The following is a 57,671-nucleotide window of genomic DNA, read 5'->3' on the forward strand; positions in this document are numbered from 1 at the left end:
ATTCAGCTAAGCCTTCACCCCACCATTTAAAGCCTTTAGATTCATTATATTCGCCTTGTTTGTTAAATCGAGCATCTAATGAATGGGTGTACTCATGCTTAAGTGAGCGAATGGTATATCTACCGCCATTCCATTCGAGGGCATTAAAGGTAAACACATCAGAGCGATGAGACCAATCTGTTGATTCGAATTCGAAATAAATACCGGTATCATTGTCGTTATAAAAAAGGTGCATCATCCAAAGTTCATGGTTTCTTTTACTTGAAAAAATATTAACATTAGCAACCTCATTTCTATCACCTGCAACACTATCACCAAATGCAGGCGAGATAGCCGCGCTCAAGGTGGCATCAAAACGGCCTTTAGTGTTCTTCAAAGCGACACACACTTCATCCGTTTGTGCAGCCGTCAAATCTTGGCCTCGCACCTGAACATCGACCTCTTCGCATCGCTGGCTACTGTTAAACAAAGTTGTACTGGTATAAAGCGTGGCATCAACAGCGGCATTCGAAGCGCTCGCATCGACTAGAATATGGTACCTGCCAGGCTCTACATTATCGAGAATGCAGTATTCATATTCATTTTCACCGTAATATGAAACACAATCGAACTCACCGGTTTCACCTGCCGTTGCTTCTTCACCGGCTCTTACATACAGATCAGGATCGCCAATATTATTACCATCCACGGTCGCCATTAAACCAACTATCAAGGTCGGTGCTGCTTCCGTGACATCCACATAAAACGCTAGTGGTTCAGTGATTGAAATATGCTCTATCGATGAATTAAGTGTGATTAGTCCGCCTTCAGGAGCGACAGGTTCAGGTACTACAGGATCCGGGATAACGGGTGCCGGGGGAGTAACTGGCGCCGGTGTATCATCATCTCCGCCTCCACCACAAGCTGCCAAAGCTAAGCATAGCGAAATAGTCAATCCTGATAATCTAAGGGACATAATCAAACTCCTTATTGATAATATTTATTTTCATTGGTGATTCCTTACCGCCAAAACACCGTATTTAAACAAAAAATACCACAGTAGATACAAGATACCAACGAATATTATACAATATAAGATATACGAAAGTGGAATATTAATAACCCGTTAGATTATTAGCAGCCTCAGCCGCTTTACAAAGTACCAGTGGGTTAGTGAGAAGAAGTCAGTAAGGGGTTAACGAGCAAATCAATAGCCAGACAAGAAGTGCCTGGCACAATAAATTTACTCGCTTTGCAGTGAGATTAGCGGCGGGAACAGATAGTACACACTATGGGAGCATGATCGGTACTGTGACTATCACGATCAAACTGAGGATTAATTAGATGGCGGTCTTCAGTATGATAATGGCTCACCTCTGCAGTACTGGTGTGAAAAGCGGGGTTGAAGTCTTGTGACAGCAAGATGTAATCCAGTACATGGCCTTGAGCAGCGTAATAGTGTGTCGCTTGCCTGTGGGAGCGAATCACCTCCCCATCTGAGGTTTGCTTATCGCTAGCGGCGGATACACTTTGACAATACAGTTGGTAGGCATCTGTAAGTGGATAACTTGCAAGCTCACCCAAACCATTCTTATCGAATCTCAACTCTTTAGTGGTTAAAAAAGAAAGCACCTGACTGTTAAGATCATCATTAAAGTCGCCGATTAACATCATCGCATTTTGGGTTTTTACACGACGCTGCATCATGCTATGAAATAGTAATGCCGCTTCACTGCCTCTTTGAATGCTCGACGCCCACTGGCCCAGAACATTACGCCCTAGTAACTCGCCATAATTGGCATTTCGTGCAACAGCAGTGGTAGGCGGTGGTAACTCATCCATTGATGGCCGCTTAGATTTAAAATGCACCACGTAGATATCGCAATGACCGATATCAGGCAGCACCACAGTCACCCGCAGTGGTTTACGGCTGTAGTTAAAATGACGTTCAAGCCCGAGCGCTGCTGCGTAAGGTTTATCAACATCAATTGAAACCACCTCTTCAAAAGCAAATTTAGAGGCGATAGCGACTACGGGATCCCGACAAATAAAATCATCAACAACACTAGGCTCATCCACTACTGCAAAATGGTTTAAGCCAGCATCGCGAACTTGATCGGCCAATGCTGGTGCTGAAAAGACCTCTTGAAAAGCTATGATGTCCGGTTGATGCTCGGTTAAAAATTCATTCAGCCAACGCTGCTTCTTTGCCCACTGTTCACCACTATAGATGTTTTCAAAATCATAGTAGGCCAGTGGCGGTTCAAGGTAGTTAAACAAATTAAAGCTGGCGACCTTTACTGTTAAGGGCGTTAGCTCTACTTGTTCAATGTTTGTTTTCAACGAGATCATTCCTTAAAATATAGCGCTAGTGACTAACGACCTTGTCGCCTTTAAATTTGAGGAATAGTTGCATCAACAAAACGGCGATAGCACCTGCAACCACACCAAAAATTGAATTTAAAATACTTGGCGTGATAAAGGATAATACCGGCCCGACAACAGACAAGCCCTCAACCCAGGTCGCCGCCAGGCTTATTTGCACGCTCACCCAGTGCAACCCGTGAGTTAATATACCGCCACCGACCATAAACATGGCAATGGTTCCAACGACTGATAGGGTTTTCATTAGGTAAGGGGCAAAGCTCAGCAACATATAGCCCAAACGGCGCTTAAATCGAGCCGCGATGCTCTCCCCTTGGCGCTGACTTAAGTACAAGCCCGCATCATCAATTTTGACAATACCCGCCACTAAGCCATAGACACCTATGGTCATCACAATCGCGATAAAACTCAGGGTGAAAAATTGAGTCGTTAAGCTTTTCTCAGCGACAATGCCTAGAGTGATGGCGATAATCTCAGCAGAAAGTACAAAGTCGGTTCTAATAGCCCCTTTAACCTTCTTCTTTTCATACTCTTTGAGATCGCCAATCACCTCTTGTGGTTGTTCACTCACGACTTGAGGGTGTTTGTTAGCTTGGTCGCTATGGTAAATTTTCTCAAACCCTTCAAAACATAAAAACAATCCACCGAACATTAATAAGGGTGTAACGGCCCAAGGGATAAAGGCACTGATCAGCATTGCTGCAGGCACTAGGATGCATTTATTCTTAAACGAGCCAACGGCGACTGCCCATACTACTGGTAGCTCTCTATCTGCAGAAACTCCACTAACTTGCTGGGCGTTTAAGGCTAAATCATCACCCAACACCCCCGCCGTTTTACGCGCAGCCACTTTACTCATTACGGCAACATCATCCAAAATAGTGGCGATATCATCTAACAAGGTTAATAAACTTGCCCCAGCCATACAGACTCCCTTTAATTGCGCTACTTACGTAAAGTCCATCTTGGTTAGCGCTTAATACCGTTATTTACCCGCGCTAGATAAACTATCCCTAGCGACTATTTATACAAACCTTTTATCTATAAACTCAAGCTAATCACGATATAGCAACCTTGTCACTTTAAAAGAAAATTTCAGGCACGCTTTAGTCGTTTAAAGCGTATACTATCGCCAATATTTTTTAACCTTCGCCTTTAAAAAGGATGTCGTTATGACTCAAGATGAAATGAAAAAAGCCGCCGGTTGGGCTGCACTTCAATATGTAGAGAAAGATAGCATTGTTGGTGTCGGAACAGGCTCTACTGTAAATCATTTTATTGACGCGCTTGCGACAATGAAAGCAGAGATCGAGGGCGCGGTTTCAAGTTCTGAAGCTTCTACCGAGAAGATGAAAGCACTTGGCATTCCAGTTTATGATCTTAATAGTGTTAATGACCTATCCGTATATGTCGACGGCGCTGATGAAATCAACGGCCATATGGACATGATTAAAGGCGGTGGCGCAGCATTAACTCGCGAAAAAATCGTCGCTGCAGTGGCTGAAAAATTCATCTGCATTGTCGATAATACTAAACAAGTCGATATCTTAGGTGAATTCCCGCTGCCTGTTGAGGTTATCCCAATGGCGCGCTCATATGTGGCACGTCAACTTGTTAAACTTGGTGGCGATCCCGTTTACCGTGAAGGCGTACTAACAGATAACGGCAACATTATCTTAGATGTCTACAATATGAAGATTATGAACCCGAAAGAGCTTGAAGAGAAAATTAATGCCATCGTGGGCGTTGTGACCAATGGCTTATTCGCCATGCGCGGCGCTGATGTGCTGCTAGTAGGAACGCCTGAAGGTGTTAAAACCGTCAAGTAAATTAGCAACACATTATCATAGCTGTTAAGCGCTATGTTGTGAGTCTAATCTAGCCACAATACATTATTGCTATTGTGGCTTTTTTATTGTTACCGCCATATGAACAGTAACCAGCAGCGATAGTCGCGCTTCCTCGCCCAGTATTAGACTCACTATTCAAAACCACGATTCAAAATCATAATTGCGATGCCAACAAACAGCCGATAGACTGCATGCATGATAAATAAACATAAATAGATAAGTCACACCTATGCAGCAGCCAAGCATTACCAATACTCTTGAAGCCAGCTCGCCAAAAATCATTCGACTCGCGGTACGTGCTGCTCGCCGAGGTTTAAGCAATGATCAACAGTCTGTTGCCGCCAATACTGCTGCGGTCAAAGCCCTGCAAAAGCTCAAGCAGCTTAGCGCTAGAAAAGTCGCACTTTACCTAACCAACGATGGCGAGCTGGATACTCAAGCATTGATCAAGATGCTTTGGCAGCACGGCGTGCAGGTGTACTTGCCCAGACTGCACCCCTTTGCCGCTGGCAATCTTATCTTTCTACGCTATAACCAAAATACGGTGCTTGAGAGAAATAGCTTAGGTATTTGGGAACCACGTTTAAATGTCAGCCAAATGATATTACCGCATCAGCTAGATGTAGTAATTACCCCACTGGTCGCCTTTGACATCAAAGGCAATAGAATGGGTATGGGCGGCGGCTATTACGACAGAGCGTTAGCCAACTGGCAAACCATCGGCAAACCTTTCCCCATTGGCTATGCTCATGATTGTCAGCAAGTCAGCAAGCTCCCTAGCGAACATTGGGATGTGCCACTGCCATATATCATCACCCCGTCGCAAGACTACTCATTTTAAGGCTTAATGAGTATGGCTGAGTGCAGCTCCGCCCTTCGCTCTCAGTGGCATGTGCTGCACTCATTAGCGCTAGACCTGCCAATCAATAGCGGCGCTGCCTTGCTGCTTCAGTAGCTGGTTTACATGAGAGAAATGCTTACAACCGAAAAAGCCTCGATAGGCAGATAATGGTGAAGGATGAGGGCCAGAGACAATCTGGTGATGCTCGGCAGTTATGACTTTGCCTTTCTTCTTGGCATGAGCGCCCCACAACACAAATATGATCGGTTGCGGCTGCTCATTAAGGTGCAGCAACACATTCTGAGTAAATATTTCCCAGCCCGACTTAGCATGAGAGTGGGCTTTTCCTTGCTCGACGGTCAGCACGGTATTGAGCATTAACACCCCTTGCTGCGCCCAACTTAATAAGTTGCCATGTTCAGGAATGGTAAAACCCTCAATATCACAAGACAATTCTTTATACATGTTCACCAAAGAGGGGGGCACTTTTACCCCTTTTTGCACCGAGAAACATAACCCATGGGCCTGATCCGGTCCGTGGTAGGGATCTTGCCCTATCAGTACCACACGAACCTCATTTAGCGGCGTATATTCAAATGCTGATAGTACCTGCTCCTTAGGCGGGAAAATCACTTTACCTGCGGTTCTCTCTGCCTCAACAAAGGCTTCTAGTGCGGTAAAGTAGTCTTGTTGCTGCTGTTGCTGAATAAATTCTTTCCAGCTTAAATCAATAGCCATTGCTGATGCTCACTAAAATGTTTTATTTATAGTAAGAGTTCACATTAGTGCGTGCAATCTGTTAAATCATTTATGACTCAATAGGAGCAACATAGTAATGAAACACCTGCCGAGGCTCTGTCACGACCATCAAAACTTAAATTCATAGTTAACTTATTGGTATTACATGTTTTAGGTGTTAAAATGCCCGCTCAAATTTTGCCCAGGACGGCCAATTCAATGTTGCATCTGTCAGCTTCCAAACCCCAATCTGGTTTCACTTTAATCGAACTTGTTGTGGTCATTATTATTCTGGGCATATTGGCAGTGGTTGCTATGCCAAAGTTTATCAATATATCTGAAGATGCACAGGTATCAACAGTTAAGGCCACTGGCGGAGCATTCAAGTCAGGGCTTGATCTAGCACGCGCCGTGTGGGCTGTAAAAGTCGGCAGTGGCCCCGTTGAAGACTTACCAGTGTTCGGTACAAGCCAGGAAGGTGAAGTAGACTTTAACGCTAACGGCTGGCCAGCACAGCACTATACTCTAGGCAATGAGGCATCGCCTCAACTTGATAATGTCAAAGACTGTATCTCAGTGTGGGAGGTTCTATATCAAGGTGACGAGCCAAGTGTATCTGATAGCGCCAACACAGATGAAAGCCATTATAAGGCAACATACAGCGCAACCAACACTTGTACATACTACTATAGAGACAATACTAATCTCTCTATTCAGTACGATTCTAATTTAGGTTCAGTGACCGTAGACTCAGACTCTAGTAGTTAACACCAATGACTGCATGTCTGTTTGGCGTACCGTATTAGAAGATGCAGCGATGGTTACTACTTCGGCAAATAGAATCTATCAAGCGGTCCGATCAATGTTACTTTTACTTCCTTCCTGAACCATCGACTATGACTCTCGCGATGGCAATGTTATTACTGATTCAGATCCCAATAGTTAATAACAATGATCTCTTAAGCGCTAATTTACGATAGAATCAGTGGCTAAGATCTCATTCATTAAGAGCATAAGCACAATGTCAGAAGCTAAAAAAGAAACCACCATTTTTGAAATAGCCGATCAATTCATTGCATTGGCCAACGAAATTTCAGCGAAAGAGAAAGATGTAGGAAAAGTCGGCACTGGAATGCGTTTCGCTGCAGCTCGTTTCAATGCATTTGAAGCATCGCTAAAGTCAGCTGATCTAGCTGCTGAGAAAGATAATGCATTAGAATGGTTTAGCAACGAATACAAAGACATGTTGAAAGACAATCTTGAAGATCATATTAAGAACTCATCAGGGGCAAAAACAGAAGAGCCTGCAAAAGATGATTCAGTGCAAGTATTCAACTCTTAATTAATACCCAGTGAAACAAACAAAAACGCCATCATTTATGATGGCGCTTTTGTTACTGAACTAAAATTAGTAGCACTGTATTTATACCATCACGACGACTCTCACCGCTAACAAAATCAATACGATGCCTGACAATTTATCGATAAGCGCGGCTTTTTGGCGTAATTTTGGCAACACAGCTGAATGGGATAAGAGTAACGCAATCAAGGTATACCAAAGCCCATCAACAATCAGAGGCGTGAATACAATCAGCCCCTTGGCGGCCATATTGTCAGCCACAGCGACAAATTGACTGAATAGTGCTAAAAAGAACAGCATAATCTTAGGATTAAATAATGAAATCGCTAAACCATCCCTCGCCGCCGTTAACGCATCTGTCGACTTACCTGCTGCGAGTTTGTCGGACATGCCCCCTTTAGAACGCAGCGCTTGTACGCCCATATAAGCTAAATACAATGCACCTATGATGGCAATAGCATTGAATACCATTGGTGCTTTTTTCAGTATTACGGCAAGCCCCAGCAAAGTCACCAGTGCATACACGCCAATACCGATAGAGTGAGCCCATGCGCAGATAATCCCCTTAGTTCTGCCGCCACCAAGCGTGTGCCTAACCACCATTGCTAAGCTAGGCCCTGGAGACATCGCTCCCAAACAACAGATCGCCAGCAAACCTAACCATGTACTAAAGCTCATTTAATTCTTTACCTATTGTTACGATTACTTGTCTTATATACCCATCCTACCTGAAGATGCAGGATTCAGTGGCAGTTTAATGGGCTTTAATCAAGGTCAGTTATTGCTCCTCGGTAACAGCTCCTGCGTTACTCTACCTCCTATATCCATATAGTCGTGCAAAACTAACATTCACACATCCTTGATGTTTGCATTGATTGCCACTAATGAAATAGGTAGTTCAGCCAGCCTTGCATTCTTAACAATACTTTTCGCATAATCGCGACATGGGCAAAATGATCGGTATAAATCGCGATATGGCCAGAAACACCGGCAGGGAAGCGTTTTATAACTTCATCCTGATCTTCTAGCTCAATCACAACAATAGCCCTACCACGTACCATCATAAGATTAGAACTAATAAGACGACCACCAGACTGAATTTCACCTTCAGCCATAGCGGGTATTATCTGCGCAACTTTCCCCTTAAATACCACACCGGGTGCACCGTCCAAAATGACCTCAGCGTCGTCACCTTCCTGAAGCCTGAGTAGCGAATTTTGCCAAAATGAACCCGCGAAAATACGGTCATCATCAGGAATATAACTCAGTAGTGACCGCAGCGGCATGGGCACAGCGACGATCCCTGGACGTAGCGCCAATTGTGTCACCATTCCATCAGCAGGTGCCCTAACGACAGTTTGCTTTAGGTCAAATTGCGCTTTTTCAAGCTCACCCTGGATCCCAGCAACTTTAGTATTGACGCCATCGACATTTGACTCAAATGCTAAGCGCACTCTTAACTCTTCGGCATTGGCCGCGGTCAATTGTGCTTCTGATGCTAAATAGAGCTGACGTCTATTATCAAGCTCTAGCTCTGTAAAAGGTGAGTTCGCACCGCCTCTTTTACGCCCTTTTTCATAACGAGCATAAGCTGATTTGGTTCTATCTTTATCGGCAGTTGCTCTCACCACTGCGGCCTTAGCCATTTCCCAAGACGCTTCCAGTTGTGGCACTTCGAGTTCAGCCGCCACTAATGCGGCGCGTTTTTGTTTTACAATGGCTGCATATCCCGTGGGATCGAGCTTAAATAACACATCGCCTTTTTTGATCGGTGTATTTGGTTCAACGTCCACAGAGACGACCACGCCTCGCACTAGCGGGTTGATCGGCGTTGTAACGAATATCTCTTTACCAAAAGGTGTGTAAGGATGGTTGTAGTTCATTAATAAAATCAATGCACCAACGATAAAAATGCCACCCAAAATAGCGGTTGGTACCGTCCACTTTGTTAGAGGGATCTTAAATATTTTAAAGATAGCAATACAGATGGCGGTATAGGTTAAAACAAGTAGTAAGTCCATATTACACCTTCCCCTCTAGTGTTCCGCTAGTCTCTGCCACCACAGGCTCAAATTGCTCAACTGTCACGTTATCGCCTTCAATAGCAGTTAACCTTTGTTCTAGTTTTCTAACGGTTTCAGTCAAGCTTTTTACCTCGCTTTCTAACAGTAGCTCTTTCTCTACTACTTGATTGAATCCCCAACCACGGTCCTCGCGGTAGAGCGTGGCCCAAATCCATAAAAATGGCCAAATAGCGTGTAGCGTGAAAAGGCTAACCCAACCAGCAACATGGATAGCGTCTTGCTGAGGATGATTGCGATCCTTGGCAATTTCATAAGGGATGTCATGAATCGCGATCACCCCGTAAAAAATGAAAATCGCAACGAAAAAAATAATTCCTAATGCAAAGTAATCTAAAAACACAACCCACTCCTTTTTAGTGTGTTACTTGAGATAGATAACTACCCCCACAGTCGTAAAAACATATTGGCAACAAAACCCCTACAAAGCCATGTTTTTTGATTTTAAACTTCATATTAGCGTAGGCTACTGCTATAGAAATACGTGATCTGCTACGCATTTATGACCCATTTTACCTTAGAAGGATTAACCTCAGGGTAGACTAAAAAATATAATAAACCTTACCTCAACCACGAGTGTGACCTGGCTTGAGAGTAAGCCCCTACACGACTAATAAAGGTATAAACAATGATAGGTACAGCGTTAAGTACGGGCGCAAAACGCGCGATGTTGCTTGGATCGGGTGAATTAGGCAAGGAGGTCGCCATTGAACTGCAGCGCTTTGGTATTGAAGTGATTGCTGTAGACCGCTACTCCAATGCGCCTGCAATGCAGGTAGCTCATCGCAGCCACGTCATCAACATGCTTGATGCGAGCGCACTGGAGCGGGTCATTACACTTGAAAAGCCAGACTTAGTGATCCCTGAGCTTGAAGCGATTGCCACGCACGTACTGGTTGAGTTAGAAGCGAAAGGGGTAAACATCATCCCAACTGCCAAAGCGACCCAGTTAACCATGGATAGAGAAGGTATTCGCTGTCTCGCTGCAGAAACATTGGCCATTCCCACCTCTCCATACTTCTTCTGCAATACCAAAACTGAATTCAAGCAAGCCATCACGGCTATTGGTTTACCTTGTGTGGTTAAGCCCGTGATGAGTTCGTCAGGTAAAGGGCAAAGTGTTATTCGCAACGAGTCACAAATCGATGCGGCTTGGCATTATGCTCAAGAAGGCGGAAGAGCCGATGGTGGTCGAGTGATTGTAGAAGGCTTTATCGCCTTTGATTATGAGATCACGCTACTGACTATCAGCGCAGTTAATGGTATTCATTTCTGTGATGCGATTGGCCATCGCCAAGAAGACGGTGACTACCGAGAGTCATGGCAACCACAGATGATGTCTGCTGTAGTAACAGCTAAAGCCCAGGCAATAGGCAAGAAGGTGGTGCAAGCGCTAGGTGGCTTAGGCTTGTTTGGCGTCGAACTGTTTATAAAGGGTGATGAAGTGTATTTCTCTGAAGTATCACCAAGACCACATGATACCGGTATGGTCACCATGATCAGCCAAGACTTATCTGAATTTGCGCTGCACGTTCGGGCAATATTGGGCTTACCCATCAGCAATATTGTGCAACATGGACCCAGTGCATCGGCAGTGATCCTAGCAGAAGGTCACTCAGCTAACATTCAGTTTTCAGGCATCGCCGAGGCATTAATTGAGCCTGATACTCAACTTAGACTGTTTGGCAAACCGGAGATTGATGGCTCGAGACGCTTGGGCGTGACATTAGCCAGAGACACTACGATTGAGTTGGCAGTGGAGAAAGCTCTCGCCTCAGCCAATAAAGTGAAGGTGATTTTTTAGCTAAAAACTCTTTAGCAGAAAGCCCTTTATGTAACATGATATAAAGGGCTCTATATTTTGACTGCAAAAGTACTAATTAACTTGATTGACGCTCGCGCCTTTTAAAAAGCCACTCAGATTATTAACCGCAATATCCAGCAAGTTTTGCCTAGCCTCGATAGTAGCCCATGCATTGTGCGGAGAGATGCTGATATTAGGCGCCTTTAACAGAGGGTTGTTAGCTTGAGGGGGTTCACTCGACAATACATCTACGCCGCTAAAAGCAATTTCACCCTGTGCTAATGCATCAGCCAGCGCGAACTCATCAACCAAGCCGCCGCGGGCTGTATTAATTAACATTGCTGTCGATTTCATCTTCTTTAAAACACTGCGATTAATGAGTTTATTGGTACTTGCCGTTAAAGGGCAATGCAAGGAGACTATGTCGGAGTCGCGAAACAAACTGTCCAATGTCACCCAAGTGCAGCCATTAGGAAGTTCGACCTTAGCGTTGCGAGTATTCACTATCACTCCCATACCGAATGCCAAGGCGATTTGGGCAACGGTTTGACCAATGTCACCAAATCCTACTAAGCCCAATGTTTTACCTTTGAGCGACTGCAGAGGCGATAAGGTAAAACAGAAATCTTCACTCTCAGACCACAGCCCTTGCATGACAGCGTCTGAGTGGCGAGCAACCTGCTGAGTCGCATGTAAGATATGTGCAAATACCATTTGCGCAACGGCATCAGGTCCATAACCCGGCACATTGGTGACAACAACACCAAGATCCGTGGCGGCTTTGATATCAACAACATTGGTCCCAGTTGCCAGCACACCGATATATTTAAGTTTAGGTAATTGTTTTAGGGTCACGGCATCGAGCAGGGTTTTATTGGTTAGCAGCACTGCAGCATTTTTGCTGCGGGCTAATACGTCTTGTGGCATGGTCCGTTCAAAACAGCCCAGCTCACCCATTGAAACGAGAGGCTGCCAACTTAGATCGCCAGGATTTAGCGTGTACCCGTCTAAAACAACTATTTGCATCTGTTTCTCTCACAACGAATTTCGGCTATAAAATGCATTTTGGCCGTCAGCCTTAGAACTTAAGGCTAGCACCAATATTGGCTTGGCCTTGCCACATGATGTCTGTTTGAATATTCCAAATACAACCCTGGCCACTGCAAAATAACTCATTGTCTGCATTTACAAAGGTCGCATAACCCTTAACCTCTGCGAACAACGAAAATGCACTGGTCGCTTGGTACTCTATGCCGGCACCTAATGCCACAGAAAAGCGGGTTTCATTCGAATAATCTCCGCTTGGTCTCATCTGAGTTAAACCCAGACTGGTGGTGACATAGGGCTTTACGTCTTGCATAGGGAAATACAAGCTGCCGCCAATATGAAAGTAGTCGACATCCATTTTAGTGATGACATCTGGGCTGAAATTGCCACTGGCACGTAAGTCAGTCGATTGATGGCTATAAAGCAGGTAAACATTGCCTGGATCTTTAGTGGTAAAACCGAGCATCACCCCATAGTTTTCAGACTCGGACACTTTTAGCGTGCCACTGTCTTCACCTTGGGTGCTGTAAATATCGAAGTCGCTCGCGCCGAAACTGTAACCACCAAAGGGGGCGACATAGACTTCAGCCGCAGCAGGCAAAGAGCAAAACGCGGTCAATATAAGTGCTAGGCTTTTTTTCATGACAGATCCTTCTCGTTTAACATTATTATAGTTATATAGGATTAGCGCATACCTCTATCACCCTTAACCCTATCATAAGCAGCTTGAATATCTTGCGCTTTTGTTTTCGCCAGCTGCATCATTTCAGGTGGTAAACCTTTGGCGACTAACTTGTCAGGATGATGCTCGTTCATTAGCTTGCGATAGGCTCTTTTAATCTCTTGGTCAGACATTGACTCCTCCATCCCCAAAACATCATAAGCATCTTCAACGGAAGTATGATTACCACCACCCTTCTGGTGAAAGTTAAACTCTGCCTGCCAACGTGTAAGTAAATCGTCCAATTGCTTCTGGCTAAAACCTAACTCTTTAGCAATCGTCGATAGAATTGAATGCTCTTTAGGGTCCAAAGTGGCATCTGATAACGCCGTTTGAATTTGGATCTCTAAGAACATCTGCAATAGCTCTTTGCGCCCCATTGAGATCAATCTAAAAGTTTTCAGGCAAGCATGGATATCAAAGTCGCTTTCCTTGCCCTCTATAAAGGCAGCTTGAGCATCTGCTCTTGCTTCACCACTTAAACGCATTTGATCCATGAGCGCGTTGGCAATACGAATATCAACTTCGGTCACCTGGCCCGATGCTTTCGCCACATGCCCCATAACAGCAAAAGTAGTATTGAAAAATAGCGCCTGTCGCTTACTGCTATTACCGATCCCAGCTCGGAGACTCTGACGACGATCAAACATATGCCCAAGCCACAGCCCGAAAATTCCGCCACCAATACGGCCAAACATAAACCCGATAATAAAACCGAAAACTTTACCCCAAATTCGCATTACTTACCCTTTTGTGTTTCACGTACTTCAATTTGTGCCAAACGCGCTACAGTGCCGACATCGCACCAATACTTGCCAAAATAACTACCTGTTACTTGCTCTTTAATCATTGCATCACGAAGCAAGGGCGCGAGCGCAAACCTCTGCTCCGAGATTTGCGCAAACATATTCGGCTGATAAATACCCATTCCCGAGAACGTAAGTTTGTTATCCCCTACCATCGATACCTTGCCATCCAATAGCGCGAAGTCGCCATTAGGATGTTGAGCCGGATTGTCGACTAACCACAAATGGGCAAGTTGTCCCGCAGCCAAGCGCTCCATTTTAGGCAGTGCATCAATGAAGATGTCACCATTAATGACAAAAAAGGGTTCATCACCGAGTAATGTTAGTGCTTTCTTAATGCCGCCTCCAGTCTCTAGTGCTTGTGTTTCTTCACTGTAGAGGATCTTCAGCCCCCACCTAGCACCGTCACCTAATGCTGATAGCAGTTTATGACCGAGCCACGCATGGTTGATAATCACCTCTGTAAAACCCGCTAAGGCTAACTTTTCTAAGTGGTATACAATCAGTGGTTTGTTGGCGACCTCAACCAAAGGCTTTGGCAGACTATCGGTTAACGGACGTAGTCTCTCCCCACGTCCAGCAGCTAAAATCATCGCTTTCATTTTTTGGCCTTAACAGCAGGAATGACCACGCTTGCAATCCATTGGCTAAACACACTCAGCTCTGGATAACGCCTCGCTATATCTCGAATATATTCCAATGTTAACGGAATATCAGCCATATAAGCGGGCTTGCCGTCACGGTAGTTCAATCTAGCAAAAATGCCGGCGGCTTTTATATGTCGTTGCAATCCCATTAAATCAAACCAGCGTTGATACTGGGCAAAGCTAATGTCTGCAGGCAGTAGCTGCGCTGCTATCGCTTGCTCGTAGTGGATAAGCATGAGCTCGTTGACTTGCTCTTCAGGCCAACGAATATAGCAGTCTCTTAATAATGAAACCGCATCATAAGTCACTGGACCAATAACAGCATCTTGAAAGTCGATCACCTTCAATTCATCGTCTTGTAGCATGATATTGCGGCTATGGTAATCTCGATGCATACCCACTTGAGGCTGCTGCTTGACGTTATCGGTTAGGATTTGAAAGACCTTATCGGTCTGAACACGCACTTCATCAATCGATAATCCAAGATGGTGCACTGCAAGCCATTGGGTAAATATGTTCAATTCCCGCAACACAAACTCATCGTCATAAATAGGCAAGGCTGCTTGATCCGTCGCTGTGACTTTAGCAATATTGTTTAACAGCAATAGTGCTTGTTGATAATACTGCTTTAGATTGCTTGGGTTCAATACCGATAACAACTGCACATCACCGAGATCGCTTAGCAGCATAAACCCCTGTTCAGCATCGCCACTGATCACTTTCGGCACGGGTATGTCGCATCTTGAATAACTTGCTGCAATCTGTATAAACGGCGTTATTGGCACCAGTTTTGGTGGTGAATCAACTACAATATAGGAAACTGAGTCAAGGGTAACGCGAAAGTAACGTCTAAAACTGGCGTCTCCCGAAATGAGTATTGGTGATACGTTTACGCTAAAATACTGGTTTAGCCATGCATTTAACTGAAGAAATCTAGGATCTGACAAGGGCACCTCATGGCTCTTAAGGAGAAATTGCTTTATTATAACGACAAAATGGAAACAGCTAAGCGATTGAAACAAATTATTTGGCTGCGTTGCCCAAGAAAGGGTGCAACTTTTCTCCTCTTCAATAGTCCAGACTAAGAAATCATAATTAATTGACCTAAGATGCAGATCCGTTATTTTCTGGCCTTGAGCCTGCTTCCCCAATTAGTCTTGGCAAATGACGCCGATACTGTAACTGTTGAAAGTTCGCAGTGTATTATAGAGCCTCCTGTTAAGCCGTATATTCCTCTGTATGATTTAGATAATCCTGCAGATCTTGAACGTATTTCCATTATTTCTGACCGCTCTGAAGCGCAAATGGGCAAACAAGCCAAATTCAATGGTGATGTTAGCTTCAGTCAAGGGGGAAGAAACATCTCCGCAGATGAAGCAATACTGGATCAAGAAGCTGAAGAATTAACCGCCAACGGTAACCTAGTATTTCAAGATGAACTCTTTACCGTCACTGCCGATTCACTAGTGGCAAAAATGCGTAGCAATAGCGCAACCTTACTCGGCGCCAAGTATTGGCTTCATGGCCAACAGATCCATGGCGATGCCAATGAATTAGAGATCACCAAAGATAACAATTTATTGCTGTCAAAAACCAATTTTACTACCTGCCCACCAGACTCACCCTCATGGTTGTTAGAAGCGGATAGAATAAAAATTGATAGCAAAGAAGAGTGGGGAGAAATTTGGGATGCCAAACTAATCATTGGCGGCGTTCCCATTATGTATATCCCTTATATGACCATTCCAGTCTCGGATAAACGTAAATCTGGATTTTTATTCCCCTCCTTTAGTACCAGTACCACTAATGGTGTTGAAGTAGCGACACCCTATTATTGGAATATTGCTCCAGAGTTCGATCTCACGTTTACCCCGAACTATATGTCTGCTCGCGGTCTATACACTAAAACCGAATTTAGATATCTCGCCGGCGACAAACAACAAGGTCAATTGAACTTTGAATTTCTGCCCGACGATGACAAATTAGCTAATAGCCCTAACCGTTACCTTTACCATTGGGAACATAATGGTGCGATCGGCAAAAACTGGCGCGTATTGGCCAACTATACCGACGTGTCAGACAACAACTATTTCAACGACCTTAATTCAGATGTGCAGCGCGCTACCGATAATCAATTAACTCGTATCGGTGAAATTAGTTATTTTGAAGAAAACTGGGACATTAGTGGTCGCGTACAAGACATCAAGGTACTTGGAGAGGAGGAGAAACCTTACCAAGTGATGCCGCAGTTCACCTTTAATTACCGAGCACCTGAATATTGGAACGGCTTTGATGTTAACTTGATGAGCGAAGTCACCAATTTCTCCCATCAAGACAGTGAATACTCTACCGCTACACGTGTACATATTGAACCCAGTATCTCTTATCCAATTCATGGTCCAGCAGGCTCATTAACCAGTGAAGTCAAACTACTGCAAACCAACTATTGGCAAGATGACAACTCCGGTCTATCTAACTCGACACTTGATGACACCGTTAGTAGAACCTTGCCGCAAGTGCGAATTCACGGCCAGATCAATTTTGAGCGTTTCACCGACTACTTCGATACTAACTACCGTCAAACATTGGAACCGCAATTCCAATACCTTTATGTTGGATATGAAGATCAATCTAACATCGGTATTTACGATACCGCTCAATTACAAGACGACTATAACGGACTGTTTCGTGATCGCCGCTTTTCAGGCTTAGATCGCATAGCGGACGCCAATCAGTTCACGTTAGGTTTAACGACCAAGTTATTTGATGAGCAGAATAAGGAAATATTCAAGTTTAGCTTGGGACAAATAATGTACTTGGAAGACAGCCGTGTTGGCCTTAATGACGTTAATGGCAGTTCAGATACCTTTGTCCAAGAGAACACCTCTAACTCGGCGCTTGCAGCAGAACTAAGTACCCAGCTTTATGCTGATTGGTTCTTAAGTGGCTCGATTCAATACGATGTTAAAGAGAGCGAAAATAAGAAGAGCGAGCTCACCGTTGATTACCGCCCAGGCAAGAATAAACTGCTGCAAGCAAGTTATCGATACGTTCCTGATCTGCTCAATACTAATACCAACGAATCAGTTGATATCAAACAAGTTGGCTTTAGAGGTGCATGGCCAATTAGTGACAGCTTATATCTCGTTGGGAACTGGTATTATGACCTCAATGAAAGTCGTAGCGTCGAAACCTATACAGGATTTCAATATGAATCATGTTGCTGGGCACTACGTTTGAGTTATCATTACCGCATTAAGACCAATTACATTGACGAAGACAACCCAGTCAATGATACTCGAGAACTATTTGAAAGCGGCGTTTACCTGAATTTTGTAATCAAAGGTTTAGGCGGTTCGGGTCCTTTAGGGGTCTCAGATATGCTTGATGACGGTCTATTTAACTATCGAAAACCGCTTTATTTAAAGAACTAAATTAACAAAATCAGCTAAAATGCTGAACCTAGCTGAAGACAAGCAGTCAAAGCAGGACAAAAGAATCATTAACACGCTATGAAAATAGCGTAAATGACACTCATAAATGCCAAGGATTTTTGTGGATGAAACGCTGTAATCGATTGATTTTTGCTTTACTAACATTAGCAATGAGCCAAATTGCTCACGCTGCGGTTGAACCATTAGACCGAGTCACAGTGCAAATAAATGAAGGTATCATTTTAGAAAGTGAAGTGGTAGGCATGGTCGCAACCATTAAAGCCAATGCTGCCACAGCAGGGCAAAAGCTACCATCAGATAATGCATTGCGAACACAGGTTATTGAACGTCTTATTTTAACGCGCTTACAGATGCAGATGGCCGATCGCATTGGCTTGAATATTGGTGATCTTCAGTTAGATCAGACCATTGAAAACATTGCCAAAGAACAAAATATAACTGTCGAACAGATGAAAACGCAGATCGAACTTGATGGTACCTCCTTTGCACAATATCGTGAGCAGCTACGTGAAGAAGTGACTCTGGGTGAAATCCAACGTATTCAAGTTCAACGACGCATCCAAGTTTCTCCGCAAGAGATCAACAATCTGGTCAACTTGATAAACGAGCAAGGCTTGAAAGATGTTGAATTCCAGATTGGCCACATTCTGATCGACGTCGCCAGTGATGCAACCAGCGCTCAGCTTGAAGCCTCAAGTAAAAGAGCCGATATAGTATTAAAACGCCTAAACGATGGTGATGACTTTAGAAGTATCGCCATTGCAGCCTCTGCCGGCCCCAAAGCACTTGAAGGTGGTATTTGGGATTATATGAACATCAACGAAATGCCAACACTTTTTGCTGAAGTGGTTAGCGACGCCAAGATTGGTGATATCATAGGTCCAATCAAAAGTGGCGCAGGCCTGCACATCCTAAAAGTCATGGATGCACGAGGCTTGCAAACCCAAGAGGTTGAAGAGGTTAAATCACGCCACATACTATTAAAGCCGTCTCCTATTCTTTCAGAAGAGCGAGCCAAAAGTATGATGGACAGATTCTTAGCGCAAATCCGCTCTGGTGAAGCTAAGTTTGAAGATTTGGCGCGCCAATATTCAGAAGACCCAGGTTCTGCAGTCAAAGGCGGTGATTTGGGCTGGGCAGATCCTAACGTCTGGGTCCCTGCATTTAAACAAACATTGAACACCCTCAATGAGGGTGAGATAAGTGAGCCATTCCGTTCAACTCACGGCTGGCACATTGTTCAACTTGAAGGGAAGCGCACGACCGATGCAACCGATAAATTTAATACCAACCGAGCTCATCAGTTGATATATCGTCGTAAATTTAACGAAGAGTTACAGAACTGGTTAGATGAAATGCGCACTGAGGCATTTATCGATATTTTCGAGCCGGAACCGAATCGAGGTTAATCATATTGTCGACTAAACGAATCGCTATCACGCCGGGTGAACCGGCGGGTATAGGCCCCGATTTAGTAATACAACTAGCTCAGCAGGCTTGGCCTGCTGAGTTAGTTGTTTGTGCTGATCCGCAACTATTACAATCTCGAGCCAAAAAGTTAGGGTTAGCAGTTCAACTGCGACCATACCAGCCAAACCAAGCAGCTAAAGCTCAAGAAGCGGGTACGCTCACCATTGTTCCTTTTACTTTGGAGAGCGAAGCGGTATGTGGCAAACTCGATGAGCAAAACAGTCACTATGTTATCGATACACTGCGTTTTGCTGGTGAGAAGAACATGGTGGGTGAGTTTGATGCTGTGGTGACTGGCCCTGTGCATAAAGGGATCATTAATCAAGCTGGGATCCCATTCAGTGGTCATACTGAGTTTTTTGCCAATCAGGCAAATTGCCAAGATGTGGTCATGATGCTTGCCGCTCCTGGATTACAGGTCGCACTTGTCACGACACATATTCCACTGGCGTATGTAGCAAAGGCAATCACTCGCGACCGATTGCATCAGATAGTAAAAATTCTCCATAAAGATCTTGTGGAAAAATTTGCTATCCCAGCGCCGAAGATCTATGTCTGTGGCCTAAACCCCCATGCGGGCGAAGACGGGCATTTAGGTAGAGAAGAGATCGATATCATCATACCTGCTCTTGAGGAATTAAGAGCGTTAGGTATGAATATCGTTGGTCCACTGCCTGCAGATACACTGTTTCAACCCAAATACTTAGAAGATGCTGATGTGGTGCTCGCCATGTACCACGATCAAGGCCTTCCAGTACTAAAAGCTAGAGGTTTTGGCAGTTCAGTCAATATTACTCTAGGATTACCCTACATAAGAACATCGGTCGACCACGGTACGGCCTTAGAACTTGCAGGCACTGGTTCTGCTGATATTGGTAGTTTTGTCTGTGCATTGAATAGAGCCATTGATTTGGCTGCAAAGAATTAGTGAAAAAGTTAACCCATGAGTAATAAAGTACATTTAGGCCATACGGCTAGAAAACGCTTCGGTCAGAACTTCTTGACCGATCAGAATGTGATCAATCGAATCGTCGGTGCTATTTCGCCAGATAACGATCACGTTATGGTTGAAATCGGCCCCGGCTTAGCAGCGCTGACTGAGCCCGTTGCTAGCGGTATCGACAAGTTAACCGTCGTCGAGTTAGACAAAGATTTAGTTGAGCGTCTAAAAAAACATCCGACGCTGAAAGACAAGCTTGAGATCCACCAAGGTGATGCGCTTGATTTTGATTTTAAACAATTAGTACGTGAAGATATGCAGATGAAAGTGTTTGGTAATCTGCCATATAACATCTCTACGCCGCTGATGTTTCATCTATTTGAGTTTGCACAGTACATCGAAAATATGCACTTCATGCTCCAAAAAGAAGTGGTGTTGAGATTGTCAGCAAGCCCAGGGACTAAAGCCTACGGCCGCCTTACCGTGATGGCACAATATCATTGCCAAATCATGCCAGTGTTGGAAGTTCCACCAGAGTCTTTTACTCCAGCACCAAAAGTAGACTCGGCGGTAGTACGGTTAGTGCCTTTTAAAACCAAACCTTTCCCTTGTAAAGATGTGGAAATGTTAAGGCATTTAACAACAACTGCATTTAATATGCGCCGTAAGACATTGAGGAATAACCTCAAACACATGATAAGCGATGATGAGTTCTCGCAGCTTAATATCGACCCCACATTGCGACCAGAACAAATAAGTGTCGAGCAATATGTTGCCATGGCAAACTTGTACATCGACAAGCAAGCTTAAAGCACCATAATGGCTTAAACATTTGGAAAGGGCATTAATTTGCCCTTTTTTATTTTCTGCGATTCAAAGCACATTTTCTATCTATTCCGTACCAGTGCCATTATTATAATGTTAACTCATGCTAGATATTCATACTTAAGGCTAAACATGACCCAAAGTACGACATCCATAAAAGTTGAAGTTAAAACGGAATATATTGAAGCCCAGTCAACTCCAGATGAAGAGAAGTTTCTATTCAGTTATACCATCACCATTATTAATCTGGGCGACCAAGATGTGACGTTAAAAAGCCGCCATTGGTGCATCACCGATGCTAATGGACGTAAGAGCGAAGTCCAAGGCGCTGGCGTCGTTGGTGAAACGCCAACGATAAAGCCAAACACTGCGTATCAATATACCAGCGGTACCGTTTTAGAAACCCCATTTGGCGTAATGGAAGGTAGCTACACCATGCAAAAAAGCAATGGTGAAGAGTTTAAAGCGCCTATATCAGCATTCAGTCTTGCCGTTCCAGGCTTGCTTCATTAAAGGTTATATCGTTACATGGCGAATTATTTTGTAGGGGACATTCAAGGTTGTTTCCATGAGCTGAAATTAGTACTGAGTAAAGTGGCATTTAACCCTTCAACAGATTGTCTCTGGGCCGTCGGAGACTTAGTCGCCCGTGGCGATGGTTCGCTGCAAACCCTACAATATTTTAAGTCATTAGAAGGCTCGGCCAAGGTGGTACTCGGCAACCACGATCTGCACTTACTTGCTGTCCACGGAAAATTAAAGCGCGTTAACCCCAAAGACCATTTAACCGAGCTGTTAACCTCTACAGATATTGGAGTATTAGTGGATTGGTTACGTCTTCAGCCACTTTATCAAGAATATCCTGAGCAGAATATTCTAATGACCCATGCGGGTATTCCACCACAGTGGGATCTGAAAATACTAAGACATCAAGCGGATATTGTCGCAGACGCACTGCAACAACCCGATTACTTAAGCGCTTTGATTGCAAAAATGTACACTAATTCAGTTGATAAATGGCGTGATGATTTAACTGAACTTGAGAAAAAAATCTATACCATTAATGCGCTTACACGCATGCGTTATTTATACCCCGACGGTCGTCTAGACTTTGATTGCAAATTACCGATAGAACAATGTGATAATCCGCAATTGTCTCCTTGGTACATCCATAACGCCCTACTTCGTCCGGAACACACTCTCGTTTTTGGCCATTGGGCTGCCATTATGGGCGAAGTTAACTCCCCAGCACTACATGCGCTCGACACTGGCTGCTGTTGGGGAGAACATCTAACACTATGGCACCTAGAGTCAGACCAAAAAATCACTCAAAATAAGTTAAAAAAGAGTTAAACTAAGCGCGCACTCGGTCGATATAACATAACAGCGTGCCTTCCAATGTGATGTCGCCATCTGGAATAATAATATAATAATAAACGGAGCTTCTATGAAATTAAATGTTGCCACTAGAGTGATTGGAGGGTTCACAGTTGTCACCTTCCTGCTCGTCGTATTGGGCGCTGCATCATGGTTTACCTATAGTAAGCTAAAAACCAGTACAACATTATTACAAGAGCTTAGTCTTCCAGCTTTGGAGTCAAGTAACCTTCTATCTAAAACCCTCTCCCAGCAAGAAAAGCTGTTAATGATGGCCTACCATAGTGCAGATAGCAAAGCGGTTCCTGCAATCAAGTCGAAATTTCAATCGGCCAGTAAAACCTTCAGCAGGGAGCTAAGCCAGCTGACGACTTTGGTCAATGACAGAAGTGATTTCAGCCAAGTCATCAGAAAGCTAAAAAGTGGTTATAGTAAGTTTGAAAATGAAAGCCAAAGCATGATCGCCGCCCATGAAAATGCATTGTTAACGCAAGCCATGATTAACACTAAATACGATGACGCTGAAATGGCGGTAGATGATAGCGCTTCGCTTTTACTTGATCTTATCGATTTGGAGCTAAGTGAAGATCTCATCGATCAAGAGATAGCGGCCACAGCAGCGGCACTAGATTCTAGCTTAAGCAGTATTGTGAGTACCAGCTTTGACTTAATTGGCACCACTAACAGATTAAAATTCAATACCATCTCTAAAGAACTTGATTACATCGTCAGTGATACCAAAAGTAGACTGCAATATGTCACTAATCATTGGGATGGTGTTGTTGAAGCGGCGCTCATTGATGAGATTAATCTTGAAGCTGCAAAAGTATTTACACTGATTAACGGCAGTAACTCGTTAATTGGCTTAAAGGCTAAAGAGATCGATCTCAATAACAAAGCGTCTCTCCTACTCAACTCTGTCGAGAAGGAAGCTAATAACGTCAACAAACAGATGGCAAGCCTCACCTCAACAATAGAGTCTATCTCCAAAGAAGTCAGTGAAAACGCAATAAAAGATATCGATAATGCCAGCATACAAACACTGATCCTGGTACTCATTGCCATTGTGGTGGCCATTGTGGTCAGTATCGCTGTTGTTCGACCTCTTACCCGTTCATTGGATAAAATTAATCACGCCCTAAATGTGCTGGCATCAGGTGATTTAACCCATAAGCTTGATGATACAGGCCATGATGAATTTGCTAAATTGTCAGCCAACTGCAACAAACTCGTCGACAGCTTACGTGTCCTAATTCAAGGGATACTTAACCGCTCTGACCAACTTGCTGCGGCAGCAGAAGAAACATCAGCCATTACCGCCCAAACAACGGTCGGTATCCAAGAGCAGAAGAGTCAGGTGGATCAAGTCGCTACGGCAACCACTCAGCTAAGCTCTAGTGCGCAGCAGGTGACAGCGAGCGCAGATGAAGCCTTAAGCCAGATAAAAGCGGCTGATGATGAAAGCCGACATATGCGTCTTATCGCTGATGAAAATAAGAGCACAATACTGGCACTCGCTGATGAAGTATCAAAAGCAGGGGTGGTGATTAACAAGGTTCATGCCGATAGTGCTTCCATTGGCTCGATATTGGATGTGATTAGGGCTATTGCAGAACAAACCAACTTACTCGCGCTCAATGCTGCCATTGAAGCTGCGCGAGCCGGAGAGCAGGGGCGAGGCTTCGCCGTCGTCGCTGATGAAGTGCGCAGTCTAGCGTCTAGAACCCAAGATTCAACTCAAGAGATCCAGCAGATGATTGAAGTGCTGCAACAAGGAACTCAAGAGGCTGTTGCTGTCATGGAGCTAGGACGTTTACAAGCAAACTCCTGTGTTGAAAAAACCGAACAAGCAAATATTGCGCTTGAAAGCATTAGTGATGCAGTGCATCGTGCCCACGATTCAGGAACCCATATTGCACACGCAGCACAAGAACAAAACTTGGTCAGCCAGCAAGTTTCAGAAAAACTTGAACACATAGCTGCAATCTCAGAAGAGACCTCAACGGGTGCAGATCAAACCGCACAGTCTAGCCATCAAGTTGCACAGCTTGCAGAAGAGCTGCAAGCTTCGGTGAAAGAGTTTAAGGTTTAAGTTTAGGTTTAATAGCTTTAACAATAGAAAGGAGAACTGCTTTGCAGCTCTCCTTTCTTTTTGCACTATTGTCTTAAATGGTGAACAAATACTTCCCCTGGCGTTCATAACATCAACAAATATCTTTTTTGAGGGAAGCATTGAAGTAAGTCAGCACCATTGGCTTAGATACCCTAATATAAATCGCTACGATTTAAATTAAGCAATCGTTATTAGTGCTAGATGAGAGATATAAAAAAACCGGGAAAACCCGGCTCTTTAAAATTTGATAGTGAATCAAGAGGTAAAATTAACCGCCAGCTAAACGGTCATTAATCGCTATCGTGATTTCACTCGCCGAATGGCCATTACTTGCAGCCCATGCGGCAACGGTGAGACCATCACTTTCAGTTTTTCCTAGATGAGATGCTGGCAGCCTCTTAGCAACAAAGGTACCTACTGCATTGGCACCATTCTTCATGGCAAACCTCAGTAAACTATCACCATTGCAAGAAACACCATTATATATATTACGTAATTTAACCCGGCTTTCTTTTAGCTTCTTACGCAAACGGTTTTTATCATCACTGGCCACATAGTTACAAATATTGGCAGCTAATTGATCTTGATTCGCTAATGTTGGGGTTGGTATTGATATTGAAGATGCCACAATCAGTGCAGCGATGCTCATGGATAGCAAGCGCATCAGACACTCCTTATTCTTTTAGTTTTTATTTATTATTATTAAAAAAGCACTTATTAATATATATGCTTTTTTATCATCGTTACAGGGTACTAAACAACCCGTCTAACTTAACATTTTCTACCCATTTTGATAAAGCAATATTCCAGTTGCTTGTCACTTATTGCTACATCACGCGACATTTCTAGCCAAGTACCATCATCCCACTGGGGGAAATAGGTATCACCTTCAACTTCTAATGAAATTTCAGTCAAATATAAAATATCTGCTACGGATAGCAAACTAGCATAAAGCTGCCCTCCTCCCATGATAATCAGCTCTTCACAGTCGCCTGCGGCGAGCTTGGCATCTTCAAAACTAGTGACTGTTGTTACGCCCTCTATAACAAGGTCAGCTTGACGGCTAATCACAATATTATGCCGCCCCGGCAGTGGACGGCCAATTGATTCATAGGTCTTTCGTCCCATCACCACCGGCTTACCTAAAGTGATGGCCTTAAAATGGCGTAGATCTTCAGGCAGGTGCCATGGCATTTTGTTGTCTTTACCAATTACGCGGTTATTCGCCATAGCGGCAATCATAGCAATTTTCAAAATAGTTCCTTTTAATTTTGTTAGATGACTGGACGCGAGCGAAAATAAAGCAGGCCTGGCATAGCAAGACCCACTGAAAGTGCGCCGAGAATAAATACAGTTTTGAGACCATTACTGATGACTTCAGATGTGAGCTCTGGACTAACATGAGACTGTGCCGTTAACTGAACTAATGCTATTACAGTATTAAACGCATACGTACCAGGGATCATCGGGATGATTGCTGCAACCGCATACATCAAAGGCGGTGCGAGGTGACGTTTAGCAAAGCCAATGGTCACTATGCCCACTAGCGCAGCAGCCAAGAATGTAGCCCATTCGATTGGCAAACCTAAGCTTAACCACAAGGTACGACTACCATGGCCCATCGCTCCCGCTAAAGCACAATAAGGCAAGAAACGACGGGGTACATTAAACACCATAGCAAACCCAACCGCAGGAATAGCAGAAAAAACAGCATCGTTTAGCATGGCTAAAATAAGCGATATCATAAAAACAATCCACCGATCTGCATCGCCATGGTAATCCCAATCACAGATGACAGCGTCAGCAAAGTAGCATGGCCCCAGCGTGATATACCGACGTTCAAGTGCCCCTTTACCATATCAGATATTGCATTAATCATTGGAAAGCCTGGCACCAGCATCAATACACTTGCAGCCATGGGTAACTTAGGTGTGTCAGTGAGATCAAATTGAAAGCCAGTTTGCGAAATGATGGTAGTGACAAAGGCAGTTACGCTGAAATTGAGCAGTAAGTTAAAATGGCGCTTGGCGATGGAAAGACGCACGAACATGCCGATAGCAGAGGCTAAAAACGTAATCATACAAGCAGCAATATCGCCACCGAATAGATGGCAAAAGCTGGCACAAGATAACCCTATCATCGGCACGACATATTTTGCTGGATAAGTCTTAGGTTCGATGCGGGCGACACGTTTACGCACTTCATGCAGGCCGTATATGCCCTTTTCCGTCAACAGGCAGATACGCTGAAGTTCGCATACGATGGTCATATTAATGCCATGCTCACGCGTTCGTCTGGTTGTGGTAATGCAGCGCCCATGAACAAGGCTAGTTAAAACGAGGCAGTTGGAGGAGATCGATATTTCGACACTGGCTAAACCCAGGGCGTAGCCTAAGCGCTGACTAATCTCTTCAACAAGTTCAGAGTCAGCGCCATAAGCGAGAAGAAGTTGAGCAACCCTAACAACTTGACGTGTAATATCATTTTGCGTGTCAGCGTACAATTCTCAACGTCCTCTATTGAAACTACCTATCGTTGATAGATAACCTCAACATCATAATCATCATCATCGAAATCGTCGTCATCAGAATCACCTTCGTAATTTTCGTTGACGGACTCGTTAGCATTTTGATGGTAATTATCCCACTTAAACTCAACTTCGGCTTCCACGTCAACTTCCTCTTCTGGAGGTAACGACGCAATGTAGTCCAAAAGCTTAAGTGCTAATTCAGCTGTACCTTCGCGGTTATAAGCTGAAATAGTAAATACTTCGCCATCCCACTCTAGTTCTTTAACAATCTTGTCGATTTTTTGTTGCAGCTCGTCTTCGAGCATCAAATCGGCTTTGTTAATCACTAACCAACGTGGCTTGCCAGCAAGCTTAGGCGAATGTTTCTCTAGCTCAGCAACGATAGCACGTGCAGATTCTGCAGGGCTGCTACCATCGATAGGTTCAACATCCAAAATGTGTAACAGTACGCGGCAACGTTCTAAGTGCTTCAAGAATTGAACACCAAGCCCGGCTCCATCTGCAGCACCTTCGATTAGACCGGGAATATCCGCAATCACAAAGCTTTGACCAGGTCTTGGGTTAACCACACCAAGGTTAGGCACCAAGGTAGTAAACGGATAATCCGCTACTTTTGGCTTTGCTTTCGATACTGAGCGAATAAACGTCGACTTACCGGCATTCGGCATGCCAAGTAGACCAACATCAGCAAGCAGCATCAGCTCGAGTCTCAAGCTGCGCACATCGCCATCTGTACCTAGGGTTTTCTGCCTAGGTGCACGGTTAGTACTGCTTTTGAAGCGAGTATTACCTAGACCATGGAAACCACCTTTAGCCACAAGCATTTTTTGGCCATGTGTGGTTAAATCACCAAGAGCTTCTTCTGTCTCGGCATCTATTGCTCGGGTACCAACAGGCACTTTAAGCACGAGATCTGCGCCGCCATGACCGGTACTGTCACGACCACGACCGTTCTTACCGCGCTCAGCATTATGAAAGCGTTCAAACTGAAAGGTAATTAACGTGTTAAGGTTTTCGTCAGCCTGCAGATAAACACTACCGCCGTCACCACCATCACCGCCATCAGGACCGCCATCAGGAACATATTTTTCACGTCTAAAACTGACGCAACCACTGCCACCATTGCCCGCTTCAACACGGATAATCGCTTCATCGACAAACTTCATACAAACTCCTGGCACCACAGAATGAAAGAATTATACTCTCAACGATTCTAGTCGCCAAAAAACAATTTACTTAATATTAAAAAAAACAAAGCCCCACCAATGGCGGGGCTTAGTATCAATCTTAGCGTAAAGCTAAAGATTAATCTTCAATGCTGATGAACTTGCGGTTCTGTGGACCTTTAACTTCAAACTTCACTTTACCAGCGGTAAGTGCGAATAAAGTGTGGTCACGACCGATACCAACATTAACACCAGCGTGGAATTTAGTACCACGTTGACGAACGATGATGTTACCAGCTAGAACTGATTCGCCGCCAAAGCGCTTTACACCAAGACGTTTACTTTCTGAATCGCGGCCGTTACGAGTAGAACCGCCAGCTTTTTTATGTGCCATGAGTTAGACTCCTAATTAAGCGTTAATAGCTGTAATTTTAACTTCGGTGAACCATTGACGATGGCCCATTTTCTTATCGTGGTGCTTACGACGACGGAACTTGATAATAGTTACCTTGTCTGCACGGCCATGGCTGACAACTTCAGCAACAACCTTACCACCTTCAACTAAAGGTGCACCTACGTGTACAGTCTCACCATCTGCAACCAAAAGAACTTGGTCGAACTCGATAGTTTCGCCTGTAGCGACTTCTAATTTTTCTAAACGAACTGTATGACCGGCTTCAACGCGATGTTGCTTGCCGCCACTTTGAAAAACAGCGTACATAGCTATTTTACTCCGATATTCTAACACGCCGCTCAAACATTATAGATTGATGCAGGGGTGCTATAAAAGCTTTAATGACAATGGTCGCGGAGTTTACGCTAAGAACCGGCATCTGACAAGTGCTAATTGACTAAGAATAAAAAAAGACCCAAATATCTCTCACTATCGGCGACAACTACTGTCTTGCGGCGTAAATTTAGGTAGAATCTTACTATTATAACATTAACGTCTTAAATGAGCTGCATATTGTCAGGCAGCCAACAAATCAGAGTCTATTTATGGATTTAAACGCCATTCGTCAATTGGCTGATAGTGATATGCAAGCTGTCAACCAACTGATCTATAAGCAACTAGAGTCAGATGTCGCCCTAATTAATCAATTAGGCTTTTACATTATTAACGGTGGCGGTAAGCGCTTAAGACCATTATTGTCCATTTTAGCGGCTCGGGCGATCGACTATAAAGGTGATTCTCATCTCAAGTTGGCGGCGATCATCGAATTTATACATACCGCTTCGCTACTCCATGATGATGTGGTTGATGAATCAATGCTCCGTCGCGGCAGAGAAACGGCAAATGCACTGTTTGGTAATAGTGCCAGTGTATTAGTAGGTGACTTCCTTTATACCCGTTCATTCCAAATGATGACGGAGCTGAAAAGCTTACAAGTACTTGAGATACTCGCTGACGCGACCAACGTACTTGCCGAAGGTGAAGTCCTGCAGTTGATGAATTGCAACGACCCAGACACCACTGAAGCAAGCTACATGCGTGTCATCTATTGTAAGACTGCAAAATTGTTTGAAGCTGCGACACGCTTAGCAGGTTTGTTGGCCCAAAGTCCCGAAGAGATCCAAACAGCACTTGCTGAGTATGGTAAGTTTTTGGGGACCGCCTTTCAATTAACCGATGACCTACTTGATTACACGGCAGAAACAGAAGAGCTTGGTAAGAACATTGGTGATGATTTGGCTGAAGGCAAGCCCACATTACCGTTAATTTTTGCTATGGCCAAAGGTAACGATACTGAGAAAGCGCTCATTAGAGACGCGATTGAGAAAGGTGATGGTACCGAGAATATTGGAGTGATTTTAAGCGCACTAAAGCGTTGTGGCGCACTTGAATATACTGAACAGCGAGCTCAGGAAGAATCTGATAAAGCCATCGCCGCGTTAGCCATACTGCCAGAGTCAGAATATAAAACAGCGCTCATTTCGCTGGCTAGGATAGCCGTACAACGCAATCACTAATTCGATTGACCCAATAAAAACGGAGCCGATTGGCTCCGTTTTTCGTTAAGGTGTTAAATTTTTAAACGTTAAGCTTACTTAACAAATTCGATACCTAGCGTTATATCAGCTTTCAGCGTATCAAGCATTGCATCACGAGCGTTAGCTTCAAATGTGCTAACGTCACCATATGCTAGTACTTCTTCAATACCATTCTTGCCAAGAACAATAGGTTGAGCGAAGAATTCAGCATGTTCACTGCCGCCATCGATGTAAGCACATTCAACAATATTTGCTTCGCCTTGCAGGCCGCGAACAAGAGAAAGACCGAAACGGCAAGCTGCTTGTCCCATAGAAAGTGTCGCACTACCGCCACCCGCTTTAGCTTCAACAACTTCAGTACCGGCGTTCTGGATCCGCGTTGTTAGCGCTGCGACTTCTTCGTCAGTAAAGCTTACGCCTTTAACCTGTGAAAGAAGTGGAAGAATCGTCACGCCACTGTGGCCACCGATGACATTCACTTTAACGTCAGCAACGTTTAAGCCTTTTGCTTCAGCAACAAAAGTTTCAGAACGGATAACATCAAGCGTCGTGATACCAAACAAACGATTTTTATCATAAACACCGGCTTTCTTTAATACTTCTGCGGCAATAGCAACAGTCGTATTCACTGGGTTAGTGATAATACCTATAAGCGCAGTAGGGCAAGTCGCAGCACATTTTTCAACGAGGTTTCTGACGATCCCTGCGTTGATGTTGAATAGATCAGAGCGATCCATACCAGGCTTACGTGCAACGCCAGCAGAAATAAGAACGACATCGGCACCGTCTAACGCTGCTGATGGGTCTGCACCCGCAAATCCTTTTACTTCAACCGCTGTTGGGATGTGGCTTAAATCAACGGCAACACCCGGTGTTACAGGTGCAATATCATAAAGCGACAATTTAGAACCCGCAGGTAATTGAGTTTTTAATAGTAGGGCAAGCGCCTGGCCAATACCGCCAGCAGCACCAAGTACAGCAACTTTCATAGTTATCTCCGTCAATTCTCGGATTTTTGTGATTTAGATCCGTTTTTCTGATGGCGCAACAGTACTGGATTCACAACTAAAATTCAATTATCCCTTAGTCGTGTTTGTTATATTCTAAATTTACATTGCAGTTTGCAGTCGCACTAAAGCCCAGCCTAGCTGGCTTTACACAAAAGGATCTTGTAAAAGAGCAGCATAAAAAAAATTAGAATTAATACTCTACTCAGCACTGTTCAAATCAATAAAGCAACTCAGTGTGAATTATTATTCAACAAAACGAATGAAATTTGACATAAAAGCCGAATATAATCATCATAGAAGCGAATTTTTTGAATAAAGAATAATAAAATATGCAAGCAAGCAAAAATCAGGACGATTTAGTAAGAACCTTTAAGTTAATCTTAAAAGAGGAGCGTTTTGGCTCCCAGAGTGAAATTGTAACAGCACTTCAAGCTGAGGGCTTTAGCAATATTAACCAATCAAAAGTTTCGCGCATGCTAAGTAAATTTGGCGCGGTTCGAACCCGAAATGCTAAACAGCAGATGGTTTATTGCTTACCCGCAGAACTTGGCGTGCCTACCGCAGGTAGTCCACTCAAGAATCTGGTATTAGATGTAGATCATAACCAATCAATGATAGTGGTTCGCACTAGCCCCGGTGCAGCACAGTTAATTGCCAGATTACTCGATTCAATAGGTAAGCCAGAAGGCATTCTCGGTACGATAGCGGGCGATGACACCATCTTTATCAGCCCATCAAATATTGACAGGGTTGAAGATACATTAGAGACGGTAAAGTCGTTGTTCAATTACACTGATTAAGGATTGATCTGTCTTCAAATGATGTGAAAATACTCGCTTGAAAGACTTTGTGTGAGTCCTATTAAGGGGGTACTGCTGTAGCGCTTCCCCTTCTAGTAGACTTGCGCGCAACCGTTTTAGATGGATGACATGGATGTCGATGATCCTTGGGAGCCACTACGGACCTAACCCAAAGTGCATTGCCTCCCGCAACCCCGTATTTCCAAATGAATTTGGAATGGCAGCTCGACGCCATAAAGCCGTATTAACCAATTCATTAACAGCCCGCTATTATTCATTATTTAGAATAGTCTTTTCAGCGCCTCTTTTTCGCCCGTTATTTATCAGTTCCATATTGAATCACAGCCAGATTCATGCGAGATTGTGCATTACAAACGCAGTACCTTCGGGTTAAGGACATATAATGACTACAAAAATAATTAAAGTCGACGATGTTTGCTGGGAGTCTTGGCAGCATTCGGAAAAATATACCAGTCAGCAAAGACATATTGGAGATGCTGCTGGTGGTGAAAAGATTGGTGTCACCATGGAGAGACTTGCCCCTGGTAAATTTTCAACTGTAGCTCATTATCATACCAAGGAAGAGGAACATCTATACGCTCTTGAAGGGGAAGTCACACTACTCATTGATGGTGAAGAGCATCCGTTTGTAAAAGGCGACTACATCTGTTTCAACGCGGCCACAGCAATAGCACACACACTGAGAAACGACTCAGATAAAGAGTTCCTCTTCTTAGTCGTGGGAAACAGGGATAAACACGATGTTGTTGTCTATCCTGAAAATAATAAAGTGCTAGTTAGAGCCATTGACGAGATCTATGCCAAAAGACCAACCAACTACTGGGATCCTGATACAGGCAAATAGCCACTAGCATTCCGAGTAGAAAAAACGCACCTATTATGGTGCGTTTTGTCTAAAAACCAAAATTACTTTAAGTTGCTAGCAGCTTGCTGAGCGTTCTAGAAAATCTAGCGAAGGTGCAAAAAATGATGATCCCGTTAGCGCTTGGGTAAAGTGCATAAGATGATCATGATTCCCCTCTTTGTCACCATAGATCATACTCTCGAGCATTTTCTCAAAATTGACCGAATTACTACAGGTAGAAATAAACATCAGGCCTTGCTCTTTAACCGAGCCGTAAGGCATGCTTTGCCGTAGTATTTCCATCGAGTTACCATCAGCATCCTTAAGGTTAACTCGCTTAATGTGGCTGGTTAACGGTTTATCTGCAGATTCATATTCAATATTATCAACTTTGGTGCGGCCAATAATATCTTCTTGTTTCTTTTCTGGCAGTCGATTCCATTTACTCAAATTATGAGCAAATTTCTGTACATGCACATAGCTGCCATTTTTGAATTCGCTATCTTCATCACCAACCAGTGCCACACTTTGGCGACTGCGCCCTTTAGGGTTTTCAGTGCCATCAACAAAGCCGGTTAAATCACGACTGTCCATAAAACGGAAACCACGCTCTTCATCGACCAACTCTACAAGTCCATCAAACATCTGACACACTTCATTGGCTACCAAATGGAGAATATCGAAGCGATCACAACGCAGGTGCACAAATAGATCATACTCGATAGCAGGCGCATCTCTGTTGTCTTGGTTCATCGCCGGAAAGGGCTTTAGTTGCTGTGGTCGAGCAGCTGAGTAAAGTGCATCCCAATAGTTTGCCCCAATAGCGACAAATCCATTAAATGCGCTATCGGTAAATTGGTCTGCAAGATCGTGAATATATTGGGCCACATTGACGACACATGGGCGCATTTGCGAATCGATACCCTCATTGGCATTAAACATTAAATAGACACTGTGCAAATTCCCTTCAGCACAAACTCCCAGTTGTTCACGAGGCATAACCTGATTATCCATTTTTATATGTAACCCTTATTCATCATTAATCTTCGGCATTATTATCTACAACTTTAGCATTTAATAATTATACCTAACGCACATTAACCAGAATAAAGACTTATATTTAACCTACTTGCGAAGTGCTATGCTTGTGCCACATTGATTTTACCGTATGTAATGAGCACGAGTAAGCTGTAATAACGTTAAACCAATGACATGTTAAACGTTGTAGACACTAGCTTACTAAAGTAGTCAATAAATGACCATAAAATAACGAATGATACCCATTCCATCAAATAGTTGTTCATTCAACGCTTTGTCAGGTGGTTAAATATGTCGGGTAATGCAGTCGTTCTACTAACCGTTACAGTAATATCAAATGATGGGCTGTTGCACTAATCGCCACTTTTTCACCTATCTCGATAGCTAAATTTTCACTATGAACATCAAGTGTCATATCATCAAATTGGACCAAATACTGGCAGACATTGCCAAGAAAACGTCGCTCTGTAACGGTACCTATTCCCTGCTCACTCTTGGATATCTGCAAGTGCTGTGGCCGTAGTAAAAGTTCCGTTTCCTCATGTAGCGCAGCGTTAAGCGGACGATCACTGTTAATATCACCAATAAGGGTAGACACTGTTTTTTCCGCAATCACTTTTGCGGGTAAATAATTGCTAGCCCCTAAAAAGTCAGCAACATACTTGTCTTGTGGTCGCAAATACAACCCCTCAGCATCACCACATTGAACTATTTTACCGTGGTTAAACAACGCGAGCTTATCGGCGAAAACAAACGCTTCGTCTTTACTGTGAGTCACGAACACGGCGCTAATATCATGTTGCTTTAGAATGTTGCGGATCTCTAGCATCATCTCACGACGAACCTTGGCATCAATATTTGAAAAGGGCTCATCGAGTAGCAGCACTTCTGGCTCATAGGCCAGTGCTCGAGCGATGGATACCCTTTGCTGCTGACCACCAGAGAGTTCGTGTGGGTAACGCTCTGCTAATCCATCTAACTTGACCAGAGAGAGCATCTTTTCTAGCCGTGCCAGTCTCTGCTCTTTATTGGCTAGTTTCACACCAAAGAGGATATTTTCAGCCACGGTAAGATGAGGAAACAAAGCGTAATCCTGAAAGATCATCCCGATGCCCCGCTTCTCGCTAGCGATAAATTTCTTGTCAGAAACCACCGTTTTACCATTGATTACGATCTCACCTTCGGTAATGTTTTGCAGACCCGCTATCGCCCGTAGCAAGGTCGTTTTACCGCAACCACTGGGTCCCAGTAAGGCCACTATTTCGCCTTTCTCTACCGTTAAATCGACACCTTTAAGCACAAGCTGCTTCTGATAACGGCTATGAACATTGCTTACTTGTAACGTTGCCATATTACTTTTCTTGCTCCAAAGAACGGTTGAGGTATATCAACGGGACTAAACCCACCAACACGATAACAATCGCGGCCAAAGCGCCGTGCTCTAGCTGCTCATCTGAGACAAACTGAAATACATAAGTGGCCAAGTTTTCAAAGCCAATCGGCCTGAGTAGCAAAGCCGCAGGTAACTCTTTCATACACTCAATAAAGACCAATAGTAATCCGGCAAAAACCCCCTTCCGTAGTAACGGAATATGAACCCTAGTGAGCAAGGATTTTGGGGTTAAACCTAAGGTAACACTCGCCATATCTAAAGAGGGTGAAATACGTTTATAGCTAGTTTCAATACTGCCAATGGCAATAGCAGCAAAACGAATGCAAAAAGCACAGACAAGGATGAAGGCACTGCCAGTTAATATTAGGCCCGGCTCCTCAAAACCAAAATATTCAGCGACATCGTTAATCGCAAAATCAAGCAATGTAAAGGGTACAAGAATTCCAATGGCTAACACAGTACCAGGTAAAGCATATCCAGTTGACGCTAATCTCGAAGGCAACATATCTGCTCGCCTAGGGCTAGCTCTTCTGACAAACATTAGCAGGATCCCGATACACACACAGATGACGCTGACCAGCAGTGAAATCCATAAACTGTTAAAACTGTACTCAAAAAATTTGGCATTCCAGCTCTCGGCAAAATAGCCCCAAGCGTATTGCAGCAAAATAACGAATGGCAGCAAAAATGCTAGGGTTAATAAAGCAAAACAGTAGGCCGTTGCCGCAAACGCCCTTACACCACTCAATGAGTAACTGTCTAACTCTCCAGACGTTGATTGCTTTTGAAAAAGCTGTTGTTTTCGCCGCGCAAATCGCTCAAAACCAATCATAGCGAAGACCACTAACAGCATAATGGTCGAGATCTTAGCTGCTGCGGTTAAGCTGCCATACTCAAACCAAGTATCATAAACAGCAGTCGTTAATGTGGGGACCGCAAAATAGCTCACAGTAGCAAAGTCAGCCGCGGTTTCCATAGCAACCAGCGTGGCCCCGACCGCTAAAGCGGGTCTCGCCATCGGTAGGCTGAGTCGCCAGAAACTTTTCCAAGGACTACATCCCATAACTCGGGCTGCGTGTCCTAAGCTGGCTGACTGCTCCATAAATGCAGTGCGAGCTAGCAGATAAATATAGGGAAAAAGCACTAACGACAGCATGATTGCTGCGCCGCCTAAAGAGCGAACTTCCGGAAAGTAGTAATCATGGGGAGTTTGCCAACCAAATAGGCCGCGTAAGCTCCGTTGCACCGGGCCTGCATAATCAAATAGATCCGTGTATACATAAGCGACAACATAGGCCGGCATGGCCAGCGGCAACAGCAATGCCCATTGAAATATGTTTTGCCCAGGGAAGCGACATTTGGCCACCAGCCAGGCTGCGGGTATTGCGAGGAAAAGAGTACCTATAACCACCCAAAACATCAGCTGTAAACTGTTGCTTATATAGGTCGGTAATACGGTATCCATAAGATGACCAAAAACAGCTTCATCTGGCATTAGTGATTGCAGAATAAGCGCGATAAGCGGCATAACAATCAGCAGTGCCAATATGTAGCTCGCAACAGACCAGCGTCTAGCTAAGCCTAATATCATGATGTTAGATACCCATACCCATGAAAACAGATCCATGAAAATAAAAAACAGAACCTATCATAATGACAGGTTCTGTAAATACAACCACGAAGCATTCGCGTTACTACACTATACCGCGATTGCGTTAGCCCAACCTTAAAACCTAGCTTGTTTTAAAGATCAAACTTCACTTCATCCAGTAGCTTAATTGCAGCGCTATGGTACTCGGCAAGCTTATAGATAGGCAACTCATCAGCTTTAAACTGTCCCCAAGAAGCGACTAATTTTGATGGTTTAACGTCAGCTTTAACCGGATATTCCATGTTCACATCAGCATAGGTCTGCTGAGCTGCATCACTCGATAAAAACTCCATCAGCTCAATAGCAGCATCACTATTCTTTGTGTGCTTAGCTAGCGCCATACCAGATACGTTGATATGTGAACCACGGTTATCTTGGTTAGGGAAGTTAATCTCAACCCCGTCAGCCCAAGGCTTCTGTTTAGGGTCTTGTAGCATTTTGCCTAAGTAATAGCTGTTGCCTATGGCGATATCACACAAGCCTTCACTCACCGCTTTTACTTGAGCTCTATCATTACCTTGAGGTTTACGAGCAAGATTGGTTTTTAAACCTTGTAGCCATGTTTTGGCTTCTTGCTCGCCATGGTGCGCAATCATCGATGCGACTAAAGAAACATTGTATGGATGCTTACCACTGCGGCTGCAGATTTTACCGAGATACTTAGGATCCGCTAGTTCCTCATAGTTTATATCCAACTTACCCAGTCTTTCTTTTGAGCTATAAACGTTACGGACACGCATGGTTAATGCGTACCACATGTCATCTGGTGAACGGTATTTTTGCGGAATATTTTGCTTTAGGGTTTCGCTGCTTGCTGGGATCACCAGCTCTTTTTCAACCAACTCCATTAGACGGTAGAAATCTGATGTGAGTACAATATCGGCTTTAGATAAACGCCCTTCGCGCATCATCCGCTCAGCTATGCCTTTCTTGGAAAAAACCACATCAACTTCAATGCCCGTTTGCTTGGTAAAGTCAGTCAAAATAGGGTCAATAAGAAAAGCTTGTCGATAAGAGTAGAGCGTTAACCTTTCTGCGGCACTAACCACAGTTGCACTGCATAAAAGCCCAACCATCATTAGACTGTTGATCATTCTCATTACTCTACTCCTTTATCAATGTACCTTTAACTACCACACTAGTGATAATAATTCTCAATTGCAAAGAGGGTAATCAATCAAGGCTGGAACAGCAAGCTTTAGTGATACTTTCGACAACGAAAATACATCCAAGCTACCTTAGCAAACTCTTAATTAACATCTATTTACTAGTATTATCAACAATCAACACCGGGTAGGTACGCTGAGCAGGAAGTTACGCAGGGCGGGTAGCGACAAAGACATCAGCTTGTTGTGCATCCTTTAACCACAGGCTGAGTGCAGAGGTTACCTTTCGCCAAGGCAGATCTGGATGCCTAAAATCAATGTACTCCAATAGGCACACTAACATGATCTGTAGCGCCGTTAACTCTGCTGAAGCAATGACTCCTATTGTTTCAACCTCTTTTAAGCCTCTTAATAAAGCTTGCTCAAATCGCGATGTCCAAAATGCAGATCGTAGCCCCTCATCTTCTCGAAGCTGCTCCTGCCTAAGTGAGACAGCACTATCAAAGATGCCTTTCAGTAATGAAAAGTGACATTGCTTCGACCAGTTATTGACCATGGTGCCAAATAGCTGAGACTGACCAAATTCAGCATCTAAGTAGCGCATAATCACTTCGCTATCAAACAACGCTGAGCCATCATTAAGCTGCAAACAGGGGATCTTCGCTAATGGGTTTACTCTAAGCAGCTCTGGAGAGTTATCAAAAGGGTTGGCAATGATCTCTTCGACCCCTTTTATGTTGTGGTAACAAATAAAAACACGCACACAACGGGCATAGGGTGAAGCATCAGAGTAATACAGTTTCATCGTGGCTTCCTTACCAATATTTTTCGACCGTTATTTGCCCAGGTGCGCGGCGTAAGTTCTTAGCAAGGCCTCTATCTTTTAGTACTTGCTGTGCATCGGTGATCATTGCTGGATTGCCACAAATCATCACTTGAGATCCCTTGGCTGAAATATTGATCCCCGCTAACGCTTCTATCTCACCACTTAAAAGACCATCAGGGATCCGGCAACTTAACGCCCCATCGACAGACTCCCTTGTCACTAACAGTACTAACTCAAACTGGGAAGGATATTGAACTTCGAACGCTCTAAGTTGTTCTAAATAGGCCAAATCCTGCGCCTCACGAACACCATAGACTAAGATGACTTTCTGGTAGTTTTTCCATGGCTCTGCTGTTGCCATCATCGAAATAAAGGGACCCACTGCTGTGCCTGTCGCGAGAAACCACAGGTGCTTACCTTTATGGTCATCTTTAGGTAATTCATCAAGGGTCATAAAGCCGCTTGCTTTTGTTGCAACATCAATGACATCACCGCTAGCTAACGCTTGCAGGTTAGGAGATAACAGCCCGTCATCAACAGCAACGGCGAGAACCTCAATGTAGTCGGTCCCCGGTGGATTAACCAATGAATAAGCGCGGCCTATGCGCTTATCGTCAACAACGCGGCTTAACTTAATAAATTGGCCTGCAATAAAACTGCCGATATCAACTTTGATCTTTAATGAGAATAACTTGTCACTCCAGTCATTCCGCTCAATGACCTTACCTTCAATCCACATAGCTTGCTCCAAAATTGAGTAGTGGTTTCAGCATAAGCTTTTATTTCATATTCAGAAAGATTAATCTAATCTCAATATTTAGTGAGTAACTTTAGCCATGAAGGCTTTATAAAAAGCTAATGTTAGTGATGATGTTCATCTCCAAGAAAAACAATTAAGGACGCCCTAATGCCAAGCGTATTGAAGTCTACTATCGCCTTTATCGTATTAACTTTTCTTTTGAACAATAGTGTCTTGGCACATGAATCAACCATAACGGGTGTAGCAGACAGCAAGACTATCATCGTCGTTCGACATGCTGAAAAACTCAATGACGGCACACGTGATCCAGTGCTTAGCAACATCGGTTACCAGCAGGCGCAAACTCTTGCTGAAGCCCTATCGGCATTAACCGTCTCCCAAGCCATTGCCAGTAACTACCAAAGAACCCAGTTGACACTTAAACCACTCGCAGCGACTCAAAATATTGAGGTCACTATTGCTAGCACTAAAGATGGCATTGAAACCCATATTGCTGAAATTGTGGCACTGGTTGATAGCGTGAGCGGCAATAGCGTTATTGCAGGTCACTCCAATACTGTGCCATTGATCATAAAAGCCTTAGGAGGGCCGCAAATTGACGCCTTAGATGAGTCAAGTTATGGCGGGCTCTATCAATTAACAATCACCCCATCCGCTGAGGTTGAATTTCAGGTATCTCACTTTGGTCAATGAGTTTGAGCGATAACCCACTCTGAACAAAGCTGCTAGATTTATGCCTATTTCCTGGATGATTAAGCTAGATTTGCAGAATATTTAGTAAATAAGTATTAGCTCAGGTAGGATGTAACTCTACGCAGCGTTAAACTAAATAATAATCTTTTACCTATGGGGCAGAGCAATGGATGACAAAAATACCCCTTCAGAAAACAAGGGATTATCGATAAGTTGCAATAGCTGTCAACGAATGACAGTCATTGAAGGTGAGTATGTCTGCTTTAGAGAGGGCGAGATCATCAGCTTACAACCGATGAAAACACCGTCTCAGAAGAATTTACTTTGTGATGGCTGGAAAATTGGTAAGCTCAACTACTAGGCTGTTAGCATACCAGCATAGTCACGAGCAGAAAATTTCGGCTCATATAGCAGTCCTTTAAGAGGATCTACCGGACTCGCTTTTGCAAGACTCAAACTTCGAGTAGTGACTCGCATACCGGCACACAATTCAAAATAAACCACTTCAAGCTCATCTTTGTCTAGGCCACGCTTTTTGAGCGTCGCCATAATGGCAAGCCAGTCAGTGTTAACCTTACTGTCTTGCCCTTCGATGTGTACCAGTAGAGGTATGTTCTTCATAGTGGCCTTCTCAGCGTAATCATGATGTTAATATGCAGTGATTATAGTCATACAAGTCTGAACCTAGGCTGAATTTTATACAGTCTTTGCTTGAAATCACTTTCCAAAACAGTGACATCATCGATACCAATCAATTACACAGTGAAAACTGATATAAATTGCAGTTACTCTTGTTGAATGCGCCACAGTTTGGAGTACAAACCACCCGCTTGCAATAAACTGCTATGAGTCCCCGTTTCCACCACTCGACCTTTACTCAACACCAATATTTGGTCAGCATCCACAACGGTCGATAAGCGGTGTGCTATCACTAAACTAGTATGGCCTTTAGCCACCTCTTTCAATGCCGTTAAAATGGCTTGCTCTGAGTGGCTATCCAATGAAGAGGTCGCTTCATCAAACACGATGATCGGTGAACGCTTCAAAATCGCTCTCGCTATCGCGACTCGCTGTTTTTCTCCACCCGATAGTTTCAAACCTCGTTCACCCACACGCGTATCACCGCCTTCGGGTAGACTGTTAATAAAATCACTTAAGTGCGCCATTTTAATTGCAGTCGCAATCTCTTCATCAGTTGCTGATGGGCGACCATAGCGTACGTTTTCAATCAAAGTATCATTAAACAGCACGGTGTCTTGTGGCACGATTGCAATGGCTTGCCGCAGAGTATCTTGGCTCAATTGACGAATGTCTTGCCCATCAATGCGAATACAACCAGAAACCACATCATAAAACCTAAACAACAGCTTAACGATGGTCGATTTACCCGCGCCGCTATCGCCCACTATCGCGACTTTTTGCCCTGACTTTATTGCAAAGCTAACATCATCGAGAATATTACGGCTATCGTAACTAAAACTGACATTCTCAAATGAAACCACCCCCTGAGTCAGTTGCTCAGTGTTGGCATTGTCGATGTCTTCAATCATTGGCTCTTTGTCTAGCAAACTAAACATGCGCTCAATATTCGCAAATGCACCGCGGATCTCTCGGTAAACAAAACCTAAAAAATTAAGCGGTATAAAGAGCTGCATCATAAAGGCATTAATCAGTACAAAGTCACCAATGCTCATTGCACCTTGCGCCACATCCGTCGCCGCCATTGCCAGCATAAATGTCATCGCAATAGAGATGATACAAGCCTGCCCTGCGTTCAGCGCAAATAACGACAAACGATTCTTTCGTTTCGCCTCTTCCCAGTCTGCCAGTGCACTGTCATAACGATTAGCTTCATACTGCTCATTATTAAAATACTTCACCGTTTCATAATTCAATAAGCTATCGACGGCGCGCGTACTCGAAACCGAATCCGCTTTAGCCGCATCTCTAACATAGCCAGTACGCCACTCTGTTGCCACCACAGAATAGGCACCATAAGCGATGACCGACAGTAGCGTGACGGCCGCATAGCCAATACCATAGTTGTAGAAAAGGATGCCGACCACCAGCACGATTTCCAATAATGTTGGCACGATATTAAACACCATAAAGCGCATTAAAAAACTAACACCGCTAGTGCCTCGCTCGATGTCTCGTGACAGGCCACCGGTGCGCCTTTCCAAATGAAATGCCATATCGAGTCGATGTAGGTGCTCAAACACCGCAATGCCTAACCGCCGAATGGCACGTTCGGTGACTCGCCCAAACAGAGTATCTCGAACCTCGGAGATAATGGTATTGAGTAATCGCAGACAACCATAAGCAACAACCAATCCAATCGGCACGGCGAGTAACTCCGCCCCCCCTTTTAATGTTAAGCCATCGACTAATGCTTTAAGGACAAAGGGCAAACTAACACTCGCCGCTTTTGCCACCACTAAACACAGCAGCGCTATGCCAACCCGTTGCTTAAATTCAAGCAAATATGGCCATAGCAGTTTGATGACATGCCAGTTGAGCTTACCGATAGGACCGTCGAAATATAGAGAGGGGCGCATGATCACTTCCAAAAATTAAAAAACGCTAAAACAGGTGAGAGGTAACGCGATTTCATCCCGACATAAAAGCGATAAACTCAGCCACATTTGTAAAAAAAATGTAAAATCACCCTTGAAACATACTGACAAAAAGTACTACTTTAGACCTACGTAGGTGATATCTTTGGTCGCATAAGGTATTTGCCCGTATATTTTCTCATAGTCTTGCATAAAACAGTGCAAATCCTGTTACTCCAGAGTAAAGAATTTGCTACTCTCTTTTATGCAATTTTAAGAGTGAACGGGATCAAGGGCGTCATAAATGCTCGATTCAAGTCAACTATCAAAGGATGCAAAAATGTTGGATTCATCCAATCAAAAATATCCACCTTTACCACTCATCCAAACATGGATATGGATGATGACCCAATCTGAAACCCCTGAAATCCAAGAAAAAGGTCAAAGCAACCTTATTGCTTCCTTTGGCAGTTTAGCCAAAGCAAATGAGTATCTTATAAAGCAAAATCAACAATAATTAAATTTGTTACTGATTAAGCTTTTATAGTACATAGATTTATAATACATACATTAAGGCTGCTCACATGAAGTGAACAGCCTTTTTTATCGCTATATTTTTAACATAAGCCTTCTAGTCTTACATTATTATCATGTTATCACTAGACTGCGGTCATCTGCCCAGTGTAGAGAATGAAGTTTCGCAGTAGCAATACCCCTATCAAACTGAAGCTTGCCGTTACGGCAACATAGGCAAATTTTCTGTCCGACGACACTTTCATCCACAAATTAAACGCCAATGGCAGGGTTAATCCAACTCCAACCACCCCAGCCCAGAAAATCCAGCCCCAAAAGCCCTCTCCAATTGCCTTCATGGCAGCAACCTGGCTTTGACCACCGGATAAAATAAGCCCAGCAAAAAAAGTAAACAATAACGCGATCTCGACTAAGATCATCGGGATCTCAATGCGATGTATGAACCGCACCTCAACGCCGTTGGGATTACCACGCATTAATACGCCGCCAAGTAATGTCGCCGCCGCACCAGAAGATAAACCTGAAATGAGGAATAACAGTGGTAACACAGGATTATTCAACAGCGGGAAACCAATCAGTGCCGACAGTAAGAACCCAGTATAAGCACCCAGTGATAACGACAAAATGACCAGTACACCGGTGATCACATCTTCATGTCGAGCCAACTGTGCCAATAGTTTGCTTAGTAATGGCAATCGCTGTTTTAACCACTGCTGTATGGGGGTACTAAACACGCTACCAAGCCAGGCGAATAGCATCACTTGATATACCAGTAGCACCAGCACACCCATCGACATCACTGATGAGGTGTTATAAAACACCAAGATCTTCCAGAACGCTAATGGCTTAGTTAGGTCAATAACCAAGATCCCTAAACCCGCACATACTGCTATAGGCGCAATCACAGCTGCAGCCTGCACAAAAGGCGACAAATAGGCTTTATCCGCTAACTTAAAGTGCTTAAGCATAATGGCAAAAAATACCGCGCCTGCCGATAAGCCTGCTAAAAACAGGTAAATAGCGATTGGCCAATGCCAAACTAATCCATCAAAATGAAATGCACTCATAGCACTATCTCCCCATCAATCGTTCGCACATGGAATAGCTTTGGTCGAGTCCCTAAATCTACTTTATCTCGATAAGTGGGTTTAGATTTGAGTGTTTTCACTAATGCAGAAGCTGGATCTTTTAAGTTTCCAAACACCAGTGCATTTGTTGGGCATGCCAACACGCAAGCGGGCAGCAAACCTTCACTTAATTGAGTTTGTTGACAGAAATCGCATTTATCGGCCACTCTGGTCTCAGGGTTGATAAAGCGTATTTGATATGGACAAGCGGCAATACAGTATTGGCAGCCCACACAGCGATCTTCATTAACTGCAACAATACCCGTTTCTTCATCAATATAAGCCGCGCCAGTCGGGCATACCTTGACACAAGGTGCCGCTTCGCAGTGTTGGCAAGAGTGCCTACTAAAGCGATAACTTTGATTGGGATATTCACCAAAGGGTCCGCTGCGCTCAATGTTGACCCGAGTCACTCCATCAGGAACATTATTCACTTTACGGCAAGCGTCTTCACAGGCATTACACCCTATACAAAGGTTTTCATCATGCACCATGGCATACTTGAGTTCACTGACCTGCTCGGCAGTATTAGCCTGTGGGGGCTGGGTCACCGTATAGACCGACATCCCAGCAATAACACCACCACAGCCTTTAAGAAAACGTCTCTTTGAATTGTCCACAGTACATCTCCTTATATATCAGTTAGATGACATTTTGCGCATGACTGGCTCAGCTCCGAGCCTAACAGTAGCAATGCCGGATCCATTTCAGGATGTAACTGATGACATTGGCCGCAAGAAACACCTTTGGCATGCACATTATGCGTCCAGTTAGCCACTGCGAGTAGTTGATGATCATGACAAGCTAAGCATTGCTCTGCCTGTGTTTTGACAGGGGTGTCACTCTTAGCACCAAAGGTAATAATTGCAGTGCCTTTTCGAGGGTGTTTACCTTTTTCACCATGGCAATCTTCACAGGTTAGCGCCAGCCCCTCATTGGCATGCAACCCCAACATTTGCCCATTGCGTTTATGGCACTTTAAACAAGCACTATCGGCTATTGTCTTTGTCTCTTTGGCAAAAGAGTGACTTGGAAAACTCACCCACAGTAAAACAAACCAAACAATATAGAGCAAAACAACGCCGTAACGGTTAGTAATCGACATCACAAAACCTTACACCGACAGGTGAATACAAAAGCATTTAGGAGAGTGAGCGCCAAACTGCATATTTGGCGCTAGGCTGGATTCAGTTGGGCTATGTTATGCGGCGAGAGCCATCTTTATCAACGCTTCATCGCAGCGCTTATTCTTATCTAACTTGATGAATTGCACACCAATATAGTCTAAACACTTCTCGACAAATTTAACCTGCTCAGGCGAGCTTTCATCGGTATTGCTAATCACCAACTTTACAGAAGAGGATTCATTGTCGACAACAACATAATCAAGGTGACAATGCTCCATGAAATCTTGAACCTCTTCGTGATCCCTAACCGAGTCGTCAATATCAACTACATTGACTAATGACGCACCATATAGGACATCGTAACGCGTGCTCGCAATCACTTTAAGACTTTTTAAAAAGTGCATAGACTCTTTATCGAGTAGGTGTGGTTTAATGCTAATTTCAGCCCCGACCATCTCCACTTCACTTGATTTAAAAAACTTAATACAGGTCATCACAAAAGTCACGATGACAAGAGGAACAATCAGGAATAAAACGAAGTACATAAAAGCATAACTAAATATTACGGTGGCGTTCATGATAAACCTCCAATGGTTTTACTTTACTTATTTAACCTTCGATATAATTATTACTCTGCTAAACAACACTTAGCAATAGATATAAAAATCAATTTATATAATTTAAAGCAGAGTCACAACATCAATTACCGACGTTAACAATTACAGATAATCAGAAAATAGATATTAGGTTATCGAAATATAGAAACCTATAAATGATATTTACAAGCAAACCAATAAACAGAATAACAACAATGACTTACAAAGCGACATTCTATACTTGCTAGTTATTTCAAAATATAGACGCAAGCTGTGAAAAAGTTTAATATATTTACTTCAATTATTGTTTTACCGCAAGCAATATTTAATATACTGTTATTTTGAAGATTAGAATTTGCAGGGGTATTCAACATGAAAAATATAACTCTTGATAATCTAGACATGCTCAGCATTAACATATTAGTCAACTTATACGAAGAGCACTCTGCAACTTTTGTTGCAAAAAAGATGAATATACCAGCACCGAAAGTAAGCCGATGCTTACAAAATGCGAGAGCAATATTTAATAACCCGCTTTTTATTCGAAAGAAGCATGGTTTAATCCCCAATGAATTTACCCAGCAGCTCTATCCCATCGCTAAAGAACTACTGCAGTGCTCCGAACATCTGCAGCAACTATCCGTGCGCAGCAATAACTTGAGCAGTAGTGAAATTAATATCTATGCCAGTGATATGCTAATACAACACCTTCCACAACAGTTAAGCAGTGCGATCAATCAGTCAGATCTACCGATAAGCTATAAGCTGCACACTCAATCGATTAATGTTTGTAATGATATCAAAAGTGGCGTCATTGATGTCGCCATACTCACGGAATCAAATCAGCAGTTATTGCAGTTTTATGCTGATGCCTTGGATATCGTACCGTTGCAAAAACTCAACCATATCTATCTCGTATGCGATCTACACCATCCCATTTTAAAACAAGAGTTGGATATCGATACCATAGCGAGCTACCCCTACGTTACTGCGTATAACCTAGCAACCCCCACCTCAGTTGATCCCTTCATATTCTACTGCCAGCAGCATCATATCCACTGCCGACTTGCTGATATAGATAACGTTAAGGTCGGTGCTGGTTTCCATGACTTATACTCACTGCTGGCAGATAGCGACAGCCTCGCGCTACTGCCTTACAGTAAAATATATGAGCAAAGTAACTTACTACCTGGGCTACACGTTTGCTGTCTATCAGAGATGGAAACCAACCGACTCTATTTATCGCAGTCTCGTCCAACACTCTATCTCGTGAGAGCGAAAGGCAGCCATTCAGACAATTTTAATCGCCTAACCCAGGCTCTTAGTCAAATCGTGACCCGTAGCATGCATTAATATGACTTAGCCAGAATAGCTTTCTATTCTGGCAAGTTATTCAGGAAGGGAGATTAGGCAGTGCATTCACTGGCCACTATACACGTTCGCTGCTGACAGTCAGGATCGCACTCAAGTGCGGTACACGATTTATGAGTACAACATGTGGTGATAGGTTCTGGAGGGCTGATTGAGGTGGTGATGTTTTCGTAATGACGTTGCATCTCCACTAATTTGTCACCTAATAAATTTCTTAAACAGTTAACCATCGAAGGGAGTACACTTTGATGGCAGTGCAGATAATAACTGTCGCTGGTTAATTCAGGTGTATTACGCCAGTCATCTGAAATATCGATAAAATCAACATCCTTCCTGTTTTCAAAATAATAGTAAGACATGGCAGATACCAAAACCCCCACGTCATCCGTCATGCTGACATGATCAACAACCATACGAACGCTCGGACACTTAAGCGCGACTTTAATATCGACATCCTTAGCTTGCGCATACTCCTCAATACGGTGCATCTGATGGCCCTGCAGGTTAGAGTTTACCAGCGCAATTTTATAATCCAAGAGATCGGTAAGAGGTTGCGAAGATTTGAGGATTGGGTGACCAGTTCTGGCAACAATGAAGAAGTGAGTTATATCGCCAATCTTGCTGTCATTCACCATAGCGTGGTTAACGGGCTCAATAGAGATAGAGCAATCTATTTTGCCTTGGCATAAGCGCTGACTGACGGTTTCAGACCAGGGCTGCACATTGACATAAACTCCACCACCCACACAGCGACATGATTGCTGAATACAATTAAGCACCATTAATGACCAATGCTCATTTGCCGCAAACGTTAACTCATAGGCGGCCTCTTTCTTGACTAATGTCGTGTCGATAATCTTATCAAACTGCTGCAATATTGTTTGTACCATTGGGGTTATTTTCAAGGCGACCTGATTCGGTTCAAAGCCGTATTTCTGCCTTATAAACAGCTCATCCCCCAAGACGTCTCGCAAGGTTGTTAGCGCACGACTCACCTTTGATTGGGTCGTTGTTAGCTTTTCGGCGACAGCACTGCCATTTTTTAGCTCTACTAAACCGATAAATACCTGCAAAGTGAAATAATCAAGCCGACTGACTGGTTTCAACATTAATCTGTCCTTTTGCTAACGATTGCTATAGAAACGCAAACCCTTTGCCATTGGGTATTTTCGATACAAGTCATCTGTAGTCAAAACCAATATATGAATTGCAACAACCCTTTTAACACCTCAATAAGACCAATACCGAGCGCTTCGTCACATTGTAATGTGACGCTAAGGTTTTTTATTTATCAATGAGTATTATAGAAAACGTTGCAGTATCAGCCATAAGAGCAACGACAAAAAAGCCTGACGTTCAAATCAGGCTTTATTTAACTCCATTAACTTTAACCGACATCTGCAAGCATATCGTCTGTAAGCCCTGCTAATGCAGCCACTAATGCTGTTTTTAGCTGTGGATTTCTCAGTTCCTGCTTTTCCATATCAAAGTTATCAAAAAAGCTTGGGATAGAAAGCGAGCCTTTCACATCGGCAGCAAAATACGGCGCCGAGCCAGAGGCTGCTGCCAGCACTGTCGATGCCCCGCCAGGTCCAGGTGAGGCCGCAAGCAATACCATAGGAGTATTCTGGAACACCTTCATGTCTATGCGTGAAGTCCAGTCGAACAGGTTCTTATATGCTGCTGTGTATGAACCGTTATGTTCAGCAAAAGAGATAATAATGGCGTCGGCTTCACCTAACTTAGCAAAAAACTGTTGTGCAAGCGCTGGCTGACCTAACAGCTCCTCCCTATCTTGGCTGAAAATAGGCATTTCATAATCATTAATATCCAATATTTCAACCTCTGCCCCTTCGACTAAAGAGGCGGCATAAGTGGCAAGCTGCTTGTTAATTGACTTACTGCTGTTACTGGCTGCGAAGGCTAATAGTTTCATATTCTGACTCTCTATTTTGTTAACTCTGCAGTTAAGCCTGCAGCAGATGTTGCTGTAAATTGTCGGAGAATTGATTAGCAACAAGGCTAAGTTCTGAGCGACAACCCGATAGAGATAAGTGTATATTAGAACTCAAATGTAATTAATAACCTCAAAAGATAAAAACTATTTCCATATGACTATTAATAAGCTATTTGATGGCGTTGTGGTATTTGCTCAAGTCGTCAAGAGTGGCGGCTTCTCAGCGGCGGCCGAAGCCATGGGCCACTCAACCTCCTATATAAGTAAAGAGGTTAATAAGCTAGAGGCTCGCCTCGGCGTTAGACTGCTCAACCGAACCACTCGCTCTATCGGTTTGACCCCCGAGGGAGACGCTTATTATCAACAATGTCAGCAATTAATCAGCGATGCAGAACTGGCAGTAGGCTTAATCACTCAACATGATGTCAGCCCTAGAGGAGTATTGAAACTAAGCTGCCCTGTTGGCTTTGCGCAAAATCACCTTAAGCCTATTATTTCTGAATATCTACAGCGCTACCCTAACGTGAGCTTAGAGCTAGATTTAAGCGATAAGCGTACTGATGTCATTGCCGATGGTTACGACCTTGCGATTCGCGCATCGTCACAGCTTGATGAATCTAGCCTTATTTGTCGTAAGATTTATAGCTGTAAAGCCTATACCGTGGCCTCAAAAGAGTATATTTCACGTCATGGAAAACCTTACCATCCGCGCGAATTAACCAATCATAATGGCATCTGTTATTCCAATATGAAAATGCCTAGCCGCTGGGACTATGTTGATAACGAGGGTAAATCCTTCTTTGTTGATGTACGTCCCAAGATCCTCTGTAACAATGGCCAGATGCAAATTGCACTGGTACTAGAAGGTCATGGCGTGGCAAGGTTACCCAGCTTTTATATGCAAGCAGAGCTGCAAAACAATCAACTAGAAGTGCTGTTTGATAACTTCCCAGCCGTCAACGTTGATGTATTTGTGATCTATCCCAGTAGAAAACACCTGTCGCCAAAGGTAAGAGCCTTTATCGATCTTGCCGCCGAGCGCTTGGGCTAGGGCTAGGGCCAGCCTAAAGCCAAGTTACAGTTACAGTTACAAAAATAAAGCCGCATAAGCGGCTTTATCAACTAACTATCTTGCTAGTATTTATCTGAATCATTTATCTTGAATCGATAGCTCTTCCACTAACCGATATACTGTATAAGTCGTCGAATGAAAATTCTCAGACCAGGCTTTTAATGCAGCGCCCGCTTTAGCGTCATCACCCATATGGGCTGCTAATGCTTGGGAGAATGACTTGTCAGGAGGCGTCATCTCAGCGTAATTCTTATAAGGGATCACTAAGCTAAGGCCACCTTTACCACCAATGGAGTCCGCCCATGACCAAAAGAAAGGCCACTTCATCGCTTTAGCGTTATCACTTAGTAGCTTCTTACCCTCTGCTATCGATTTAACACTGCCCATTTTCGCTTTATAATTTGTCACGGCAAAATATTTAAAGTCTTTAGTGTCATCCGGCCAATGGCTGTTTTTCGCATCGATACGGCTATAAAAGTGCTCATAATGGCCAAGATATTGCGCTACGTTTGCATACCAATCATCCAGTATCTTGTTATCGGCCTGCCATTGTAAATAGCCATCAACGTCTTTCCATTTCGTGCAGCAGTAACGAATAATGTAACGATCCATGCCAGTGCCTATCGCAGGTCGATAGACTTTCCATGCTCTTGGATCACCTTTACTAGCACGAAACTGAATGTGTTTTATAAACGCTGTTTCAAATGCAGCTTGTTGGCCTGCATTAGGCACCATAACCCAAACATCCGCGAGTGAGTCTGGCTTATGATGAGCAGCATTAGCCACGTTCAATAAGGCCAGCATCAAAATACAGCTGTATGTGAATGTTTTGAATAGATTTTTTTTCATTTCAATAATCCTTTCAGTGAGTGAGTCGCAATCACGTCAACATTAAAGCTAGAGAAAATACACTGGAGAGAATAGTACGTTAGTAGTATGCCAACATAATCACGCATAAAGCCTAGCAACTATTACTCAATTTGCGAGATCTGGACCGACTAATTCGAGGTTAACGCTGGTTTTAGTGATGATAAATGCTGGATCAGCCAGCAATGATTCACTCCTCTTTAGCAGCTCCTCAACAGATCATCAGCAGCGAATGAACCACACCGCTAAAACCAAGCGGCGATAATGTTTGTTAGCTCACAAAACCTTGAAGTCGCTAGCAGGACTGAGTGTTCGCTAATATAGAACTAAAATAATAATTGGACTAAGCCCATGCTAAAAAAATATTAGCAATGAGCGCTGTAACGATTGTTTATGTAGAGCACAGTGACGTCGTTGAAGATGCACGTTTACAAGCGACAAATATTAACTTTGTCAAAATAGACGGTTATAAAGACTTCTTCAGGCAGAAAAAAAAACCTCGCTGAACGATTATTCGCGATGTACTGCACTGGGTGGAATAACCTCAAAACGCTTATGCCTATAGAGAAAAGCTTTCCAAAACGGTATTTTTCATATGCCTTTTCAATCTACGACCTCAATTCATTAATAGCGCAGAGGCTTACTATAACGTTATAGGCTATTACAGAAAATCGGCCACTTCTTGGGGCGTAAGGTAGCGCCACAGTCCAAGTTCAACATCCAACGTTAAGCTGCCGATTTGTTCTCGATGCAGGCCATTGACTCGGTTGCCAACGGCGGCAAACATGCGCTTAACTTGGTGATACCTGCCTTCGGTGATTGTCAGCAATACTTCATTTTTAGTCACCAGTTTAAGCTGTGCGGGAGCGGTCAGTTGTGATTCATTTTGCAGTTGAACACCGGCTAAAAACTTAGCGGCGACATCATCGTCAATAGGATCGCGTAAAGTTACCCTATAGGTTTTTGGACATTGTTTTTCAGGTCTAATGATCTCAAATGACCAACGACCGTCATCGGTCAGTAGCACTAAGCCTGAAGTGTCAGCGTCTAAGCGGCCGACAATATGCAGATCTTCCGCTCTCTCTATATCAATGCAATGAAACAGACTGGGGTAGTCGCCATCGACATTTGAGCTCAAGGTATTGAGTGGCTTATGCAGCATAATATAGCGTGATGGCCGTGCGACTAATCGCTCTCCCTGCCAGACAACGCTGTTGTTTTCATGCACTTGAAATCTAGATTCGGTAATGGTCTGTTCATTAACGCTTACCGCGCCTAGCTCTATACACTCAGTGGCAGCTGCACGAGTTAGTTCAGTACTTTTACACAAAAACTTATCAAGACGCATACAGATAAAAATTCTTCTTTATAAATGAAATAGGAGACTAACAGTCATCAGTAAAATAAGTAACTGTAAAACTGATTTCGAATAGGCCGTAATAACAGCTTAGCACGAGGTTATCTTTACTCTGCAGCTATTAAGCAGGGGCGATTTCAGGCACAATATAGCTCGCAAAAATAGCATATAAGAAAACACCTAATACATTGTCGTAAACGCTTAGGAACTCTACATGACGCAGCTTACCCTACTGACACCAGACGATTGGCACCTTCATTTCCGTGATGGAGACATGTTGCTAGAAACCGTACCTGCAACAGCAAGATTATTTAATCGCGCTATCGTGATGCCAAATCTTTTACCTCCGATCACAGATGCAAAGCTTGCCATTGCATATCGAGAGCGTATTTTAGCTGCTCGCCCAGCAGGTTCAAATTTTGAACCATTAATGACGATTTTCCTAACCAACAATACGACAGAACAAGACATCATCGATGCTAAAGCGGCGGGTGTTGTTGCTGCAAAGTTATACCCAGCTGGCGCGACGACCAACTCCGAGGCAGCGGTAAAAGCATTAGATTCACTATTCCCAATTTTTGAAGCCATGGAAAAACATGGCCTATTGCTGCTGGTCCATGGTGAAGTGACCGAATCACATATCGATATTTTCGACCGTGAAGCACTCTTCATTGAGCGCTACTTATCACGTATTGTTGCTGCCTTCCCAAGTTTAAAAGTGGTGTTTGAACATATCACCACTAAAGAGGCTGCTGACTTTGTGATGTCTGCGGCAGATAACGTTGCTGCCACCATTACCCCACAGCATTTATTGCTTAACCGTAATGATCTGCTAGTTGGTGGTATCCGTCCGCACAACTTCTGTCTACCGGTACTGAAACGCAGCACTCACCAAGAGGCGCTACGCGCAGCGGTTGCTACGGGCTCAAGTAAGTTCTTCTTGGGTACAGACTCGGCGCCACACGAAAAGTACCGCAAAGAATCAGCATGTGGTTGCGCTGGTTGCTATAGCGCTTGGAGTGCATTGGAGCTATACGCTCAGGTGTTTGACGACCTAGGTGTACTCGATAAGCTAGAGGGGTTTGCCAGTATCCATGGCCCAGATTTTTACGGTCTGCCGCGCAACAGCAGTACCGTGACGCTGGTAAAAGAAACTTGGACAGTACCCTCAGAGATAGTCCTGCCAAACGGTAATCCAATCGTACCTTTCTTCGCCGGCGAAGAGATCAACTGGAAAGTAAAAACAGTCTAACCTCCAAAGAGTTAATATGAAAAGCCCGCTGATTGCGGGCTTTTTTATGTTCAGTCAAAAGTCATACTCCGCGACAACATCAGTGAAACATACTCAGCTAAAGACAGATTAATACTATTGGCGTACAGCCTCACTCCTTGGTATCGGTTTTAATCCCGAGATTGCAAACCGCACACGTTTGGTTTGCGTCATTAGGTCACTTAAATTTCAGGAGAAAACATGAACAAGGGAATCGTACTAGTAGGGCTGTGCTTATCCTCATTAGTGTTTGGTGCATCGGCAGCCATGCACCCGACGATGGAAAACAGTCTTATTGCAGTCTGTAAAGCAGCAACACAAGATAACTTGTATAAGTTTAATCGCACCATAAAAGAATACAGAATCAATAAAAAAAATGTCTTCCCAAATTTAGTTTGTAATGGCCAACAATTTCATGATTTTGCATTGGCACAAGGTTCAACAAAAGTAGCTAATAAAATTGCGCGCTACACTAGCGCTATCAATCTAGAACAAGCCATAGCATCAAAGAGGACAGCTGATAACAACTATTCTGTCACGTTTTAACTACATTTTTGCTAAAGGCTGTTACGGCCTTTAGCGCCTCTCATACTTCAATGCTACTCTTTCGCCAATGCCTCACCCAGCGGTTCAAAATACTCTATCAAGGCTTTAAAAATGTGCTGTCGATGCTCAATGCTTGGGTAACCACCCGCATCAAAAAGTGCTGACTTTAATGTTTCATCCACCAGATACGGGTTACTAATATCGTCATAGGATTCGATACAAGACTCGAAAGCGCGCGCCATTAATTCGGTCGGCTTGGAAAAATATTGCGTACCATGTTGCTTATCGAGCGCAATAGCGCGGCTAACATACTCATGTCCATCTTCACCATTATCACTGAGCATACTCACTTCAAACACGCGCTCTAGGCGCAGGTTTAGCGGATGAGCAATAGGTTTAACGTCTGCTATCCAACTATGGCTGGCAAAAGAGATCCTGTTCGGTGAAGTATGAAACGATTTTGGGGCGATATAGTGATCAAATGCGTGCCAAAACTCATGGGCAAGCGCCCCTGCTCCCGCATTTTTAGCCAATGCCAGTTCGCGTCTATCTGGCGCATAATGCGCCTGCACTCCTTTTTGTCCACCACTACCAAATGCCAAATTGAGTGTCTGTCTAAGCCCCAGTGCTTTAGGTGGCAGCTTTAAGATAAAAGCCAGATCTGCAAGAGAGTCAAAAATCAAGTTGGCCGCTTTATCTCGCTCAGCATTTTCGACCCACTTACCTAAGCGGATATGCCCTAAGCCAAACACCTCTTTGACATCAACAAAACTGACTTGCTCGTCAAAACGGTAATCTGGACCAATGCGGCTGTAATTGCGGCTTTTTAACACTAATAATCTCTACTTTTTAACAGGCGCTCTAAATTCAACGTCTAGTATAAAACGATATCGCCGTGCCTATACCAATTATGTATCAACTTATCATCCGCCCTAGCCTAGCCTTTAGATTAAACGTTATAATCAGCCTATTAATTTCATCATGACATAGGCCTAAACATGGCAAAAACGGCAGCTGCACTGCACATTTTGGTTAAGCACAAAGAGCTTGCTGAAGATATTATTAAGCAATTGAACAAAGGCGTTAAATTTGACGTGCTTGCTAAGAAGCACTCAAGCTGTCCGTCGGGCAAAAAAGGCGGTAGTTTAGGCGAGTTTAAAAGAGGTCAAATGGTGCCGCAATTCGATAAAGTCTGCTTCAGCGGCGAATTGATCACCCCGCATCTAGTGAAAACTAAATTCGGCTGGCATGTGATTAAGGTGCTTTACAGGACATAATGAACACGCCCTCTCATTCTAACTTTGATGAAAGGGCGAATAAACTTTCTACAAGAAAAAATGTATCATTTATCATTAAAATCTGTCATCAGAAGTCTCGATTTGAGCACCTTGAAGTGGAGTTATAAGTGGTTTAAATCGACTTTCAAGCCAGCTTGTTTCATTTCTTTAGCTAAATCGAATCTCCAAGCTCCAGCATAAGGGATATAGACAACACCACCAATATCACCCTGAATCTCAACATCATCTTTAACTAAAGCTGCAACGTTCTCACGACCTAGCAAACCAATGAAATAACCATGTTCAAAAACTACATTTTGTCTTGCTCTTTTATTTAGTTCACCAGTGCCACTTTTGCGTCCTTCATCACAAGCTGTATACAGAATAATGGCATATTTAACTTTGCTATTTTGTTCTAGCTTTTCAATAATCGTTTTGCCACCACTATGTTGATCTTTAAGAATAATAGGATCTAAATCGAGTCTACGGATTAAGTTCTCTGTTTCAGACAATAAGTGTTCATCATGACCATGAACGATAAAGACCTTTTCTTTGCTTGGTGCTGAAGTATTTGTCATGGGCTGGTTTTGTGTTGTAGTAGCTGTTCGTTTATGTAGATCCCAAGCCGATGGTGTTTCCGTCGCTGAAGGCTGTGCCTGTTTTGTTGGTGTATATAACGTTCTTGATTGTGCAGTCTGTGCTTGTCTTGGGGCTATATATACCCCTTTTTGCCCTCTATTGAAAGGGTTCACAGATTGTTGAGTTTGGGGAGGTACAGCAACCCCCGTTGAATTAATGAGCCTGCTCGCTACTTCAAGCGCACTTAGGCGTAAATTATAAAGTTTTTCGCCTGCTTTATGTGAACAATTGCGTATTTCAAGATCAGTATCATTTTCATCAATTAGTCCAAGTATCACTTGACCAATGAACTCATCATCCTGCTGATTAAATAGAGAACGAAGCCTCTTTGCTTTTGAGCCGCCCATATCACTATACTTGTCATTGTAAATTTCAATATCAATATCAAATTGTTCAAAGAAATCAGCAAAAGTACGATTACTATAATGGAGCACATAACCTGTATCCATTTCGAAATATGTTTCTATTACTCGTTGGTCTTTTACATCTAGTGGCATGTGATACTCCATTGAAAGCTATACTTAATGTATGGTCAAGGAGTATCAACATCAAGTGCTTACTTGAAAAACAACGAGTTGGTTCGCATTTGATTTTATTAAACGTGAAATAAAACTAAGATTTTGTATCGGACTTAGGTTCTAGGTTCCGCAAAAACGCCGTTGTTTCTTTATTGAATCAAGGGCGTTTTTTATTTTCAGTTAACCAGATTTTGAAGGGGCGGAAACTTAGCCTTGCATTTCAAGTCTGTAAATCAAATACTTAACTCCAAGCCTGTTATAACTCAGTGTAATTATATTCACCGCAGATAGTTACCACGACTTTTATCTGAAGTTAACTCGCTTATGCCCATTCCTATTTAGTCTACATATTGAAGCTATCAAGCTGAGCATTCTTATTTATAAAAAGAAAGGTTGTGGTGCTTCGCCCATTCTTGTAATCAAGAGTAGAGGCTTATCTAATTTAAAAGCTCTTATTGGTAACTCAAATGCTGAGAGTTTGCGCTTTTATAACCCAGTGTAGGTGCGTCCGTGGCCATCCATGATCTGGTGATAGATAACAACGTTATCAAGCTTACGAGCGAGAGGCATGGATGCCGAACTGGCTTTT

62 protein-coding genes (1 of these 62 only partly in view) are annotated in these 57,671 nt (G+C 43.5%); 24 read left to right on the forward strand and 38 right to left on the reverse strand.

All coding sequences use genetic code 11. The features are described from left to right. The 3 genes from L2755_RS05615 to L2755_RS05625 form a co-directional block, all read right to left on the reverse strand. Window positions 1–955, reverse strand: the 5' portion of a protein-coding gene (locus tag L2755_RS05615; protein WP_248979754.1) for a collagenase. 998 nt of this gene lie to the left of the window's left edge; only the first 955 of its 1,953 coding nucleotides appear in the window; its start codon is at window positions 953–955; the stop codon falls past the left edge of the window. A gap of 287 nt (window positions 956–1,242) precedes the next feature. Next, window positions 1,243–2,322, reverse strand: coding sequence for an endonuclease/exonuclease/phosphatase family protein (locus tag L2755_RS05620; protein ID WP_248979755.1), 1,080 nt, complete (start codon window positions 2,320–2,322; stop codon window positions 1,243–1,245). A gap of 25 nt (window positions 2,323–2,347) precedes the next feature. Beyond that, on the reverse strand, window positions 2,348–3,289 hold the full coding sequence (locus L2755_RS05625) for a DUF808 domain-containing protein (protein ID WP_248979756.1): 942 nt from the start codon (window positions 3,287–3,289) through the stop codon (window positions 2,348–2,350). Between the two features lie 247 nt (window positions 3,290–3,536). Here L2755_RS05625 and rpiA point away from each other — a divergent pair, with 247 nt between their 5' ends. After that, window positions 3,537–4,193, forward strand: a complete 657-nt coding sequence (rpiA, locus tag L2755_RS05630) for a ribose-5-phosphate isomerase RpiA (RefSeq protein WP_248979757.1) — start codon at window positions 3,537–3,539, stop codon at window positions 4,191–4,193. 250 nt (window positions 4,194–4,443) lie between these two features. Continuing rightward, window positions 4,444–5,055, forward strand: coding sequence for a 5-formyltetrahydrofolate cyclo-ligase (locus L2755_RS05635; protein ID WP_248979758.1), 612 nt, complete (start codon window positions 4,444–4,446; stop codon window positions 5,053–5,055). Between the two features lie 69 nt (window positions 5,056–5,124). On the opposite strand, the gene ung is transcribed toward L2755_RS05635, so the two are convergent. Then, window positions 5,125–5,793 (reverse strand): uracil-DNA glycosylase, encoded by a 669-nt coding sequence (gene ung, locus L2755_RS05640; protein ID WP_248979759.1) that lies wholly within the window; start codon window positions 5,791–5,793, stop codon window positions 5,125–5,127. A 219-nt stretch (window positions 5,794–6,012) separates the two neighbouring features. Between ung and L2755_RS05645 the strand changes: the two genes are divergently transcribed. Together L2755_RS05645 and L2755_RS05650 are read left to right on the forward strand one after the other, a co-directional pair. Continuing rightward, window positions 6,013–6,561, forward strand: coding sequence for a type II secretion system protein (locus L2755_RS05645; RefSeq protein ID WP_248979822.1), 549 nt, complete (start codon window positions 6,013–6,015; stop codon window positions 6,559–6,561). Between the two features lie 253 nt (window positions 6,562–6,814). Then, on the forward strand, window positions 6,815–7,135 hold the full coding sequence (locus tag L2755_RS05650; protein ID WP_248979760.1) for a DUF3144 domain-containing protein: 321 nt from the start codon (window positions 6,815–6,817) through the stop codon (window positions 7,133–7,135). A gap of 81 nt (window positions 7,136–7,216) precedes the next feature. Here L2755_RS05650 and L2755_RS05655 read toward each other — a convergent pair whose 3' ends face one another. From L2755_RS05655 to L2755_RS05665, 3 genes are all read right to left on the reverse strand, one after another. Next, a complete protein-coding gene (locus L2755_RS05655) occupies window positions 7,217–7,831 on the reverse strand; it encodes a LysE family translocator (protein WP_248979761.1) in 615 nt (204 codons plus the stop codon). Between the two features lie 203 nt (window positions 7,832–8,034). Beyond that, window positions 8,035–9,174, reverse strand: coding sequence for an HlyD family secretion protein (locus L2755_RS05660; protein ID WP_248979762.1), 1,140 nt, complete (start codon window positions 9,172–9,174; stop codon window positions 8,035–8,037). A gap of 1 nt (window position 9,175) precedes the next feature. Further along, window positions 9,176–9,577 (reverse strand): DUF3302 domain-containing protein, encoded by a 402-nt coding sequence (locus tag L2755_RS05665; RefSeq protein ID WP_248979763.1) that lies wholly within the window; start codon window positions 9,575–9,577, stop codon window positions 9,176–9,178. Window positions 9,578–9,862: 285 nt separating this feature from the next. On the opposite strand from L2755_RS05665, the gene purT reads away from it, so the two are divergent. Further along, window positions 9,863–11,038 carry a formate-dependent phosphoribosylglycinamide formyltransferase gene (gene purT / locus L2755_RS05670; RefSeq protein WP_248979764.1) on the forward strand — a complete coding sequence of 392 codons (1,176 nt, stop codon included), beginning with the start codon at window positions 9,863–9,865 and terminating at the stop codon, window positions 11,036–11,038. A 72-nt stretch (window positions 11,039–11,110) separates the two neighbouring features. On the opposite strand, the gene L2755_RS05675 is transcribed toward purT, so the two are convergent. From L2755_RS05675 to L2755_RS05695, 5 genes are read right to left on the reverse strand one after another with little or no spacing between them, the layout of a single operon-like run. Then, window positions 11,111–12,064: a D-2-hydroxyacid dehydrogenase gene (locus L2755_RS05675; protein ID WP_248979765.1), complete on the reverse strand. Its 954-nt coding sequence runs from the start codon at window positions 12,062–12,064 to the stop codon at window positions 11,111–11,113. A 52-nt stretch (window positions 12,065–12,116) separates the two neighbouring features. Further along, window positions 12,117–12,728 (reverse strand): outer membrane beta-barrel protein, encoded by a 612-nt coding sequence (locus tag L2755_RS05680; RefSeq protein WP_248979766.1) that lies wholly within the window; start codon window positions 12,726–12,728, stop codon window positions 12,117–12,119. 41 nt (window positions 12,729–12,769) lie between these two features. Continuing rightward, on the reverse strand, window positions 12,770–13,546 hold the full coding sequence (gene djlA, locus L2755_RS05685; protein ID WP_248979767.1) for a co-chaperone DjlA: 777 nt from the start codon (window positions 13,544–13,546) through the stop codon (window positions 12,770–12,772). Continuing rightward, window positions 13,546–14,214 (reverse strand): N-acetylmuramate alpha-1-phosphate uridylyltransferase MurU, encoded by a 669-nt coding sequence (murU, locus tag L2755_RS05690; RefSeq protein WP_248979768.1) that lies wholly within the window; start codon window positions 14,212–14,214, stop codon window positions 13,546–13,548. Before murU ends, djlA begins: the two co-directional genes overlap by 1 nt. Further along, complete coding sequence (locus L2755_RS05695; protein WP_248979769.1) at window positions 14,211–15,212, reverse strand: aminoglycoside phosphotransferase family protein; 1,002 nt, start codon at window positions 15,210–15,212, stop codon at window positions 14,211–14,213. The genes murU and L2755_RS05695 overlap by 4 nt, the downstream gene beginning before the upstream one ends. Before the next feature lie 156 nt (window positions 15,213–15,368). Between L2755_RS05695 and lptD the strand changes: the two genes are divergently transcribed. The 7 genes from lptD to L2755_RS05730 all read left to right on the forward strand — a co-directional run bounded on the left by lptD (window position 15,369) and on the right by L2755_RS05730 (window position 24,418). Continuing rightward, complete coding sequence (lptD, locus tag L2755_RS05700) at window positions 15,369–17,693, forward strand: LPS assembly protein LptD (RefSeq protein ID WP_248979770.1); 2,325 nt, start codon at window positions 15,369–15,371, stop codon at window positions 17,691–17,693. A gap of 125 nt (window positions 17,694–17,818) precedes the next feature. Beyond that, a complete protein-coding gene (surA, locus tag L2755_RS05705; RefSeq protein WP_248979771.1) occupies window positions 17,819–19,123 on the forward strand; it encodes a peptidylprolyl isomerase SurA in 1,305 nt (434 codons plus the stop codon). Between the two features lie 5 nt (window positions 19,124–19,128). Then, complete coding sequence (gene pdxA, locus L2755_RS05710) at window positions 19,129–20,112, forward strand: 4-hydroxythreonine-4-phosphate dehydrogenase PdxA (RefSeq protein ID WP_248979772.1); 984 nt, start codon at window positions 19,129–19,131, stop codon at window positions 20,110–20,112. A 15-nt stretch (window positions 20,113–20,127) separates the two neighbouring features. Next, window positions 20,128–20,934 (forward strand): 16S rRNA (adenine(1518)-N(6)/adenine(1519)-N(6))-dimethyltransferase RsmA, encoded by an 807-nt coding sequence (gene rsmA / locus L2755_RS05715; protein ID WP_248979773.1) that lies wholly within the window; start codon window positions 20,128–20,130, stop codon window positions 20,932–20,934. A gap of 147 nt (window positions 20,935–21,081) precedes the next feature. Further along, window positions 21,082–21,462 (forward strand): Co2+/Mg2+ efflux protein ApaG, encoded by a 381-nt coding sequence (gene apaG, locus L2755_RS05720; RefSeq protein ID WP_248979774.1) that lies wholly within the window; start codon window positions 21,082–21,084, stop codon window positions 21,460–21,462. Between the two features lie 15 nt (window positions 21,463–21,477). Continuing rightward, a complete protein-coding gene (locus L2755_RS05725) occupies window positions 21,478–22,302 on the forward strand; it encodes a symmetrical bis(5'-nucleosyl)-tetraphosphatase (RefSeq protein WP_248979775.1) in 825 nt (274 codons plus the stop codon). A 94-nt stretch (window positions 22,303–22,396) separates the two neighbouring features. Continuing rightward, on the forward strand, window positions 22,397–24,418 hold the full coding sequence (locus L2755_RS05730; RefSeq protein WP_248979776.1) for a methyl-accepting chemotaxis protein: 2,022 nt from the start codon (window positions 22,397–22,399) through the stop codon (window positions 24,416–24,418). A gap of 289 nt (window positions 24,419–24,707) precedes the next feature. Here L2755_RS05730 and L2755_RS05735 read toward each other — a convergent pair whose 3' ends face one another. From L2755_RS05735 to rplU, 7 genes are all read right to left on the reverse strand, one after another. Further along, a complete protein-coding gene (locus L2755_RS05735; RefSeq protein WP_248979777.1) occupies window positions 24,708–25,103 on the reverse strand; it encodes a DUF3718 domain-containing protein in 396 nt (131 codons plus the stop codon). 107 nt (window positions 25,104–25,210) lie between these two features. Next, window positions 25,211–25,693: a type 3 dihydrofolate reductase gene (folA, locus tag L2755_RS05740; protein WP_248979778.1), complete on the reverse strand. Its 483-nt coding sequence runs from the start codon at window positions 25,691–25,693 to the stop codon at window positions 25,211–25,213. 20 nt (window positions 25,694–25,713) lie between these two features. Further along, window positions 25,714–26,184 carry a threonine/serine exporter family protein gene (locus tag L2755_RS05745; protein WP_248979779.1) on the reverse strand — a complete coding sequence of 157 codons (471 nt, stop codon included), beginning with the start codon at window positions 26,182–26,184 and terminating at the stop codon, window positions 25,714–25,716. Next, the gene (locus tag L2755_RS05750) at window positions 26,181–26,942 is read right to left on the reverse strand and encodes a threonine/serine exporter family protein (protein ID WP_248979780.1); all 762 of its coding nucleotides are present in this window, start codon (window positions 26,940–26,942) and stop codon (window positions 26,181–26,183) included. The genes L2755_RS05745 and L2755_RS05750 overlap by 4 nt, the downstream gene beginning before the upstream one ends. Before the next feature lie 26 nt (window positions 26,943–26,968). Then, entirely contained in the window at window positions 26,969–28,135 is a 1,167-nt protein-coding gene (gene cgtA / locus L2755_RS05755; RefSeq protein ID WP_248979781.1) for an Obg family GTPase CgtA, read from the reverse strand. Window positions 28,136–28,274: 139 nt separating this feature from the next. Beyond that, entirely contained in the window at window positions 28,275–28,529 is a 255-nt protein-coding gene (rpmA, locus tag L2755_RS05760; protein ID WP_202288162.1) for a 50S ribosomal protein L27, read from the reverse strand. A gap of 15 nt (window positions 28,530–28,544) precedes the next feature. Next, complete coding sequence (gene rplU, locus L2755_RS05765) at window positions 28,545–28,856, reverse strand: 50S ribosomal protein L21 (RefSeq protein ID WP_248979782.1); 312 nt, start codon at window positions 28,854–28,856, stop codon at window positions 28,545–28,547. A gap of 278 nt (window positions 28,857–29,134) precedes the next feature. Between rplU and ispB the strand changes: the two genes are divergently transcribed. Next, a complete protein-coding gene (ispB, locus tag L2755_RS05770; protein WP_248979783.1) occupies window positions 29,135–30,106 on the forward strand; it encodes an octaprenyl diphosphate synthase in 972 nt (323 codons plus the stop codon). A 74-nt stretch (window positions 30,107–30,180) separates the two neighbouring features. Here the strand turns inward: ispB and mdh are convergent, their stop codons facing one another. Then, window positions 30,181–31,116 carry a malate dehydrogenase gene (mdh, locus tag L2755_RS05775; protein WP_248979784.1) on the reverse strand — a complete coding sequence of 312 codons (936 nt, stop codon included), beginning with the start codon at window positions 31,114–31,116 and terminating at the stop codon, window positions 30,181–30,183. Window positions 31,117–31,466: 350 nt separating this feature from the next. On the opposite strand from mdh, the gene argR reads away from it, so the two are divergent. Together argR and L2755_RS05785 are read left to right on the forward strand one after the other, a co-directional pair. Then, entirely contained in the window at window positions 31,467–31,937 is a 471-nt protein-coding gene (gene argR, locus L2755_RS05780; protein WP_248979785.1) for a transcriptional regulator ArgR, read from the forward strand. 403 nt (window positions 31,938–32,340) lie between these two features. After that, on the forward strand, window positions 32,341–32,802 hold the full coding sequence (locus L2755_RS05785) for a cupin domain-containing protein (protein ID WP_248979786.1): 462 nt from the start codon (window positions 32,341–32,343) through the stop codon (window positions 32,800–32,802). 75 nt (window positions 32,803–32,877) lie between these two features. On the opposite strand, the gene L2755_RS05790 is transcribed toward L2755_RS05785, so the two are convergent. The 6 genes from L2755_RS05790 to L2755_RS05815 all read right to left on the reverse strand — a co-directional run bounded on the left by L2755_RS05790 (window position 32,878) and on the right by L2755_RS05815 (window position 39,555). Next, window positions 32,878–33,816 carry a Dyp-type peroxidase gene (locus tag L2755_RS05790; RefSeq protein WP_248979787.1) on the reverse strand — a complete coding sequence of 313 codons (939 nt, stop codon included), beginning with the start codon at window positions 33,814–33,816 and terminating at the stop codon, window positions 32,878–32,880. Window positions 33,817–34,162: 346 nt separating this feature from the next. Beyond that, entirely contained in the window at window positions 34,163–35,191 is a 1,029-nt protein-coding gene (locus tag L2755_RS05795) for an ABC transporter ATP-binding protein (protein WP_248979788.1), read from the reverse strand. Between the two features lies 1 nt (window position 35,192). Next, a complete protein-coding gene (locus tag L2755_RS05800; RefSeq protein ID WP_248979789.1) occupies window positions 35,193–36,824 on the reverse strand; it encodes an ABC transporter permease in 1,632 nt (543 codons plus the stop codon). Window positions 36,825–36,976: 152 nt separating this feature from the next. Continuing rightward, the gene (locus tag L2755_RS05805) at window positions 36,977–37,984 is read right to left on the reverse strand and encodes an extracellular solute-binding protein (RefSeq protein ID WP_248979790.1); all 1,008 of its coding nucleotides are present in this window, start codon (window positions 37,982–37,984) and stop codon (window positions 36,977–36,979) included. 214 nt (window positions 37,985–38,198) lie between these two features. Continuing rightward, complete coding sequence (locus tag L2755_RS05810) at window positions 38,199–38,795, reverse strand: glutathione S-transferase (RefSeq protein WP_248979791.1); 597 nt, start codon at window positions 38,793–38,795, stop codon at window positions 38,199–38,201. 10 nt (window positions 38,796–38,805) lie between these two features. After that, complete coding sequence (locus L2755_RS05815; protein ID WP_248979792.1) at window positions 38,806–39,555, reverse strand: ferredoxin--NADP reductase; 750 nt, start codon at window positions 39,553–39,555, stop codon at window positions 38,806–38,808. 168 nt (window positions 39,556–39,723) lie between these two features. Between L2755_RS05815 and L2755_RS05820 the strand changes: the two genes are divergently transcribed. Beyond that, window positions 39,724–40,269, forward strand: a complete 546-nt coding sequence (locus L2755_RS05820) for a histidine phosphatase family protein (protein ID WP_248979793.1) — start codon at window positions 39,724–39,726, stop codon at window positions 40,267–40,269. 166 nt (window positions 40,270–40,435) lie between these two features. Continuing rightward, a complete protein-coding gene (locus tag L2755_RS05825; RefSeq protein ID WP_248979794.1) occupies window positions 40,436–40,630 on the forward strand; it encodes a hypothetical protein in 195 nt (64 codons plus the stop codon). Here L2755_RS05825 and L2755_RS05830 read toward each other — a convergent pair. Next, on the reverse strand, window positions 40,627–40,890 hold the full coding sequence (locus L2755_RS05830) for a hypothetical protein (protein WP_248979795.1): 264 nt from the start codon (window positions 40,888–40,890) through the stop codon (window positions 40,627–40,629). The genes L2755_RS05825 and L2755_RS05830 overlap by 4 nt on opposite strands. A 164-nt stretch (window positions 40,891–41,054) precedes the next feature. Continuing rightward, a complete protein-coding gene (locus L2755_RS05835; RefSeq protein ID WP_248979796.1) occupies window positions 41,055–42,827 on the reverse strand; it encodes an ABCB family ABC transporter ATP-binding protein/permease in 1,773 nt (590 codons plus the stop codon). Window positions 42,828–43,128: 301 nt separating this feature from the next. Between L2755_RS05835 and L2755_RS05840 the strand changes: the two genes are divergently transcribed. Further along, window positions 43,129–43,341 (forward strand): hypothetical protein, encoded by a 213-nt coding sequence (locus L2755_RS05840; RefSeq protein ID WP_248979823.1) that lies wholly within the window; start codon window positions 43,129–43,131, stop codon window positions 43,339–43,341. Window positions 43,342–43,483: 142 nt separating this feature from the next. Here the strand turns inward: L2755_RS05840 and nrfD are convergent, their stop codons facing one another. From nrfD to L2755_RS05860, 4 genes are all read right to left on the reverse strand, one after another. Then, the gene (nrfD, locus tag L2755_RS05845) at window positions 43,484–44,425 is read right to left on the reverse strand and encodes a cytochrome c nitrite reductase subunit NrfD (RefSeq protein WP_248979797.1); all 942 of its coding nucleotides are present in this window, start codon (window positions 44,423–44,425) and stop codon (window positions 43,484–43,486) included. Further along, window positions 44,422–45,105 (reverse strand): 4Fe-4S dicluster domain-containing protein, encoded by a 684-nt coding sequence (locus L2755_RS05850; RefSeq protein WP_248979798.1) that lies wholly within the window; start codon window positions 45,103–45,105, stop codon window positions 44,422–44,424. The genes nrfD and L2755_RS05850 overlap by 4 nt, the downstream gene beginning before the upstream one ends. An 11-nt stretch (window positions 45,106–45,116) precedes the next feature. Then, entirely contained in the window at window positions 45,117–45,590 is a 474-nt protein-coding gene (locus tag L2755_RS05855) for a cytochrome c3 family protein (RefSeq protein WP_248979799.1), read from the reverse strand. Window positions 45,591–45,686: 96 nt separating this feature from the next. Then, on the reverse strand, window positions 45,687–46,190 hold the full coding sequence (locus tag L2755_RS05860) for a DUF2726 domain-containing protein (RefSeq protein WP_248979800.1): 504 nt from the start codon (window positions 46,188–46,190) through the stop codon (window positions 45,687–45,689). Window positions 46,191–46,580: 390 nt separating this feature from the next. On the opposite strand from L2755_RS05860, the gene L2755_RS05865 reads away from it, so the two are divergent. Beyond that, window positions 46,581–47,561, forward strand: coding sequence for a LysR family transcriptional regulator (locus L2755_RS05865; protein WP_248979801.1), 981 nt, complete (start codon window positions 46,581–46,583; stop codon window positions 47,559–47,561). 53 nt (window positions 47,562–47,614) lie between these two features. Here the strand turns inward: L2755_RS05865 and L2755_RS05870 are convergent, their stop codons facing one another. Beyond that, window positions 47,615–48,688: a LysR family transcriptional regulator gene (locus tag L2755_RS05870; RefSeq protein WP_248979802.1), complete on the reverse strand. Its 1,074-nt coding sequence runs from the start codon at window positions 48,686–48,688 to the stop codon at window positions 47,615–47,617. Between the two features lie 278 nt (window positions 48,689–48,966). After that, the gene (locus L2755_RS05875) at window positions 48,967–49,515 is read right to left on the reverse strand and encodes an NADPH-dependent FMN reductase (protein ID WP_248979803.1); all 549 of its coding nucleotides are present in this window, start codon (window positions 49,513–49,515) and stop codon (window positions 48,967–48,969) included. Between the two features lie 175 nt (window positions 49,516–49,690). Here L2755_RS05875 and L2755_RS05880 point away from each other — a divergent pair, with 175 nt between their 5' ends. Next, complete coding sequence (locus L2755_RS05880) at window positions 49,691–50,587, forward strand: LysR family transcriptional regulator (protein WP_248979804.1); 897 nt, start codon at window positions 49,691–49,693, stop codon at window positions 50,585–50,587. A gap of 99 nt (window positions 50,588–50,686) precedes the next feature. On the opposite strand, the gene L2755_RS05885 is transcribed toward L2755_RS05880, so the two are convergent. Beyond that, window positions 50,687–51,457, reverse strand: a complete 771-nt coding sequence (locus L2755_RS05885; RefSeq protein ID WP_248979805.1) for a hypothetical protein — start codon at window positions 51,455–51,457, stop codon at window positions 50,687–50,689. Window positions 51,458–51,846: 389 nt separating this feature from the next. Here L2755_RS05885 and L2755_RS22135 point away from each other — a divergent pair, with 389 nt between their 5' ends. Next, a complete protein-coding gene (locus L2755_RS22135; RefSeq protein ID WP_283102733.1) occupies window positions 51,847–51,981 on the forward strand; it encodes a hypothetical protein in 135 nt (44 codons plus the stop codon). Between the two features lie 155 nt (window positions 51,982–52,136). Here L2755_RS22135 and L2755_RS05890 read toward each other — a convergent pair whose 3' ends face one another. Then, window positions 52,137–52,823 (reverse strand): pseudouridine synthase, encoded by a 687-nt coding sequence (locus L2755_RS05890; RefSeq protein WP_248979806.1) that lies wholly within the window; start codon window positions 52,821–52,823, stop codon window positions 52,137–52,139. A gap of 223 nt (window positions 52,824–53,046) precedes the next feature. Between L2755_RS05890 and pyrC the strand changes: the two genes are divergently transcribed. Beyond that, window positions 53,047–54,084, forward strand: coding sequence for a dihydroorotase (gene pyrC, locus L2755_RS05895; protein WP_248979807.1), 1,038 nt, complete (start codon window positions 53,047–53,049; stop codon window positions 54,082–54,084). Between the two features lie 219 nt (window positions 54,085–54,303). Next, window positions 54,304–54,648, forward strand: coding sequence for a DUF3718 domain-containing protein (locus L2755_RS05900; RefSeq protein WP_248979808.1), 345 nt, complete (start codon window positions 54,304–54,306; stop codon window positions 54,646–54,648). Window positions 54,649–54,701: 53 nt separating this feature from the next. Here the strand turns inward: L2755_RS05900 and L2755_RS05905 are convergent, their stop codons facing one another. After that, on the reverse strand, window positions 54,702–55,481 hold the full coding sequence (locus L2755_RS05905) for a CLCA_X family protein (protein WP_248979809.1): 780 nt from the start codon (window positions 55,479–55,481) through the stop codon (window positions 54,702–54,704). A 165-nt stretch (window positions 55,482–55,646) separates the two neighbouring features. Here L2755_RS05905 and ppiC point away from each other — a divergent pair, with 165 nt between their 5' ends. Further along, window positions 55,647–55,925, forward strand: coding sequence for a peptidylprolyl isomerase PpiC (gene ppiC, locus L2755_RS05910; RefSeq protein ID WP_248979810.1), 279 nt, complete (start codon window positions 55,647–55,649; stop codon window positions 55,923–55,925). Window positions 55,926–56,047: 122 nt separating this feature from the next. Here ppiC and L2755_RS05915 read toward each other — a convergent pair whose 3' ends face one another. After that, on the reverse strand, window positions 56,048–57,061 hold the full coding sequence (locus tag L2755_RS05915) for a TIR domain-containing protein (RefSeq protein WP_248979811.1): 1,014 nt from the start codon (window positions 57,059–57,061) through the stop codon (window positions 56,048–56,050). Window positions 57,062–57,671: the final 610 nt, after the last annotated feature.

This window comes from Shewanella abyssi (assembly GCF_023284025.1).
Lineage (GTDB): Bacteria > Pseudomonadota > Gammaproteobacteria > Enterobacterales > Shewanellaceae > Shewanella > Shewanella abyssi.

Coding starts and splice junctions, on each gene's coding strand:
- L2755_RS05860 (WP_248979800.1), bottom strand. CDS start 46,190: ATGAACGCCACCGTAATATTTAGTTATGCTTTTATGTACTTCGTTTTA.
- L2755_RS05880 (WP_248979804.1), top strand. CDS start 49,691: ATGACTATTAATAAGCTATTTGATGGCGTTGTGGTATTTGCTCAAGTC.
- ung (WP_248979759.1), bottom strand. CDS start 5,793: ATGGCTATTGATTTAAGCTGGAAAGAATTTATTCAGCAACAGCAGCAA.
- L2755_RS05680 (WP_248979766.1), bottom strand. CDS start 12,728: ATGAAAAAAAGCCTAGCACTTATATTGACCGCGTTTTGCTCTTTGCCT.
- rpiA (WP_248979757.1), top strand. CDS start 3,537: ATGACTCAAGATGAAATGAAAAAAGCCGCCGGTTGGGCTGCACTTCAA.
- purT (WP_248979764.1), top strand. CDS start 9,863: ATGATAGGTACAGCGTTAAGTACGGGCGCAAAACGCGCGATGTTGCTT.
- L2755_RS05870 (WP_248979802.1), bottom strand. CDS start 48,688: ATGTTGAAACCAGTCAGTCGGCTTGATTATTTCACTTTGCAGGTATTT.
- L2755_RS05830 (WP_248979795.1), bottom strand. CDS start 40,890: ATGAAGAACATACCTCTACTGGTACACATCGAAGGGCAAGACAGTAAG.
- pyrC (WP_248979807.1), top strand. CDS start 53,047: ATGACGCAGCTTACCCTACTGACACCAGACGATTGGCACCTTCATTTC.
- L2755_RS05890 (WP_248979806.1), bottom strand. CDS start 52,823: ATGCGTCTTGATAAGTTTTTGTGTAAAAGTACTGAACTAACTCGTGCA.
- mdh (WP_248979784.1), bottom strand. CDS start 31,116: ATGAAAGTTGCTGTACTTGGTGCTGCTGGCGGTATTGGCCAGGCGCTT.
- L2755_RS05735 (WP_248979777.1), bottom strand. CDS start 25,103: ATGCGCTTGCTATCCATGAGCATCGCTGCACTGATTGTGGCATCTTCA.
- surA (WP_248979771.1), top strand. CDS start 17,819: ATGAAACGCTGTAATCGATTGATTTTTGCTTTACTAACATTAGCAATG.
- djlA (WP_248979767.1), bottom strand. CDS start 13,546: ATGCGAATTTGGGGTAAAGTTTTCGGTTTTATTATCGGGTTTATGTTT.
- L2755_RS05885 (WP_248979805.1), bottom strand. CDS start 51,457: ATGAAAAAAAATCTATTCAAAACATTCACATACAGCTGTATTTTGATG.
- cgtA (WP_248979781.1), bottom strand. CDS start 28,135: ATGAAGTTTGTCGATGAAGCGATTATCCGTGTTGAAGCGGGCAATGGT.
- L2755_RS05820 (WP_248979793.1), top strand. CDS start 39,724: ATGCCAAGCGTATTGAAGTCTACTATCGCCTTTATCGTATTAACTTTT.
- L2755_RS05900 (WP_248979808.1), top strand. CDS start 54,304: ATGAACAAGGGAATCGTACTAGTAGGGCTGTGCTTATCCTCATTAGTG.
- rsmA (WP_248979773.1), top strand. CDS start 20,128: ATGAGTAATAAAGTACATTTAGGCCATACGGCTAGAAAACGCTTCGGT.
- L2755_RS05865 (WP_248979801.1), top strand. CDS start 46,581: ATGAAAAATATAACTCTTGATAATCTAGACATGCTCAGCATTAACATA.
- L2755_RS05675 (WP_248979765.1), bottom strand. CDS start 12,064: ATGCAAATAGTTGTTTTAGACGGGTACACGCTAAATCCTGGCGATCTA.
- L2755_RS05625 (WP_248979756.1), bottom strand. CDS start 3,289: ATGGCTGGGGCAAGTTTATTAACCTTGTTAGATGATATCGCCACTATT.
- L2755_RS05650 (WP_248979760.1), top strand. CDS start 6,815: ATGTCAGAAGCTAAAAAAGAAACCACCATTTTTGAAATAGCCGATCAA.
- L2755_RS05875 (WP_248979803.1), bottom strand. CDS start 49,515: ATGAAACTATTAGCCTTCGCAGCCAGTAACAGCAGTAAGTCAATTAAC.
- apaG (WP_248979774.1), top strand. CDS start 21,082: ATGACCCAAAGTACGACATCCATAAAAGTTGAAGTTAAAACGGAATAT.
- L2755_RS05635 (WP_248979758.1), top strand. CDS start 4,444: ATGCAGCAGCCAAGCATTACCAATACTCTTGAAGCCAGCTCGCCAAAA.
- L2755_RS05810 (WP_248979791.1), bottom strand. CDS start 38,795: ATGAAACTGTATTACTCTGATGCTTCACCCTATGCCCGTTGTGTGCGT.
- L2755_RS05805 (WP_248979790.1), bottom strand. CDS start 37,984: ATGAGAATGATCAACAGTCTAATGATGGTTGGGCTTTTATGCAGTGCA.
- L2755_RS05800 (WP_248979789.1), bottom strand. CDS start 36,824: ATGATATTAGGCTTAGCTAGACGCTGGTCTGTTGCGAGCTACATATTG.
- rplU (WP_248979782.1), bottom strand. CDS start 28,856: ATGTACGCTGTTTTTCAAAGTGGCGGCAAGCAACATCGCGTTGAAGCC.
- L2755_RS05730 (WP_248979776.1), top strand. CDS start 22,397: ATGAAATTAAATGTTGCCACTAGAGTGATTGGAGGGTTCACAGTTGTC.
- L2755_RS05840 (WP_248979823.1), top strand. CDS start 43,129: ATGCTCGATTCAAGTCAACTATCAAAGGATGCAAAAATGTTGGATTCA.
- L2755_RS05795 (WP_248979788.1), bottom strand. CDS start 35,191: ATGGCAACGTTACAAGTAAGCAATGTTCATAGCCGTTATCAGAAGCAG.
- L2755_RS05855 (WP_248979799.1), bottom strand. CDS start 45,590: ATGTCGATTACTAACCGTTACGGCGTTGTTTTGCTCTATATTGTTTGG.
- L2755_RS05655 (WP_248979761.1), bottom strand. CDS start 7,831: ATGAGCTTTAGTACATGGTTAGGTTTGCTGGCGATCTGTTGTTTGGGA.
- L2755_RS05785 (WP_248979786.1), top strand. CDS start 32,341: ATGACTACAAAAATAATTAAAGTCGACGATGTTTGCTGGGAGTCTTGG.
- L2755_RS05835 (WP_248979796.1), bottom strand. CDS start 42,827: ATGCGCCCCTCTCTATATTTCGACGGTCCTATCGGTAAGCTCAACTGG.
- rpmA (WP_202288162.1), bottom strand. CDS start 28,529: ATGGCACATAAAAAAGCTGGCGGTTCTACTCGTAACGGCCGCGATTCA.
- L2755_RS05825 (WP_248979794.1), top strand. CDS start 40,436: ATGGATGACAAAAATACCCCTTCAGAAAACAAGGGATTATCGATAAGT.
- L2755_RS05745 (WP_248979779.1), bottom strand. CDS start 26,184: ATGATATCGCTTATTTTAGCCATGCTAAACGATGCTGTTTTTTCTGCT.
- L2755_RS05815 (WP_248979792.1), bottom strand. CDS start 39,555: ATGTGGATTGAAGGTAAGGTCATTGAGCGGAATGACTGGAGTGACAAG.
- L2755_RS05660 (WP_248979762.1), bottom strand. CDS start 9,174: ATGGACTTACTACTTGTTTTAACCTATACCGCCATCTGTATTGCTATC.
- L2755_RS22135 (WP_283102733.1), top strand. CDS start 51,847: ATGAGCGCTGTAACGATTGTTTATGTAGAGCACAGTGACGTCGTTGAA.
- argR (WP_248979785.1), top strand. CDS start 31,467: ATGCAAGCAAGCAAAAATCAGGACGATTTAGTAAGAACCTTTAAGTTA.
- L2755_RS05915 (WP_248979811.1), bottom strand. CDS start 57,061: ATGCCACTAGATGTAAAAGACCAACGAGTAATAGAAACATATTTCGAA.
- nrfD (WP_248979797.1), bottom strand. CDS start 44,425: ATGAGTGCATTTCATTTTGATGGATTAGTTTGGCATTGGCCAATCGCT.
- ispB (WP_248979783.1), top strand. CDS start 29,135: ATGGATTTAAACGCCATTCGTCAATTGGCTGATAGTGATATGCAAGCT.
- murU (WP_248979768.1), bottom strand. CDS start 14,214: ATGAAAGCGATGATTTTAGCTGCTGGACGTGGGGAGAGACTACGTCCG.
- ppiC (WP_248979810.1), top strand. CDS start 55,647: ATGGCAAAAACGGCAGCTGCACTGCACATTTTGGTTAAGCACAAAGAG.
- L2755_RS05790 (WP_248979787.1), bottom strand. CDS start 33,816: ATGGATAATCAGGTTATGCCTCGTGAACAACTGGGAGTTTGTGCTGAA.
- lptD (WP_248979770.1), top strand. CDS start 15,369: ATGCAGATCCGTTATTTTCTGGCCTTGAGCCTGCTTCCCCAATTAGTC.
- L2755_RS05645 (WP_248979822.1), top strand. CDS start 6,013: ATGTTGCATCTGTCAGCTTCCAAACCCCAATCTGGTTTCACTTTAATC.
- L2755_RS05725 (WP_248979775.1), top strand. CDS start 21,478: ATGGCGAATTATTTTGTAGGGGACATTCAAGGTTGTTTCCATGAGCTG.